Annotated in this window: 45 protein-coding genes (2 of these 45 cut by a window edge); 13 read left to right on the forward strand and 32 right to left on the reverse strand. The window is 60.8% G+C overall.

The features are described 5' to 3' along the window. Positions 1–1,481, forward strand: partial view of a glycosyltransferase gene (locus U1A53_RS05000; RefSeq protein WP_322279383.1) — the 3' portion only. Its footprint begins 1,030 nt before the window's first position; 1,481 of the gene's 2,511 nt are visible here — the last part of the coding sequence; the start codon falls outside the window, past its left edge; its stop codon occupies positions 1,479–1,481. On the opposite strand, the gene U1A53_RS05005 is transcribed toward U1A53_RS05000, so the two are convergent. The 12 genes from U1A53_RS05005 to U1A53_RS05060 all read right to left on the reverse strand — a co-directional run bounded on the left by U1A53_RS05005 (position 1,478) and on the right by U1A53_RS05060 (position 21,913). After that, complete coding sequence (locus U1A53_RS05005) at positions 1,478–2,086, reverse strand: VTT domain-containing protein (RefSeq protein WP_322279385.1); 609 nt, start codon at positions 2,084–2,086, stop codon at positions 1,478–1,480. The genes U1A53_RS05000 and U1A53_RS05005 overlap by 4 nt on opposite strands. Positions 2,087–2,142: 56 nt before the next feature. Next, on the reverse strand, positions 2,143–3,537 hold the full coding sequence (locus tag U1A53_RS05010) for a sulfatase (protein ID WP_322279387.1): 1,395 nt from the start codon (positions 3,535–3,537) through the stop codon (positions 2,143–2,145). A 31-nt stretch (positions 3,538–3,568) separates the two neighbouring features. Beyond that, positions 3,569–4,723 carry a hypothetical protein gene (locus U1A53_RS05015; protein ID WP_322279388.1) on the reverse strand — a complete coding sequence of 385 codons (1,155 nt, stop codon included), beginning with the start codon at positions 4,721–4,723 and terminating at the stop codon, positions 3,569–3,571. Positions 4,724–4,752: 29 nt separating this feature from the next. Continuing rightward, the gene (locus U1A53_RS05020; RefSeq protein ID WP_322279389.1) at positions 4,753–6,075 is read right to left on the reverse strand and encodes a DUF1501 domain-containing protein; all 1,323 of its coding nucleotides are present in this window, start codon (positions 6,073–6,075) and stop codon (positions 4,753–4,755) included. A gap of 137 nt (positions 6,076–6,212) precedes the next feature. Next, positions 6,213–7,022, reverse strand: a complete 810-nt coding sequence (locus tag U1A53_RS05025; protein WP_322279390.1) for a GxxExxY protein — start codon at positions 7,020–7,022, stop codon at positions 6,213–6,215. Positions 7,023–7,121: 99 nt separating this feature from the next. Continuing rightward, a complete protein-coding gene (locus tag U1A53_RS05030) occupies positions 7,122–10,910 on the reverse strand; it encodes a PSD1 and planctomycete cytochrome C domain-containing protein (RefSeq protein WP_322279391.1) in 3,789 nt (1,262 codons plus the stop codon). A gap of 1 nt (position 10,911) precedes the next feature. Continuing rightward, entirely contained in the window at positions 10,912–12,357 is a 1,446-nt protein-coding gene (locus U1A53_RS05035; RefSeq protein WP_322279392.1) for a DUF1501 domain-containing protein, read from the reverse strand. Next, positions 12,358–15,294 (reverse strand): PSD1 and planctomycete cytochrome C domain-containing protein, encoded by a 2,937-nt coding sequence (locus U1A53_RS05040; protein WP_322279393.1) that lies wholly within the window; start codon positions 15,292–15,294, stop codon positions 12,358–12,360. Positions 15,295–15,336: 42 nt separating this feature from the next. Beyond that, positions 15,337–16,593, reverse strand: coding sequence for a hypothetical protein (locus U1A53_RS05045; protein ID WP_322279395.1), 1,257 nt, complete (start codon positions 16,591–16,593; stop codon positions 15,337–15,339). After that, entirely contained in the window at positions 16,590–17,846 is a 1,257-nt protein-coding gene (locus U1A53_RS05050) for an MFS transporter (RefSeq protein ID WP_322279396.1), read from the reverse strand. The genes U1A53_RS05045 and U1A53_RS05050 overlap by 4 nt, the downstream gene beginning before the upstream one ends. A 30-nt stretch (positions 17,847–17,876) precedes the next feature. Further along, positions 17,877–19,325, reverse strand: coding sequence for a DUF1501 domain-containing protein (locus U1A53_RS05055; protein WP_322279397.1), 1,449 nt, complete (start codon positions 19,323–19,325; stop codon positions 17,877–17,879). Then, positions 19,322–21,913, reverse strand: a complete 2,592-nt coding sequence (locus U1A53_RS05060; protein WP_322279398.1) for a PSD1 and planctomycete cytochrome C domain-containing protein — start codon at positions 21,911–21,913, stop codon at positions 19,322–19,324. The genes U1A53_RS05055 and U1A53_RS05060 overlap by 4 nt, the downstream gene beginning before the upstream one ends. 82 nt (positions 21,914–21,995) lie before the next feature. Here U1A53_RS05060 and U1A53_RS05065 point away from each other — a divergent pair, with 82 nt between their 5' ends. Both U1A53_RS05065 and U1A53_RS05070 read left to right on the forward strand, forming a co-directional pair. Continuing rightward, entirely contained in the window at positions 21,996–24,251 is a 2,256-nt protein-coding gene (locus U1A53_RS05065) for a hypothetical protein (protein ID WP_322279399.1), read from the forward strand. Positions 24,252–24,257: 6 nt separating this feature from the next. After that, positions 24,258–25,526 (forward strand): DUF1501 domain-containing protein, encoded by a 1,269-nt coding sequence (locus U1A53_RS05070; RefSeq protein WP_322279400.1) that lies wholly within the window; start codon positions 24,258–24,260, stop codon positions 25,524–25,526. A gap of 4 nt (positions 25,527–25,530) precedes the next feature. On the opposite strand, the gene U1A53_RS05075 is transcribed toward U1A53_RS05070, so the two are convergent. The 7 genes from U1A53_RS05075 to U1A53_RS05105 form a co-directional block, all read right to left on the reverse strand. Then, positions 25,531–25,989, reverse strand: coding sequence for a YhcH/YjgK/YiaL family protein (locus tag U1A53_RS05075; protein WP_322279401.1), 459 nt, complete (start codon positions 25,987–25,989; stop codon positions 25,531–25,533). Positions 25,990–26,052: 63 nt separating this feature from the next. After that, positions 26,053–26,508: a DUF3592 domain-containing protein gene (locus tag U1A53_RS05080; RefSeq protein ID WP_322279402.1), complete on the reverse strand. Its 456-nt coding sequence runs from the start codon at positions 26,506–26,508 to the stop codon at positions 26,053–26,055. 160 nt (positions 26,509–26,668) lie between these two features. After that, a complete protein-coding gene (locus U1A53_RS05085; RefSeq protein ID WP_322279403.1) occupies positions 26,669–27,622 on the reverse strand; it encodes a polysaccharide deacetylase family protein in 954 nt (317 codons plus the stop codon). Positions 27,623–27,659: 37 nt separating this feature from the next. Continuing rightward, positions 27,660–29,093: a DUF1501 domain-containing protein gene (locus U1A53_RS05090; RefSeq protein WP_322279404.1), complete on the reverse strand. Its 1,434-nt coding sequence runs from the start codon at positions 29,091–29,093 to the stop codon at positions 27,660–27,662. A 60-nt stretch (positions 29,094–29,153) separates the two neighbouring features. Continuing rightward, positions 29,154–30,770, reverse strand: coding sequence for an L-lactate permease (locus tag U1A53_RS05095; RefSeq protein ID WP_322279406.1), 1,617 nt, complete (start codon positions 30,768–30,770; stop codon positions 29,154–29,156). Further along, the gene (locus U1A53_RS05100) at positions 30,767–31,066 is read right to left on the reverse strand and encodes a hypothetical protein (protein ID WP_322279407.1); all 300 of its coding nucleotides are present in this window, start codon (positions 31,064–31,066) and stop codon (positions 30,767–30,769) included. The genes U1A53_RS05095 and U1A53_RS05100 overlap by 4 nt, the downstream gene beginning before the upstream one ends. A gap of 60 nt (positions 31,067–31,126) precedes the next feature. Further along, on the reverse strand, positions 31,127–32,038 hold the full coding sequence (locus tag U1A53_RS05105) for a LysR family transcriptional regulator (RefSeq protein WP_322279409.1): 912 nt from the start codon (positions 32,036–32,038) through the stop codon (positions 31,127–31,129). Between the two features lie 81 nt (positions 32,039–32,119). On the opposite strand from U1A53_RS05105, the gene U1A53_RS05110 reads away from it, so the two are divergent. Continuing rightward, entirely contained in the window at positions 32,120–32,350 is a 231-nt protein-coding gene (locus U1A53_RS05110) for a ferredoxin (RefSeq protein ID WP_322279411.1), read from the forward strand. Between the two features lie 2 nt (positions 32,351–32,352). On the opposite strand, the gene glcF is transcribed toward U1A53_RS05110, so the two are convergent. The 5 genes from glcF to U1A53_RS05135 all read right to left on the reverse strand — a co-directional run bounded on the left by glcF (position 32,353) and on the right by U1A53_RS05135 (position 40,146). After that, positions 32,353–33,594: a glycolate oxidase subunit GlcF gene (gene glcF / locus U1A53_RS05115; RefSeq protein ID WP_322279412.1), complete on the reverse strand. Its 1,242-nt coding sequence runs from the start codon at positions 33,592–33,594 to the stop codon at positions 32,353–32,355. Beyond that, on the reverse strand, positions 33,594–34,538 hold the full coding sequence (locus tag U1A53_RS05120) for an FAD-binding protein (protein ID WP_322279413.1): 945 nt from the start codon (positions 34,536–34,538) through the stop codon (positions 33,594–33,596). The genes glcF and U1A53_RS05120 overlap by 1 nt, the downstream gene beginning before the upstream one ends. Next, the gene (locus tag U1A53_RS05125) at positions 34,535–35,977 is read right to left on the reverse strand and encodes an FAD-linked oxidase C-terminal domain-containing protein (protein WP_322279415.1); all 1,443 of its coding nucleotides are present in this window, start codon (positions 35,975–35,977) and stop codon (positions 34,535–34,537) included. The genes U1A53_RS05120 and U1A53_RS05125 overlap by 4 nt, the downstream gene beginning before the upstream one ends. Positions 35,978–35,988: 11 nt before the next feature. Beyond that, complete coding sequence (locus U1A53_RS05130) at positions 35,989–37,098, reverse strand: alanine--glyoxylate aminotransferase family protein (protein ID WP_322279416.1); 1,110 nt, start codon at positions 37,096–37,098, stop codon at positions 35,989–35,991. Between the two features lie 126 nt (positions 37,099–37,224). Continuing rightward, positions 37,225–40,146, reverse strand: coding sequence for a DUF1553 domain-containing protein (locus U1A53_RS05135; RefSeq protein ID WP_322279417.1), 2,922 nt, complete (start codon positions 40,144–40,146; stop codon positions 37,225–37,227). 113 nt (positions 40,147–40,259) lie between these two features. On the opposite strand from U1A53_RS05135, the gene U1A53_RS05140 reads away from it, so the two are divergent. Next, entirely contained in the window at positions 40,260–41,504 is a 1,245-nt protein-coding gene (locus tag U1A53_RS05140; protein ID WP_322279419.1) for a DEAD/DEAH box helicase, read from the forward strand. Here U1A53_RS05140 and U1A53_RS05145 read toward each other — a convergent pair. From U1A53_RS05145 to U1A53_RS05165, 5 genes are all read right to left on the reverse strand, one after another. After that, positions 41,501–42,133, reverse strand: coding sequence for a response regulator transcription factor (locus U1A53_RS05145; RefSeq protein ID WP_322279420.1), 633 nt, complete (start codon positions 42,131–42,133; stop codon positions 41,501–41,503). The two genes, U1A53_RS05140 and U1A53_RS05145, sit on opposite strands and share 4 nt — an antisense overlap. Then, positions 42,130–44,040 (reverse strand): histidine kinase, encoded by a 1,911-nt coding sequence (locus U1A53_RS05150; protein ID WP_322279421.1) that lies wholly within the window; start codon positions 44,038–44,040, stop codon positions 42,130–42,132. The genes U1A53_RS05145 and U1A53_RS05150 overlap by 4 nt, the downstream gene beginning before the upstream one ends. A gap of 59 nt (positions 44,041–44,099) precedes the next feature. Continuing rightward, positions 44,100–45,227, reverse strand: a complete 1,128-nt coding sequence (locus U1A53_RS05155) for an FN3 domain-containing metallophosphoesterase family protein (protein WP_322279422.1) — start codon at positions 45,225–45,227, stop codon at positions 44,100–44,102. Further along, complete coding sequence (locus U1A53_RS05160) at positions 45,224–45,679, reverse strand: hypothetical protein (RefSeq protein ID WP_322279423.1); 456 nt, start codon at positions 45,677–45,679, stop codon at positions 45,224–45,226. Before U1A53_RS05160 ends, U1A53_RS05155 begins: the two co-directional genes overlap by 4 nt. A gap of 267 nt (positions 45,680–45,946) precedes the next feature. Continuing rightward, entirely contained in the window at positions 45,947–47,311 is a 1,365-nt protein-coding gene (locus tag U1A53_RS05165; protein WP_322279425.1) for an alkaline phosphatase family protein, read from the reverse strand. Positions 47,312–47,390: 79 nt separating this feature from the next. Here U1A53_RS05165 and U1A53_RS05170 point away from each other — a divergent pair, with 79 nt between their 5' ends. Together U1A53_RS05170 and U1A53_RS05175 are read left to right on the forward strand one after the other, a co-directional pair. After that, positions 47,391–48,149, forward strand: a complete 759-nt coding sequence (locus U1A53_RS05170; RefSeq protein WP_322279426.1) for a glycerophosphodiester phosphodiesterase family protein — start codon at positions 47,391–47,393, stop codon at positions 48,147–48,149. 350 nt (positions 48,150–48,499) lie between these two features. Beyond that, entirely contained in the window at positions 48,500–50,398 is a 1,899-nt protein-coding gene (locus tag U1A53_RS05175) for an ABC-F family ATP-binding cassette domain-containing protein (protein WP_322279428.1), read from the forward strand. A gap of 81 nt (positions 50,399–50,479) precedes the next feature. Here the strand turns inward: U1A53_RS05175 and U1A53_RS05180 are convergent, their stop codons facing one another. Continuing rightward, complete coding sequence (locus U1A53_RS05180; protein ID WP_322279429.1) at positions 50,480–50,689, reverse strand: hypothetical protein; 210 nt, start codon at positions 50,687–50,689, stop codon at positions 50,480–50,482. Between the two features lie 27 nt (positions 50,690–50,716). Here U1A53_RS05180 and U1A53_RS05185 point away from each other — a divergent pair, with 27 nt between their 5' ends. Then, positions 50,717–51,358: a hypothetical protein gene (locus tag U1A53_RS05185; protein WP_322279430.1), complete on the forward strand. Its 642-nt coding sequence runs from the start codon at positions 50,717–50,719 to the stop codon at positions 51,356–51,358. A 40-nt stretch (positions 51,359–51,398) separates the two neighbouring features. On the opposite strand, the gene U1A53_RS05190 is transcribed toward U1A53_RS05185, so the two are convergent. Next, positions 51,399–52,037, reverse strand: a complete 639-nt coding sequence (locus U1A53_RS05190) for a DUF1080 domain-containing protein (RefSeq protein ID WP_322279431.1) — start codon at positions 52,035–52,037, stop codon at positions 51,399–51,401. A 224-nt stretch (positions 52,038–52,261) separates the two neighbouring features. On the opposite strand from U1A53_RS05190, the gene U1A53_RS05195 reads away from it, so the two are divergent. From U1A53_RS05195 to U1A53_RS05205, 3 genes are all read left to right on the forward strand, one after another. Further along, positions 52,262–52,579: a hypothetical protein gene (locus tag U1A53_RS05195; RefSeq protein ID WP_322279432.1), complete on the forward strand. Its 318-nt coding sequence runs from the start codon at positions 52,262–52,264 to the stop codon at positions 52,577–52,579. A gap of 131 nt (positions 52,580–52,710) precedes the next feature. Beyond that, entirely contained in the window at positions 52,711–53,466 is a 756-nt protein-coding gene (locus U1A53_RS05200) for an SDR family oxidoreductase (protein ID WP_322279433.1), read from the forward strand. Positions 53,467–53,555: 89 nt separating this feature from the next. Continuing rightward, positions 53,556–54,890, forward strand: a complete 1,335-nt coding sequence (locus tag U1A53_RS05205) for an Nramp family divalent metal transporter (RefSeq protein ID WP_322279435.1) — start codon at positions 53,556–53,558, stop codon at positions 54,888–54,890. Here U1A53_RS05205 and U1A53_RS05210 read toward each other — a convergent pair. Further along, positions 54,881–55,753 carry an NAD(P)-dependent oxidoreductase gene (locus U1A53_RS05210; protein ID WP_322279436.1) on the reverse strand — a complete coding sequence of 291 codons (873 nt, stop codon included), beginning with the start codon at positions 55,751–55,753 and terminating at the stop codon, positions 54,881–54,883. The genes U1A53_RS05205 and U1A53_RS05210 overlap by 10 nt on opposite strands. A 56-nt stretch (positions 55,754–55,809) precedes the next feature. Between U1A53_RS05210 and U1A53_RS05215 the strand changes: the two genes are divergently transcribed. Continuing rightward, positions 55,810–56,778, forward strand: coding sequence for an NAD-dependent epimerase/dehydratase family protein (locus U1A53_RS05215; protein ID WP_322279437.1), 969 nt, complete (start codon positions 55,810–55,812; stop codon positions 56,776–56,778). Between the two features lie 69 nt (positions 56,779–56,847). Further along, positions 56,848–57,671, forward strand: partial view of an FtsH protease activity modulator HflK gene (gene hflK / locus U1A53_RS05220; protein WP_322279438.1) — the 5' portion only. The gene runs 190 nt beyond the window's last position; only the first 824 of its 1,014 coding nucleotides appear in the window; its start codon is at positions 56,848–56,850; its stop codon lies off the right edge, out of view.

Genomic DNA, 57,671 nt, shown 5'->3' on the forward strand with positions numbered 1-57,671 from the left:
TGATCGACGACGGCTCCAGCGATGCCACGGCGGAGATCGCAAAAGGGTTGGAGGGTGTGCGGTATCATCGTCAGGAGCATGCGGGGCTCAGCGTGGCGCGAAATCTCGGCGCACAGCTCGCCACCGGTTCGGTCCTGGCCTACACGGACGACGATTGCATCGCGCATCCCGGCTGGCTGCTGCATCTGAGCCATGCTTTTGCGGATGCAGCCGTGGTTGCCGCCGGCGGGCCGAACATCCCGCCGCCACCGCGCAACCACATCGAAAGCGTCGTCGCCGCCGCGCCGGGAGCGCCCGCACATGTGCTGCTGAGCGACACCGAGGCCGAGCACTTGCCCGGCTGTAACCTCGCCATCCGCAAAACGGCACTCGATGACATCGGCGGCTTCCGTGCCGAGTTCAGGGCCGCTGGCGATGACGTGGACGTTTGCTGGCGGCTGCGGGAACGCGGCGTGCTGCGCTTCGTTCCCGGCGCGATGGTCTGGCATCACCGCCGCTTCACGGTGAAGGCCTATCTGCAGCAGCAGCTCGGCTACGGCCATGCCGAGGCGCTGCTCATGAAGGCGCATCCCGCGCGCTTTGGTCCGCTCGGCGGTGCGCGCTGGCGTGGCGGCATTTATGGCGACCAGCTTCCGGCGGAACATCCCGTCGAAGGCAGCATTTTTCACGGCCCGTTCGGCCTCGGCGCGTTTCAAATCATCTACGCTTCGCCCTCGTTCCGCTGGTGGGAACGGCTGACCGGCCTGCTGTGGATCGCGCTGCTGCTGCCCGTGTTGATTGGCCGGCAGTTGGAGGTCGCCACCGGCATCCTGCTGTTTGTGACGTGGGCAGCATGGCGGATCAGCGTGCGCAACGCGGCTGCGGCCGGTGTGAGCGGCATGGGTGATCGCGTGCTGCTCTGCTGGCTGAGCTTTTTGCAACCCATCGTGCGTGAATGGGCGCGGCTGCGCGGCATGCTGCGGCTCGGTGCACGTCCGAGCCGCCAGCCGCTGCTGCCGGAGATCGTGCCGCCCGAGATGCCGCACAAAACCGCGCTCACCCTCGGCACACTGCGCTTTTGGAGCGAAGCCGGCGTCACCCGTGATGCCTGGCTGCACCAGATGCGCCTGGCGCTCAAGGCCGCGCACATCCTCCACCGCGAGGATGACGGCTGGCGCTGGTTTGACCTCGAAGCCTGGCCCTGGGCCGAGATTTCACGCGCCTGGCTCAGCGTGACTGAGTACCACGGCGGACAACGCTGCCTCACCCGCGTGCGCCTGGTCCTCCGCATCCGCCACAGCATGTGGTGGAACCTGCTGCTGTGGTTTGTGCTCGCCACGATCCTCATGGCGGCAGGTTTGCACGCGCTGCTTGTGCTCGGCACCCTCGCCGCCGTGGCTGCCGCGCTGCTCATTCCGCTCGGCATGTGGATCATCCGCCGTGAGATGAGAAAAATCGCCCGCAACGCGGCACTGGCCGCCGGTTTGACCGAGATGCCCTAACGCCGCAGCACCCGCGCAGCCCCCAGCCAGAGCAACACCGGCACGAGGCAACTCAGCGCAATCGCCCAGCCGGGTTCGCTTTGACCGAGATGCCCGATCGCCGCGAATGCAAACCCCAGCGGCACGGATCCACAGCCCAGCGCTGGCAGAAACACCCTCCAGCGCATGTTGGAAAGCCCCGCGAGACATGCCACCGCCTCCGGCAACACTGGCATCCAGCGTGACAGGGCCACCAGCCAGCCGCCGCGTTTCTCAAAGATCTCCTCGCCACGTTGTAATCCATCCTCTCCGGCGATCCAGCGCGCCGCGCCACGCCCCAGCCAGCGGCACGATGCATACGCGATGATGCCCGACAGCATCGAGCCTGCCACGCAAATCAACCCACCCAACCACCAGCCATACTTCCAGCCAAGCGCTGACATCACCACCGTCGAAGGCACCGGCAGCACGATGTCCGAGATCAGCAGCGCGATCCCCGCCGCCCAGGCCCAGTCACCATAGCCTTCCATCCACTTCCGTGCCCCTTCCAAACTGAGCACCTCATCAAACAACGCCCCCCAGATCACAAACGGCACGATGATTCCAGCGAGAACGACGAGAATCAAAATGGTGAGAGAACGGTTGCCACGAGTCATGACGCCAACACAGCAGGCAATGTTTCTCAGGGCAAGAGCGCCGCTGCTTTCTCCACCATTCCCGCCTCACGCTGGCCGGCTCCCGGACGGTTGAAGTCGCCAATGTCAGCGCGCGCCTTCTCGGCGAGAGCAGTGAGACGCTGCACCACGTCGGGATGCTGAGCGGAAACCTCCTGCTGCTCTCCCACATCGTTACGCACATCGTAAAGTTCGAGCTTGGAGGGCTCACGCTTGTTCTTGAGGGTGAAGAATTTGCCTTCGAGCGGCAGGTAAAGCTTCCAATCACCGGCCCGCACGGCCTGGAGCTGCTCCATGCGGTAGTAGAAGAAGCCATCATCGTCCCACGGCGACTTGGTGTTCGCCGCAGCGAACAAAATCGGGCGGATGTCATGACCATCGATCTTGTGTGGCGGCAGTTTCGCCTCCACGAGCGCCGCAAAGGTCGGTAGCATGTCCATCGTGGAGCACAGCGCGTCGTTCACGGCCCCGGCGGCGATTTTTCCCGGCCAGCGCATCACACAAGGCATGCGCATCGCGCCTTCAGAAGTGTCATAGCCTGAACCACGATACGGCGCGTTGCTGCCCTGAGGAGGATTGCGTTTCACCGCGCCGTTGTCCGAGGTCCAGACGATCAACGTGTTGTCTTCGAGCTTCAGGCGTTTCAGCGCGGCCATGATCTCACCGGTGCTCCAGTCCAGCTCCTCCACCGAGTCGCCGTACTCGCCATTCGCGCTCTTGCCGCGAAACTTCTCGCTCGAAAACGGATGCGGCGTCGATCCGGGCATCGTGTGCGGAAGATAGAGGAAGAACGGCTCCGCCGCGTGCTTCTCGATGAATCGAATCGCTTCCTCAGTGCAGCGTTTCACCAGATGATCGCGATCCACCGGTGCTGCGATGATCTTTTCGCCGCGCATCAGCGGCAGTTCCGGCCACACCTCCGGTTTTTTCTCCTTCATCATGTCATCGCTGTAAGGAATGCCGAAAAACTCGTCAAAGCCCTGCTTCGTCGGCAAAAAGCCCGGCTGATCACCGAGATGCCATTTGCCGATGCACATCGTTGCATAACCAGCGCCCTTCAAAACCTCTGCGATCGTCGTTTCGGATGGATTCAGCCCCTTTCGTGCCACCGGCTGCAATACGGCACCCCCCGTGTCGCTCACATGCATGCCCACCCGGCGCGGATAGCAGCCAGTCATCAACGCCGCCCGGCTCGGCGTGCAGACACCGCTCGCCACATAAAAGCTCGTGAATTTCGTCCCCTCCGCCGCCAGCCGGTCCACGTTCGGTGTGCGATGCAGTTTGGAGCCGAAACAGCCGAGATCACCGTTCCCAAAGTTATCGACGAAGATAAAAATGATGTTCGGCTTCGCGGCAAAGGCGTTCGCGGACAGCAACATCAGCGCGGCAAGAATGAGTTTCATGCGCCATCAAACGCATCCTGCGGCAGTCAAATTACGGCCGCTCCGCCACCATCAGCCGCGTGAACTGGCCGTCGCTCGTGTTGTAGTAGATGCGTTTCCCATCCGCGCTGAAGGCGGGATGCGGATCATTGCGCCGCCAGGAGCGTGCGCCACGATTTTGCTCGAAGTGGTGCAGCACCACCCATTTCCCGCCATTCATGTCGGCCACCTGGATGCCCCACTCATTGGGTTTGCCGCCCACTGGCTCGGTCAGGCCGTCGGTGACCATCAGTTTGCCGTCAGGACTCACGGATGGATGCGATCCACGCAGCACCGGCACGTCTTTGAGCTTCGAGTATTTGCCGGTGTGAATGTCAAAGATCACGTTGCCCATCTCAAAGATGTGCTGCGAGTCCGGTGTCCAGCCAGGATGACCCCACTTGCCGTGCTGCCAGATGCACACGCCTTTCTCGAAGTCGTAGCACACGAGGCCCTGGCGATGGCTCGCGTTTTTCGCCATGAAATCGTCTCCGCCGTTGCCTGCGGCGATTTTGAAGAACACACGCTTCAAATCCGGGCTGATCACCGGAAAGAAGATCGAGCACGGCTTGCCCGCGAACTCCTTCGCCAGCCATTCGCCGTATTTCGTCTCCACATCGCTGATTTTGGCCCGCGTGGTCGTTTGGCCCGTTGCCGCGTCCCACACTTCGAGGTCGCGAAACGGCCCCGGGTTCCAATGACAGCCATATATTGGCAGCAGATCGCCCTCCGGCCGTCCAAAGCCAACCTGATGATCCTCGGCGACGATTGTCTTCTCCAGCGTCACAACATCCACCACAACCACGCGCCACTTTTTATCGATCACCTCATGAAACGCCACACGCTTACCGCCGGAAAGCCACTGCTGGCACGCCGCACGATGCGCATCCTCCGTGTGGACGTTCTCCGCCAGCACCGTCTCCTTCCCCGTCGCCCGCTCCATGATGCGCACCTCTCCCACATAGCCCGCCGGATGCGTGGAGGTGAAGAACAGTACCTGTTTGCCGTCAGGACTCTCGGGATTCGTCACATAATACGTGTGAATCGAATGCCGACCTTCAACCGACGACACCGGCTTGATGGTCACATCCTTCGACCATGCCGCGCCGGGATCATCGGCGAAACAACGAACAGCCAGCAGGCATGCGAGAGTGAAAACAAGCTTCATGGCGGCATAAACGCCCGTTTGCCGCCAAACTATGCAAGCAACTCGGTCACCACACGCCCATGCACGTCGGTGAGCCGCTGATCGCGACCGCCATGACGGAAGATGAGTTTCTCATGGTCGATGCCCATCTGATGCAGCAACGTGGCGTGGATGTCGTGAATATTCAGCGGATCGCTGGCGACGAGATTGCCGAATTCATCGGTCTCGCCAAAAGCCGTGCCACCTTTGAAGCCGCCACCGGCCATGAAGATCGAGTAACCGCTCACATGGTGATCACGGCCCGCCGTGGCGCTGACTTTGGGCGTGTGTGGTGTGCGGCCCATCTCGCCGGCCCAGAGAACGATGGTTTCATCAAGCAGGCCACGCTGATCCAAGTCGCTGATGAGCGCGGCGACGGATTGATCTGTGATGCGGGCGTTCTTTTCGTGATTTTGTTTCAACTGCGCGTGCTGATCCCACGGTGAGTTGTTGCCGTCGAAGCTGGGGCAGGTGATCTCGACGAAGCGCACGCCCGCTTCCACCAAACGCCGCGCGCGCAGAGCCTGCGTGGCGTAGAAGCGCTGGTGCTCGTCGGTGGAGTCGAGTCCGTAGAGTTTGCGGATGTGCTCGGGCTCGTGGCTGATGTCGGCGATGTCCGGCACAGCGCTTTGCATGAGAAACGCTGTCTCGTAGTTGGCGATGGCACCTTCGATGGCGCGTGCATCCGAAGTGCTGGCGGCGAACTCGGCGTCCTGTTCGGCCAGCAGCGCGAGTTTGCGTCGTTGGATAGCCGCCGCGTCGTGCGGCACGATGTTATCGACCGGCACGCCCTTCGCGCGGACCATCGTGGCCTGATGACTCGCGGGCAGGAATGAGCTGCCGAAGTTTTCAAGGCCACCGTTCGGCACCCAGTCGTTGTTGAGCACGACGTAGCCCGGCAGATTGCGGTTCTCGGTGCCGAGTCCATACGACACCCACGCACCGAGGCTCGGCGCCTGACCCATGATGCGTCCGGTGTGCAGCAGGAGATTCTGCTGCCCATGCAACGGCAGCTCGCCGACCATCGAGCGCACGACGCAGAGATGATCGGCAACCTGCGCGATGTGCGGAAACAAATCGCTCACCCATAGGCCGCTTTGCCCCCGCTGCTTGAACTCCCATGGGCTGCCCATCCACACACGCTTCGCACTCGACTGCGAGCGCTTCGTCACCGCGCTCTCGCCGATGGCCTTGCCCTCGTGCTTCTTGAGCATCGGCTTCGGATCAAACGTGTCCACATGGCTCGGCCCGCCGTCCATGAAGCAGAAGATGATATTTTTGGCTCGTGCTCGTCGATGCAGCGGTACACCCGCCATCGCACGTAACGCCAGCATGCCAAAGCCCGCCGAAGCACTCGTCAAAATCTGACGTCTAGAAACCAAACTCTCGCGCCATTCTAGTCTCTCGCGGAGTGGCTCTGAAAAGCAGCACCGCAAGAGATTAGAATGGCGCAAGAGGTGATTGGAGGAGTTCATTTGAAGCTGGCTTGGATAGGTTTGATTTCGCCGGCGAGACTGGAGGCATGGAAGTTGATGCAGAAACCGCTGTCCATGCCGCTGGCCTTCAAAAGCGAGCGTGCCCGGGCCAACTGCAGCTTGGACAGCTCGTCCACGCAGGCACTGGCGATCATGAGCTCACCTTCCACGATCATGGGAATCTGTTTCGTGCTGGTGATGAGTTGATCCCGATAAACAAAGTTCACGGGCAGATTCCGCTCCACCTGGATGCCCCGCAGTGCCAGCTCATGCGCGAGACAAGCCTCGTAGGCGCTGCGAAGCAGGCCTGGACCAAGGATGCTTTGAACCTCCACAGCCGAGTCAATCACCTCAGCAGCCAGGTCACGGCATCGAACGGCGTCACGATCTGGTTTGGGGCGCTTCACCGTGACGGTGCTGGCTCGGCGGACGATTGCGTCCCTCAGTCGCAGCACATTGAAGTTCATGAGCAGCCCCAGCTTCAACTGTGCAAGCCGCAGATAGGTCAGAAGCTGTGCCTCATGGATGGGATGCAGTTTTTCCACGGCCTTCAGTTCCAGCAGAAGGCTGCCGAGGATCACCAAATCCATACGGTAGCCGCAATCTAGCTTCTCCCCTTTGTAGAGCAGAGGCAGCGGCACCTGGCATTCGTGCTCAATGCCCAGCGCCAGAAGTTCCAGATGCAAAGCACGCTCATAGTCAGCCTCATCGAGTCCCGGTCCGAACTCGCGATGCACGGTAATGGCAGCACCGATCACCAAGCCAGTGAGCCTGTCTCCGAGGTCTTCATGTTTGATGGGTTTCATAAGAGGGTGTTACACCGCAAGAGATTAGAATGGCGCGAGAGAATGCACAAAATATCAGAACTCTTGCGCCATTCTAATCTCTCGCGGTGTGTCTTCATATCAGCGGTAGTAGATAAACTCCTTCGAGTTAAAAAACGCATGAGCGAGCCGCTCCCATGCATCTGGCGAGTCACCGCCGAAGTCTGCCAATGCCGAAACCCACCGCTGCATCTCTGCCTCGCGCGGCTGGCGGCAAAACGCACGCTCGAACATGCTGAGAATGTGGTCTTCACGGCTCGCGGTCGTGTTTTTCATCAACTCCCCCGCCCAATGCTTCGCCATCGCATTCACAAACGGGTCGTTGAGCATGATCAGCGCCTGAGAGGGCACGTTGGTCACATCTCGCCGGCCTGTGGACAGCTTGAGATCGGGCAGGTTGAAGCCGATGAGAAACTTCGGCGGGTCCATGATGGACATCTGCATGTAGATCGAGCGGCGGCCATTGCCGTCGAGTGGGCCGGTGAAAAGTCGCTTGAGGCCATCCTCGACGCTGCGCGGCGGCAGAATCGGACGACCGTAGAGCTGCGGATCGAGCCGACCGGACACGGCGAGCAACGAATCGCGGATCGCCTCGGCTTCAAGGCGACGCGTCGGGTAATGATGCAGCAAACGGTTCTCGGGATCGACCTCCAAGGAGCGGCGGTTTTCAACCGCCGAGGGCGCTTGGAAAGCGCCCCTCCCTGAGCCCTGCCTGAAGGTCTGGCTCAGCACGAGACGGCGCACGAGTTTCTTGGTGGACCAGCCTTCGTGAATGAATTCACGCGCCAGCCAGTCGAGCAGTTCGGGATGTGAAGGCTTGCCGCCGAGCCGGCCAAAATCATCCGGTGTGGCGACGAGGCCAGTGCCGAAGATCCACTGCCACACACGGTTCACATACACGCGGGCCGTGAGCGGATGCTCGGGATCGAGCAGCGATTCGGCGAGTTCGAGCCGGCCAGTAACACGACTGCCATCGAGCATTTTCAGGAAAGCAGGCTTCACCAGCTCACCGCTGACATCGACATTGCCGCGCACATTCAACGGATAGCGGGCGGGTGCGGTTTCGCGCTCGTCCATGCTGTTCACGCTGCGTGGGAAGGCGATGGCGTTTTCGATGCGTCGATAATCCGCGAGCAACGTCGCGAGCTGACTGCCAGGCTCGGCTTTGTTGGACAGCAAACCGTTCGCGAGCAGCCAGTCGAGGATCTGGCGGTCGCCGGATCGAGCTTTGCGTTCGCGCCAACGCGTGACGGCAGCGTTGAACCACGCGGCAACTCGTTCCCATGCATCTTGGGATGCGTCGCCGTCATACAAGCCGGTGAACGCATCAAGTTCATCCTGCGGCGTTCCGCCGGAGTCGTGCGAAACAATGCCGGTGATGCTGAGCCAGCTTCGTTTGTCGTAGCCGAAGTCTTGATACTTCATTCCTTTCGCCAGTCCGGTGCGCGGTGGGAAGTTCGGATTCAGCGGCGATGTGGCAAACTCCACCGTCACCTGCTGCACGCCGTTTTTCAGCTCCGCATCGGCAAAGGATTTCCATTGCGGCTCCGCGCTGGTGAGAAAGGTGAAGGTTTCATTCTGAAACGCGTGATCATCCACCACGAGGTAGGCGCTGAACTCGCCGCCCGCGAGGTTCAGGCTCACCATCTTGCCCGGAACGGCAAGCTGCGGCGGCATGCGCAGACTGCCGGGCAGCTTGGAGGACAGCGCGTGCGTGTGATAACCGCGCGGTAGAAATCGTGAGATCACGGCATCGCCTTCGAGCGCGATGAGCGGTGCGGCTTCCTCGACAAAACCGTGCTTGATGCCGTCGCCCTCGATGACCCATTCCAAGGAGGGGCGGTTTTCAACCGCCCTGGGCGCTTGGAAAGCGCCCCTCCATGGTTCGAGCGGTTTGAAGACGGCGTTGGCTTTGTGGCGCTGCTCGCGAGTGGTGCGCCACTCATTGACGAGCGGCTTCCAGAGTTCGGCAATCGCCTGGTTGCTTGGATCGGCTGGCGTCTCGTCGCCCGGAGTGAGCCGGAAATGCCCGAGCACATGCTGGTCGCCATAACGATGGTCGAGCGTGATCGTCCACTCGCCGCCATGCGGCAGTTCGACCGGCTTAGCGAACGTAAAAGTCGCGATGTGATCGATACCGAATGGCGCGAGGCCAACCGACCAGCCGGAACGTCTCGCTCCTGGTTTGAGCAGGTTTTCGACGGAGTAATTCGGCTGCGAGTAGGTCGCGCGCGCCGTTGCGAGCGAGATCTGCTGTGTAGGATCCACTTTGCCATCAGATGCGAAGGGTTTCACCTCGATGCGAAGTTCCGAGAGCACAAAATTGCCCCGATCCGTGCGTCCCGGACCGCGCACGGGCAAACTCGGGTGTGCGAGTGCTTCCAATCGCAAGACGCTGGCCCTGCCGCCGCCGGTGGTGAAGCGCGCGGTGTAGGTGTCGGTCGCTGGAGCATCGCCGACGGCCAAGATCGAGCCGTCAGGTTCAACGGTGAGCTTTGAATGCTGGGCAGTGGCGCTGAGATTCTTCGTTTCGGCCCAGGCGATGCTGTTGAGCAATCGCGACAGCGGATGAGCGATGTCTGCGGGCTTGGTATTCTCCAAGGAGGGGCGGTTTTCAACCGCCCAGGCTTTGAGTGCAGGCGCTTGGAAAGCGCCTCTCCTTGTCCAGAGCGCGGCAAGTTCATCGCGGATGGCCGCACGCAGCTCTTTGAGCTTCGCGATGGCCGCATCGTTTTTCTCCGGCGCATCCACGACGCGCGCGGTCCAGCGCGGCGTGGTGAACATCGCGGCGAGCGCGTAATAGTCGCGTTGCGAGACGGCTTCGAGCTTGTGATCATGACATCGCGCACAAGCGACGGTGGTGGCGAGGAAGGCTTTGGAGAAAGCGTCGATCTTGTTGTTCACCATGTCCTGGTGGATGCCGTTGAACATCAGGCTGCTGCCATGGCGATGCTCGCCCAGGTGATAAAACATCGGACCGATGAGGCTTTCGTTCGTGACAGCTTCTCGGTTGATGCGCGACTGCGGCAGCAGATCACCGGCGAGTTGTTCGCGCATGAGCTGGTCGAAGCCAATGTCGTCATTGAAGGCGCGGATCAAGTAGTCGCGATATTCGAATGCGCCTTTGGCCGGATTGTCCCACTCGTAGCCATAGGTGTCCGTGTAGCGCACCACATCCATCCAATGACGAGCGAAGTGTTCGCCGAAGTGGGGGCTTTGGAGAAGGGAGTCCACATAGGACTCATAGGATGAATGGGACTCATGAAATACAGGTGGCAGACCAGTGAGCACCAACGACAGCCTCCGACGCAGCACCTCCGGCTCCGCCGACGGCGCGGGCGTGAGCTTAGCGGCATCAAGCGCGGCCTTCACAAAACGATCCACCGGCTCCTTCGACCACGCAGCATCGTTCACCATCGGTGGTTCATCGCGCCGCATCGGTTTGAGGCTCCACCAACCGAGGCGCTTCTGAAACTCCACCTCCCAGGCATCGTCCACGGCCAGTTCGGTCGTCTGGGTAGTTACGCGCGGATCAGGCGCACCCTGTCGCACCCACTCCGTCAGCAGCGTGATCTCGGCGAGGGGCAGCATCTTCTTCGGCGGCATCTTGAGGTCTTTCTCCACATGACTCACCGCCTTGATGAGCAAACTCGCCTCCGGTTTGCCCGGAACGATGGCAGGGCCGCTCTCGCCACCTTTTTCCCAGCCCGACTTCGAATCCAGAGCGAGTCCGCCTTTGATCTTCTTCTCATGCGAATGGCATTCGAAGCAGCGCTGCTTCAGCAGCGGCTCGACCTTCGACGCAAAGAAGTCCGCTGCACTCGCGAAGGAGGCGATGACGAGCCATGCGCCGATGAAAAATCGTTTCATGCTAAGCCAGCACCTCCTGAATCACCTGCCCATGCACATCCGTCAGTCGGCGATCGACGCCATTCGTGCGGACGGTGAGTTGTTCATGATCAATGCCGAGCAGGTGCAGGATGGTGGCGTGCATGTCGTAGCCGGTGGTGATGTCGTGCATCGCCTGATAGCCCCAGTCGTCGCTTTGGCCGTGGGCGACACCGGGCTGGATGCCTGCGCCCCAAAGCCACGATACAAAGCTGCCGCAGTTGTGATCACGACCGAGCGAGCCCTGCGAGAAGGGCGTGCGGCCAAACTCGGTGGTCCAGATGACGAGCGTGTCTTCGGCGAGGCCGCGCTGGCGGAGATCCTGCAACAACGCGGCGATGGGCTTGTCGATGCTGGCGGCCATCGGTGGGAGCTGTTTGGGAATGTCGCCGTGGTTGTCCCAGTTGTTCGATGCACCCTCAGGACCGCTCCATACTTGCACAAAGCGCACACCACGTTCGATGAGACGTGTGGCGAGCAGGCAGCGCTTGCCGAAGTCGGCGGTGGGTTTGTCGGCGCTGTCGAGGCAGTAGGCTTTGCGGGCGGACTCTGGCTCGCGCATCACATCAAAGGCCTCCGGCGCGCTGAGCTGGAGTTTGGCGGCGAGTTGATAGCCGGCGATACGGGCATCAAGCCGCGAATCACCGGGATGTTTTGCCGCATGCGCACGGTTCATCTGGTTCAGCAAGTTGAGGCCGTCGGTGTCGGCTTGGCGGCTGGCAAAGCCGAACTTCTCATTCGCAAACAGATCAGGAATGGCCTGCGCTGCGCCGGCTTTGATGACGGTGCCCTGATGCACCGCGGGCAGGAAGCCGGAGGTGAAACAGCCACGCCCGTTGTAAGGCAGACCGCGTGCATCGGGCAGCACAATGAAAGTGGGCAGGTTGTCAGTGAGATTGCCCAGCGCATATGAGATCCACGCGCCCATGCAGGGAAAACCGGGTAGCAGGAAACCGTTGTTCATCAGGTAGGCGCTCTGCCCATGCACGTTTGAGCGGCCCTGCATCGCCATCAGGAAGGCCATCTCATCGACGAGCTTCGCCTGCTCGGGAAACAAGCTGCTCGCCCATCGCCCGCTTTGCCCGTGCTGCTTGAACTCGAACGGGCTTTTCATCAGCGGACCCTGCATGCCCGTCGCTCCTTCGATCTTCACCTTCGAGCCGAGCTTCTGACCATCTTGTTTCGTCAGCATCGGTTTGTGGTCCCACAAGTCCATCGGACTCGCACCGCCGTTCATGAAAAGCTGGATCACACGCCGCACCTTGGCCCGATGATGAATGCCGCCATTTAACTCGGGCTTTGGCAAAGATACGTCGGCCGAAGCATCGCGCGCCAGCAGTTGTGACAGCGCGACACCCGCGAAACCGCTGCTGATGCCGCCGAGGACATCACGACGTGATGGCTTGAAGGATGGTGCGGTGGTGTTCATTCAGTTCACAAAGAGAAACTCGCTGCTGTTGATGAGCACGCGGCACAGCGCGGCGAGGCTGTGCTGCTGCGCATACGCGGTGAAGTCGCGGATTTCATCGGCGGTCGGTTCGCGCAAAAGAATGCGGCGCACGGCATCTGCGGGTGTGGTGATTTGTTTGCCCAACTCGTCGCTGAAATGCAGGACGAAGGCGTTGTTGTAGAGCGCGAGTGATTGCAGCGAGGAGGCTGAAAAACTGCGGCTAGGCGCGAGCAAGCCGAGATCAGGAAAGTCGAGTGTCTCCATGAATGGATCGGGCACACCGCGCCAGACGAAGCGATAGATGCTGCGGCGATGTTTGGGCACGGCAGCCCAGTCGTAGGCGGTGTAATCGAGCGTGGGCGTGAGCTGCACGGCCGGGCCAGTGACGAATTGCCGCACGCTGGGGCCACCGAGGGTGAGATCGAGTTTGTCGGCGGCTGCGAGCACGTGGTCGCGATAGCTGTCGGCATCGAGGCGCAGGCGGTTCATGCGCCAGAGCAGGCGGTTGTCGCCATCGAGCTTCGCCGCATCATCGCGCTGCTCGCTGCTCTGACGATACGCGGCGCTGGTGACGATGAGGCGGTGCAGATGCTTCAGTGAGCCGCCGCTGTCGCGCAGTTGGCACGCCAGCCAGTCGAGCAGTTCGGGATGCGATGGCAGACCGCCCATGCGTCCGAAGTCGCTCGGTGTATCGCAGATGCCGCGGCCAAAATGGTAATGCCACACACGGTTCACGATGCTCCGCCAAGTGAGCGGGTTCTTCGCATCGGCAATCCAGTCCGCGAGCGCAGCACGTCGCTCCGATTCATCGCCCGCATGGGCAGATGTGAAGCGCGAAGGCATGGCATTGACGGCGCTGAGCGCACCACTGGGCACCTCGGCCATCGGTTTGCCGAACTCGCCACGCTTCAGCAACTGCACAACCTTCGGCTTCGCCATCGTGGTCGGCGTGCCTTTGCTGACAGCGAGCAAAACATCCGCCTTCTTGCCTGCGGCATACACGAGTGATGGCGCAGGCAGCTTCTGCGCTTCTTCATTGGCACGGATACGCAACACATGAGCAGCAAGCGCGAGGCGCTGCGGCTCACTGCGCTTCTCCGCCGGGACGGCGAGCGCCTCGGCGGCGAGCACGGGCATGGCTGCGGCATGTGCAGCCGCTTCGTCGGTCACGGAGAGCTTGAAGCGGCCGATGAGATGCGACCGGCCTGACAACTGCTTCAGCGAGATCGTGAGCTTCGCGCCGGGCTTCAATGTGAGCGGCTGCGCCAGTTCAAACACCGCATGATGCGACTGGCCCACCGCTGGATGAATGCCCCAGCCTGTTTCCGCCTTGCCGTCAATGGCCATCGACGATGTCCAGCCCTGTTGATCGAAGTCTGCGGTTGCACGCGAGAACTTCAGCTTAACCGGTTGAGCCGCGCCTGATTCAAAAAGCTGCACTTCGATTTCGCTGAGCGTCAGATTGCCATTGTCCTGTCTGCCCGGTCCGCTCATAGGCAGTGATTTGTCAGCCAGCGTGTCGATCCGCAAAGCCGTCACCTTGTTGAGCGGCACGGCAGCGGTGATGACATATGTGTCCTTGTCCGGCTTCGCTCCGCTGGAGATGATGACCTCTCTGCTGCGTGAAAGCGCCGCGCCTTCGGTGCTGACAAAGCTCTCATAGTTCAGCATCGTCCACTTCACCGCCGGTCCCTGCTGCTTTTCCCATGCGGCGACGAGCGCCGCGTTCTCCGGTGTCAGCGGCACTGCCTTGTCCTGCGCATCCGCTGCCGCAAGCAGCGACTGCCAGCGTTTTCGCTGCTGCGAAACGCTCACGCTTTCATCAAAGGCCACATCGCCCTCGATGATGCCCGCGAAGACCGATTGCAGCGCATAATAGTCCTCCTGCGTGATCGGATCGAACTTGTGCGCGTGACAGCGGGCACAGTTCGCCGTCGTGCTGGTAAAGGCGGCCATCGTCTGCGTCACCAAGTCATCGCGGTCGAGGTAATCGAAGTTTGTCGGTGCCGTCTGATACGCGCTGTGATCAAACACGCCCGCGCCGAGAAATCCTAACGCCGGGATAAGCTGTGGCTCGTCGGGAAACAAGCGATCCGCCGCCAATTGCTCGCGCACGAAGCGCGGCCATGGCTTGTCGCTATTCAATGACTTGATGACGTAGTCGCGATACCGCCACGCATGATCACGCGGCAGATCGTGACCGCAGCCGTGCGTTTCCGCGAAGTGGATCGTATCCAGCCAATGCCGCGCCCAGCGCTCTCCATAGCGCGGTGAAGCCAGCAAACGATCCACCAACGCCGCATAATCACCTTCACGCGCAAACGCCTCCACCTCCGCCAGCGTCGGCGGCAGACCGTGCAAATCAAACATCACGCGCCGGATCAGCGTGCGACGATCCGCCTCTGGCGAAGGCGCTACCTTCCGTTCGGCCAGTCGTGCGCGAATGAAGCGATCCACCGGATGCTCCACGCCTGCGACGACGGGCAGTTTCGGCGTCACCAGCGGCTTCAGTGACCACCAGTCCGTCGAAGTCGGCCGCGTCACCAGCACGCGTGGATCAGGCGCACCGAGCTTCACCCACTCTTCTAACAACACGATCTCAGTAGCAGGCAGCTTTTCCTTCGGCGGCATCTGATGGTCCTTGTCTGTCCAGCGCACCATTTTGATGATGAGGCTCTCCTCCGGTTTCCCGACCATGATCGCCGGCCCGTTCTCACCGCCGTCCTCCCAGCCGGATTTCGAATCGAGCGTCAGTCCGCCCTTCATCTTCTTCTCATGCGAATGGCACTCATAACAGCGCGCCTTGAGCACCGGCAGCACCTTCGCTTCAAAGAACGCCACATCCTGCGCGACCGCGCTCGTCATCGAGGCGATGGCGCAGGCGAGCGAAGCTTGGAGAGCGCTGCGGAAGATCATGCGAAGAAACAAACGCTGCGCGAAGCATGTCTCTCACTGGTCTCAGTCCTGCCAAAACTTCGATTCCTTCGGCACAGTGTAGCGCACCTCCATCTCGGGGGTCTCGATGACCTTGCCTTCGCGATGCAGTGACTCGACGGCGGCGATGACCATGCCGGAGGTGAGCAGGGTGCGCTCGGGGGGGTAGGCGGCGCGGTTGTCGATGACCATGCGCTCGATGTGATGAACGAGCGGATTGAAGAAGTCAGCGGTGGTCGCAACCGAAGTGGGCATGGGCAGGAACATCTGGCAGGAGGTGATCTCGCCGGTTTCGCTGTTGAGGCCGGCGTAGTTGAAGTCGCGCACGCCGAGCATGAAGAGCGTGGTGCGGAAGCCGTCGCGGTGCTCGATGAAGTAGGCGTAGGCATCGGGGAAGTTCTTCCGCGCCCAATCGAAGCTGATCGCTTCGGTGGGATAGCCTTCCTTCACGGGCAATGTGTGGCTGCGACTCAGTGCGGCGAGGAGGAGTCGCTGCGTTTGCTTCAAACCGGCGGCGTGTGCCCACATCTTGTCGCCGCGCAGCGCCAGCACACTCTTGATGCCGACTTCGCCGCCTTTGCGGCGCTCGGACATGCATTGGGAGGTTTCGAGACCGTGGAAGTCGTATTTCTCCACGCCGCCGTAGCCGACGCAGACGCTCTCGGCCAGCGGTGTGCCCCATGGCAGGTCGATGGCGGGCAGACGTCGTGTCACGGGCAGTGAGGAACCGGCGAGGAAGGGAAAATTCAGACGCTTCGAGTCGGCGACCATTTCGACGCACTTTTTCCAGTCGGTGGAGAGATGCTTGTCGTTGAAGACGGGGACGCTGCGGCCGCTGGACTCGAAGACTTTGACCACTTCTTTGAAGAACTCGTAGCGCGGGTAAAGCGTCTGGCCTTTTTCGTTCTCGGGGTAGTCGCCGTGCTCGCCGATGATGACGACGCCATCGACGGCGAGCTTGCCGGTGCCGAGCGTGAGCGCGTCGGCGATGCTCTTGTGAATCGGAATGCCGTAGCGCTTCGAGCGGCCACGGGCGAGATCCTTCTCGGGGAATTGATCGATGTAGAGCGAGATGAGATCGACCTCCGGCTTCCGCCATTCACCACCCCAGCCATAACCGAGCGCGAAGCGGTCGATGAAGTGCTGCGCATGTGATTTCTCGAACACGACGGTGGCAATGAGCGCGATCTTTTTGCGCGCTGGAGCAGGTGCGGCGCTGGCGGCGGCCGCAGCAACGCTGGTGAGCAGAAAGGAGCGGCGGGTAATGAGCTTCGTGTTCATGAGGTGCGGTCCGATTTGTCTTCCCAAAACAACCAAAGAGGCAGAACGGCGATGAGCGGCAGGAAGGAGGCGAGCAGCAGACCTTGATCGAACGAATGCGTGCGATCTGCGAGCGCGCCGAAGAGCTTCTGCGCCTGCGCAGGCAGCACCCACGCGACGACACCCGCGATGCCGGTGATCTTGCCCTGATGTCGCGCGGAGAGATCCTGCGTGAAGGCGTGGTAGAGCGGGAACACGCCGAGCGCACCCGCACCGGCCAGCAGCAGCACGAGAAGCAAGACCCAGCCTTTGTCGAGCATCGGCGTGAGCGCGCAGGTGGCGCACAGCGCACCGCACGCGGCGAAGACGATCACGCGAGCGGCATGAACCGAGAGCTTTCGTCTGCCGAGCCACACCGCGAGCGCACCCGCGCCGAGGCAGCCGACATCCGTCGCCACATACCAAACCGAAGTGAAGTAGAGCGTCTGCGATTCCGTGTAGCCGATCCCTTCTTGCAGGATCTTTGGCAACCAAGCTCGCAGGATTTGCCAGGTCGTGTTGATGCAGGCGATGACGAAGAACACGACGAGCATGCGACGGCTGAAGATGATGCTCCACAGGCTCTCCGAAGCCGGTTCCACTTCGGTCGTGCTCAATCTCACCGGTGCAGGCAGATCAGACTTTTTCACCAACGCGAACCACAGCACCAGCCACGCGAAACCGACCGCACCGACGGCTTGAAACGCGACGCGCCAACTGCCGAGTTCCGCCGTCATGAGTCCGGTCATGATGAGCGGCGTGATGATCGCGCCGATGGAGGTGCCACTTTGCAGCACGCTGTTGCCGAGTGAACGCTCACGCGCATCCAGCAGCGCCCGCGTGGTGCGGATGGCACAAGGCCAGTGCCCGGCCTCGAAGAAACCGAGCGCCATGCGACACCACAGCAGTTCTTGTTCGTTATGCACGAAGCCCGTCGCCAGTCCGGCGAGCGACCACATTGTCAGCACGCCGGCATACAGCCAGCGCACGGAGAAGCGGTCCGCCAGCCAGCCAAACACGATGGAACCCGCCGCGAAGGCGTAGGCAAACACGGCCTCGATATTGCCATACTGCGCCTGCGTTAGCTGAAACTCCTTCGTGATGCGCACGGACGCATTCGCCAGCGTCTGGCGGTCCATGTAGTTGATCGCCGAGGCGAGCAGCAGCAGGCCACAGATCGTCCACTTCCAGGTGGCGGAGCGGTTTGGCGTGCTCGAATCAACGTCGGGAGTCATGTCGGATTCGAGCGGCGATGTGACTGCGATTTATGCGATGAGTTGATCCACCACCTTGGCACCTTGATTGTCGGTGAGCGAGGCGGCGAGGCCGTTGCGCTTGTAGGTGAGCTTGCTGTGGTCGAGACCGAAGAGTTTCAGCAGCGTGGCGTGATAATCGAAGTGCTTCACCTCGTCGATGACGGCCTTGTGGCCAAATTCGTCGGTTTCGCCGTGGACATAGCCCTTCTTGAAGCCACCACCAGCCACCCACATGCTGAAGCCGTAGGTGTTGTGGTCGCGGCCCCATTTCTCGCGGCCTGCGTCGTTTTGCAGCACGGGCAGTCGTCCCATCTCGCCGCCCCAATGCACGACAGTGGTGTCGAGCAAGCCGCGCTGTTTGAGATCGCTGATGAGCGCGGCGCTAGGCTGGTCGGTCGCTTCACAGTTCTTCGGCAACGCGGTGATGAGCGAGCCGTGCTGATCCCAAGACTGGCCCGCATTCAGCACCTGCACATAGCGCACGCCGCGTTCGACGAGACGACGCGCGATGATGCAGCGCGTGGCGTAGTCCTTCGTGATCGGATTATCGACGCCGTAGAGTATTTTGACGTGATCCGGCTCTTTCGAAATGTCGAGCGCCTCTTTCGCGGCGGTCTGCATCTTGGCGGCGAGTTCGTAGCTGGAAATGCGCGCTTGCAGATCGAGTTCGCCCCGATGCTGCGAGAGATGATCTTCATTGAAGGCCTTCAGCAACGCGAGCTGCCGTTCCTGCGGCGCACCAGCAAGTGAGGCAGGCGGATCGAGATTCAAAATACGCGGCTCGGTGGGCCGCACGAGTGTGCCCTGGAACAACGCGGGCAGCCAGCCATTGGTGAAATGCTCGCCCTGGAAAGTTGGCAGGCCGCCGGGATGCGAGAGCACCATGTAGGCAGGCAGTTCGTCTGTTTCGCTGCCGAGACCATACGTCAGCCACGAACCGAGCGCGGGGCGACCGGCGGTGATGCGTCCGCCGTTCATCGCGTAGAGGCCCTGCGCATGATTGCTCACGCCGGAGGTCATCGAGCGGATCAGCGTGATCTCATCGACCACCTTGCTCAGGTTTGGCAGCAGCTCGCTGATCTCCATGCCGCACTGGCCCTGTTTTTCGAACTTCCATGGCGAGCCAAAGCACTTCGCCGATGCCTGCGCGAGGTTGTCGTATTTGATTTCACCGGGGAACTTCTGACCGTGATACTTCGTGAGCATCGGCTTCGGATCAAAGAGGTCCATCTGCGACGGCCCGCCCATCATGAAGAGCGAGATCATCGCCTTCGCGCGTGGCTCAAAGTGCGGCTTCTTCGGCGTCAGATCGTAGCGAATCTCGCCAAAGCTTTCCGGCTTCACCGGCGCGGCGAGCAGGCCGTCGCGCTCTAGCAAGGAGGCAAGCGCCACGGTGCCAAGACCGAACCCGTTGGCGTGAAGGAAATGACGACGTGAGCAGAGTTGGGGGCGGTTCATTCGACGTAGAGGAAACGGTTCGAGCTGCAAAGGATCTGGCACAGGCTGGCCATGGCCTCCTGCGGTGGATTCGGGACGACGCCTTTCGCGTGCTGGATGTCGTGGTGATATTGCGTGAGCGCCTTGGTTTGCTCGTCGAGGTAGCTGAGACACTTCGTGATGTCGGCGTCGGTGGCGGGCTTGCTGTAAAGCAGGCTCCAGACGCGCTGGAGCTGCTTCGCGCGGTCGTGCGGGGCTTCGGCGGTGACGCGATCAGCAAGACGACGCGAGCTGTCGAGCACGAAGGTGTCGTTCATGAGCAAAAGCGACTGCGGCGCGACGGTGGTCTGGCTGCGCATCTCGCAGTTTGGGCTCATCGTCGGAGCGTCGAAGGTGTCGAGCACGGTCACGGGCTTGCTGCGGCGCACCTGCACATAAATCGAGCGGCGGAAATCATCCGCACCGGCGGGATCGACCTTGTGCGTGGTGATGGTGCCTTTGTCGATGCCGGTGATCACGCGGCCCTGCGGATCGCGACCGATGCCGCTGGGCGGGCCGTAGCTGGCCTGCACGAGCGTGCCGGTGGTGGCGAGCATGGAATCGCGCAACGTCTCGGCATCGAGTCGGCGCATTTTGAAGCGGGCATAGAACCGGTTTTCGGGATCGGCACGCAACGAGGCGTCATTCACGGAAGACTGGCGATAGGTGCTGCTGAGCAAGATGAGACGATGCAGCGATTTGAGTTTCCAGCCGCTCTTCACGAACTCATCGGCGAGGTAGTCGAGCAGTTCGGGATGCGTGGGCAGTTCGCCTTGGCGGCCGAAATCGCCGGGCGTGTTCACGATGCCGCGTCCCATGTGATTGAGCCAGAAGCGGTTCACCAAAACTCGTGCCACGAGCGGATGCTTGCCGCTTGTGAGCCATTGCGCATACGCAAGACGACGACCGCTTGAGCCGCTGCTCACCGGCACAGGTTTAAAGGGCTCGATCTGCGGTTGAGCGAGGATTCCCAGCTCGCCAGGCTCGACAAGCTGCTTTGGCTGCTCGTGGTCGCCGCGGTTGAAGAGATGCGAGGCCTGCGGCTTCTGCTTCACCTCCATAAGAGCCATGACAAATCCTTCCGCAGGCTTCGTCGTGCGCAGCGTCGTGGCCTCGGCCATCTTCGCGTTCACGATGTCCTGTTTCTTCTTGTCGTAGAGATCCAGCGAATAGGTGGCGAGCGCGGAGGGATACTTCTTGATGAGCGCTTTTTGTTCTGGCGTCTGTTTGGCTACCGGCGTGTCGCGGGCGACACGGAACGCAGCCTGCTCGGCCTCCGGCACCTTCTTGATCTCGACCTCGAAGATCTCGTCGAGGAACTTCTTCGACATCGCGCGTGCTTCCGCTTCGATCTCCTTGGCCTTCACTTCGATCTCAGCGGCTTTCGCACGTTCCTGCGGTGAGTAGAGTGAATACAGGCGATTCGCCGGAGTGCGCCAGGCCTGCCAATGATAGGCAGGATCAAAGACAGCACGCAGGCGGTAGTAGTCGGCCTGGGTGATCGGATCGTAGCGATGATCATGGCACTGCGCGCAGGCCACGGTCATGCCCATGAGCGACGAGGTCGTGATCTTGATCTGCTCCGCGATGGTTTGATTCGCCGCGAGCTTCGGATCTTCCGGCCCATCGCCCGTGCCATCGGGAGCCATGCGTAGGAAGGCAGTGGCGATGAGTTGATCGGTGCGCTTCGGATCAAGCACGGCCTGCTGATAGTCGCCATGCGTCGCGCTGGCGAGTTCATCACCCGCGACCTGCTCCTGGATGAACTCGCTCCACGGCTTGTCCTCATTCATTGAGCGGATCACATAGTCGCGATACCGCCACGCATGAGGCCGCACGCTGTCGGCCTCGGAGAAGCCGTTCGAGTCCGCGTAACCCACCACATCCAGCCAATGCCGCGCCCAGCGCTCGCCGTAGTTTTTCGAGGCCAGCAGGCGCTCGACAAGCTGCTCGTAAGCCAGCGGCGATTGGTCAGCTACAAATGCCTCCACTTCCTCCGGCGTCGGCAGCAGGCCGGTCAGATCGAGTGTCACACGGCGGATCAACGTCCTGCGATCGGCCTCCGGGGCCATTTGCAGACCTTTTTCACCCATCTTTGCTAGAACGAATGCATCCACCGGCGTGCGCATTTTCTGCGCCTCCACATTCTTCGGCGCCGCAGGCTTCTGGATCGGCTGGAAGGCCCAATACCCGCGATCCTCATCCGAAATGATCGGTCCCGGTGCCAGCGCGAGCGGTTCAGCTTTTGCTGTCTTCGCACCTTGAGCGATCCACTTCTCAATCACGGCCAGTTCCGCTTCCGCGAGCGGTTTTCCCTTCTCCGGCATCTCGCCGGACCGGATCATCTCGACGAGCTTGCTCTTCGCCGGTTCACCCGCGACGACCACTTGATCCATGAACCGCCGCAAACGCAGATCGAGCTTGCCCTTCGGCTTCTCCTCCTCGCCATGGCAATGCGTGCAATGCGTCTTCAAGATCGGGCGCACGTCTTTTTCAAACGTGAGCACGGCATCCGCGCCGCGAGCAGTCACGGCGAGGGAACAAAGGAAAACAGCAGGCGTCAGCTTCATTGGGGTACAAACCTACGGGGTGCCAACGCGCGATGTTGCCGTGGAAAGTAAGGGCTGACGCGAGCGTTTGCCTTTCCGCACCATGAAACGTCCCGCCAGCCTCCTGCCTGCACTGGTCCTGCTGACCACTGCTCCTGTATCCGGGCGTGACTTGTTTTTTGACGAACAGGTCTGGCCCAAGGTCGGCGCGCAATCGTGCCTGAAGTGCCACAAGGCCGGCGGTGACGCCGAGGACAGCAAGTTCGTGCTCCAGGACCCGGCGCGGGACAAAACCACCGGGCGTCATGTGTCACAGATTCACAACGAGGCGGCGTTTGCGCGCATGGCGAAGTCCATGAAGGACGGTGAATCGCGTCTTCTGCTGAAAGCCGCGGGAAAGCTCGATCATGAGGGAGAAGATGTGTTGAAGCCGGACTCCGCCGGTTATCGACTCCTGGCGGACTATGTGAAGCAAGTCACCGCGCCTGCCAAAGAGCCCAAAGTGGCGGTGAAAACCGATGAGACGCCGTTTTTCGCCGATGTCGTCATGCTGGACGATCAACGTGTCATCCGCCGCGCCTCACTCTCGCTCGCCGGACGGCTGCCGACGCAGGAGGAGCTGAAGCGCGACGTGAAATCACACCTCGCCGCGCTGATGAAGGAGGATGCGTTCTACCAGCGGCTGCGCGAGGGCTTCAACGACATCTTCCTCACCGTCGGTGCCGATGGCAATGCGGAGACGTTCTTGTCGTATGATCACTTCCAGAACACGCGGCTGTGGTATCAGAAGTGGGAGTTTGCAGACATCGCCGACGAGAAAGAGCGCAAGCAGGCCGGCTACAAGATGGCGCGGGAGTATCGCGAGGCGCTGCATGGCGAGCCGATGAAGCTCATCGAGTACGTCGTGCGCAACGACCGCCCCTTCACCGAGATCATCACCGCCGACCACATCATGGTCACGCCCTACACCGCGCGTGGGTATGGCATCTTCGAGGAGATCAAAGGACAGTTCAAAGACACGAACGATCCGTTTGAATACATTCCCGTTCGTCTTCATGCGCTGAAGGGCCGCTCCAAGCAGCAAGATCAGGAGAGCGGGACGGGCTTCTATCCACACGCCGGGCTGCTCAGCACGTTTCAGTGGCTCTGTCGTTATCCGACGACTGAGACCAACCGCAATCGCCTGCGTGCCCGCATGTATTACCAGCACTTCCTCGGCGTGGACGTGCTGGAGCTGGCCGCACGCGTCACGGACGCCGCCGCTGTCACCGCCAAATACAAAGTGCCGACGATGGAAGCGAGCGAATGCGTGGTATGTCACAAGACGCTCGATCCAGTCGCCAGCTTGTTTCAGGACTACTGGCGCTTCGCCGACCAGGGAGTGTATGGAAAACGGAAGGATGGCTGGTTCACGGACATGTTCCAGGCTGGCTTCGAGGGTGAGGACATGCGAGGTGAGGAACGCTGGCGCTCGCTACAGTGGCTCGGCGAACGCACGGCAAAAGACCCGCGTTTCGCCGTCGCGATGGTAGAGCACGCTTGGTACATTCTCACCGGTCGCAAAGCGCTGCTGCCACCGAAAGACCTCGAAGATCCGCTGCACGATGCGAAACGCCGCTCCTACACCGCACAGCGCCGCATCATCGAGGAAATCGCCGCGCGCTTCGCCAAAAACGGCTTCAACTTCAAACACATCATCCAAGACCTCGCCACGAGCGACTTTTACCGCGCCGACGGCATCGCCACCGCCATCGCGGATGAGAAACGCCTCGCCGAACTCGATGACATCGGCATCGCGCGCATGCTTTCACCCGAGCAACTCGAACGGAAAATTGCCGCAGTCTTCGGCAAGCCTTGGGGCCGCCTGAAAAACTCTGACGGTGGCCTGGCCATGCTCTACGGCGGCATCGACAGCAAAGAAGTCACCGAGCGCGCCACCGACCCCAGTGGCGCGATGGGAGCCATCATGCGCACGATGAGCAACGACATCGCCTGCAAGAACACCGCGCTCGATTTCACCCGCCCCGCCGCCGAACGCCTGTTTTTCCACGAAGTGGAGTCCGACACGCTGCCCGGCACCGTTGAATCCGATGCGAGGATCAAATCGACCATCGCGCATCTGCACGAGCGCGTGCTCGGTCGCTCCGATGCGGTCGATTCGGACGAAGTCAGCCGCACGCACGCACTTTTCACCGGCATCTTGACCGACGCCGCCATGTCACGCCGCGAGCCGCAGGAGAGCTACTACTGCCGCCCCGACCCCGAGCGCACGCCGATCCCTGACCCGCACTACACCATCCGCGCCTGGCGCGGCGTGATGACCTACCTGCTGCGGCGGTTGGAGTTTCTTTATGAATGACACACCATGAGACGCGACTTTCTCAAACTCTGCTCGCTCGCCGGACTCGGCGTCGCCGTGCCGCGCACGCTACGCGCGGCTGACAAGGAGACGCCGCCCTATGAGGGGCCTTATTACGTCGTCTTCAATGCTTCCGGTGGCTGGGACACGACCTATCTGATGGACCCGAAGGGCATCAACGAGATCAACCGCCTCTATAAAGAAGGCGACATCCTCACACACGGCGCGCACAAGTTTGCGCCCACCGAGAAAACCAAGGACGGAGGCATGAGCAACGAGGAGTTCTATGCCGAGTTCGGCAAGGAGCTGCTCGCTGTGAATGGCCTAGACTACTCCGTGAACAATCACAGCCCCGGCGCGCGCTACATGGCCACGGGAAAGCTCGACAGCCTCGCATATCCGACCTTCGCCGCGCTCGTGGCGGCCTGCAAAGGCCCCGACTGCCCGCTTTCGTATCTCACCTTCGGCAACTACTCGAACACCGGCAATCTCGTCGCCATGTCGCGTGTGCCGTATCTGCCTTCGCTAAAAAAAGTGGCGCTCGCCGACCATGTCGAGGGCAATGAGCGCTCTCCGTATCACGAAGGGTTCGTCATGGACCGCATCGAGCAGGCGCTCGCGAAACAACATGAGTCCGTTGGCGCACAGCCGCAGCTTCCGCGCCTGGAACGCGCCGAAAACATGCTCTACGCCGCACAGGTGAGTTCAAAGGCGCTCCAGCGTGTCGTGCCGCACATCCCGGCCTCGGTTCCCAAGGAACGCATGTCGCAGCAGGCCGAGATCGCACTCGCATCCTTCAAAGCGGGCGTGTGCGTGAGCGCAAACCTCACCATCGGCCAGTTCGACAGCCACGCGAACAACGACCGCGACCAGATGAAGCTCATCCCTGAATTCCTCGCCGGCATCGCCTACTTCATTCGCCGTGCCGAGGAACTCAAGCTTCGTGAGAAACTCGTCGTCATCATCCAGAGCGAGATGGGCCGCACACCCGACTACAACAAGGGCAACGGCAAGGACCACTGGAGCATCGGCAGCGCGCTCTTTCTCGGTCCCGGCATCAAAGGCAACCGTGTCATTGGCGCCACGGACGAAAAGCAGATGTGCAAAACCATCAGCGTCCAGAACCTCGCGCTCGATGAAAAAGGCATCCGCATGCGCCCCGAGCACATTCACGAGGCCCTGCGCCAGCTCGCGGGCATCGACCAGCACGCGCTGGCGAAGAAGTTCCCGCTCGGCGTGAAGCCAGGCGAGATGTTGAAGGGTCTGTGGGTTTAAACCCTCACTGCACCGCGACCTTCACCACCACCTTGAATACCTGCTCCGGCTTCTCCCACTCCACGCACGGGGCATGCGCATCCTGCGGCCAGAGAATCGCGAAATGACCCGCGCTGACGTGCAGCGGCGTGAAATCCGGCGTCAGCTTCCACAGCGCCGCCTCCTTTTCCTCGGAGTAAGCCATCGTCTCCTCCTGCATCGACGCCAGCGGCGCCCACAGGATGGTTTCTTGACCGCTGAAGATGAACTGCACGTCGATGTATTTGCGATGCGCCTCGAACTTGGCCTTCTCCAACGGCTTCGTCTCATACGTCTGCACCAAGGCAAAGCATAAATCACCATCCAGATCATGCCGCCCCAACGCCTGCGTGCCATCGACGGTGCGGAGGAAGGCAAAGGCTTTCGCGAAACGGGAGTTCAGCGATTCATAGCGGGCGGCGTGGTCTAGAGTGTCGAGGATCATCAGATGATAAAAGTAGTTCTGGGTTTAGACTCTGCGGCAGCAGATGCACAAGCGGAAGTTTCGTCAAATCGTGTGCCACACCGCCCAGCCAAGCGCGTAGAGACAAATGAGAGGCACAATCAAGGTGTTAAATGAGAAGCCGCGCAGGATGACTGCACGCCTAGGATCGGCAGGATCAAAGTAAATGACCGTCTCATCACCAACCTCAAGACGAGGATGCTCGTGGACAATGCGCCTATTCCATGTGTACAGAGGTCCGTCGAAAGAGAAGCAATCGGTTTCATGAACAACACCATTTACGCAGTATTGGAACGTATAAAACCTTGCTGAGTGGCGGCCTACATAAGATGAATACTGGCCACAACTGTCCAGTTCAAACACCTGATCTTTGAGCGCCGTGACGATTGCCTTGGTAGGCTGCCAGTTTCGTGAGCGCCAGGCATCCATCAGTCGCCGACGGTCACGAAAAATGAGCCAGCCAAAGAAGCAAAACACGGCATATCCCATGAAGGCATTCATGCGCCCGAGGTTAGCTGTTCTCCAACCAGCGCCAACAATAAAAGCGGCAGCTCCAAAGGCACACCTGCAGAACTTTGGCCACCTCACCGGAACACATGCCAGGGCATCTCCGTGAGACGGTAGTCGATGCTGAGTGGCCGCATCGGCGCAACCGACAAGCTCACTGAGCCCGCTTGAGCGTGATCGTGCCACCACCGGGCTGCGCATCATATTGCGCCGCGCCATTACGTACGGGCACGGTGGAATTGTTCGCTCCCTGCGTCACCACGCAGTTCTTCCAGTCGGCAGGAACCTTGGTCGAGAGAGTCAGCGGCAGATCGTAGAGCGCCGGGTCGGCCGTGCAGGTGAGTTCGAGGCTGATGCTGTCAGGGCCGGCTGCCAGCGGCTTGATCGCGGCGGATTCCCGTTCGATGACGTATTGATGCCAGGACACGACGTCGGTGATCCAGACCTGATCACGAACCGCCTCCAGCTTGTCGAGCAGCGCGGTGAACCACTCCACCGGCGTGACGAGCCAGTCTTCGCCGACGCCGTGGAAATCGAGATGGCCCATTTCGCCCTTCGCGATGGCGGCATCGACTGCCGCGACCGTTTCCGCCGCCGACTTGTAGTGGATCGGCGGCCCGAAGAATGGAGGGCGGTCGCACAGATGATGTTTTGCCAATGCGGTCTTCTGTTCCTCCGCCGTGACTTTCCACGGTACGCCGCCCGGCTTGCCGAAGCCCAGCAGATGCGGCTGTTTGCGCTCCGGCTTCAGCTTGTCGAGAACCTCGTTGCACTTCGCCAGCTCGGGATCAAGCTCCGCGGCATTGTTGACGCCTTTGTGCGTGAAGGTGTGGTTCGCGACCGCTACATACGGACTCTTTGCCGCATCCTCCCAGCGCCGCTTCAACGCGGCATACAGGCTGTTGCCGGTGACGAGATAAAAGTTCCCGATGATCTTCCGCCTCTCCAGCTCCGGCACGACGTTCTTCAACTGACTCGGCGCACTGTCATCGAAGGCGAGCATGAACGCCGCCTTCTTGCCGTCCTTCCATTTGAGCACCTGTGTTTCCGCGTCGGCACGAGCTGCAAAAGAAACCGCCAGGGCAAGAATGAGGTGAAGAAACTTCATGGCACAGCGCTACCCCGCATCCCACCAAAGGCAAGCTTCACGCCAACAACTCACGAATCACATGCCCATGCACATCCGTGAGGCGGCGGTCGATGCCGTTGTGGCGGACGGTCAGTTTTTCGTGATTGATGCCGAGCAGGTGCATCATCGTGGCATGGATGTCGTAGCAGGTCGTGGGATTCGCGCGGTCGAGCGGCTTGTAGCCCCACTGGTCACTCTCCCCTGCAGTAACACCGCCTTTGATGCCACCGCCGCAGAGCCAGTTCGTGAAGACGTAAGGGTTGTGGTCGCGGCCTTTGCCGCCCTGTGTGCTCGGCATTCGTCCAAACTCGGTCGTCCAGAGAATGATCGTCTCGTCGAGTAACCCGCGCTGTTTTAAATCGAGAATGAGTGCTGAAACGGCCTTCGCCATGCCCCAGGCGAGCGGGCCATGATCACGCTCGACATCTTCGTGGCTGTCCCAGTTGCGACGCGGGAAACCGTTGTCGTTGCCGCTCCAGATTTGCACGAATCGCACGCCACGTTCGAGCAAACGGCGCGCAGCGAGACACTTGCGGCCCATGTAGTCAGCTTCTTCTTCGGGATTGATCTCGGTAGGCCAGACTTTGCGATGCTCCTGAATCCCATACATCGCCTTCATCGCATCACTCTCATGGCTGATGTCCAGCGCCTCAGGCGCGGCGAGCTGCATCTTCGCGGCGAGTTCGTAGCTCTTGATGCGTGAGTCGAGACGGCTGTCTTCCTCGCGCTGTTGCATGTGCTTGCGGTTCAACTGCTCCAGCAGCTCAAATCCGCCTCGATCTGACCGCGCCGAGATGTAGCGGCCTGATTTGTGAGGGAACAGATCTGCAATCGGCGTCTCCGCTTCGGGATAAATGATCGTTCCCGCATGCTGAGAGGGCAAAAAAGCGCTGTCCCAGTTCTTCGGACCATTGGAGGCAAATCCACGATGATCAGGCAGCACGACGAAGGTCGGCAAATTGTCGCTCAGCGATCCAAGCGCATAACTCACCCAGCAGCCCATGCCCGGAAAGCCAGGTAGATTGAAGCCCGTGGCCTGCAGCAGCGTGCCCTGCGAATGCACGCCGGTCTTGCCTACCATGTTATGCACGAAGGCCATGTCGTCAGCACAAGCTCCGAGCGGTGCGACGGCCTCACTGAGCATTCTGCCGCTTTGCCCGTATGGTTTGAACTCCCACACCGGCTTCTTCCACGGCCCGAGGCCATTTTGAAACGCCTCCACGGCTTCGCCGAAATTGGACTCCTCACCGTGGTGTTTGATCAGCGCCGGTTTGAAATCAAACAAATCAATGTGCGACGCCGCGCCGCCCATGAAGAGCTGCACCACGCGTTTCGCCTTGGGCGCGATGACTTGCGAGCGATGCGCCGTCTCCGCCGCATTCAGCGAGGCAAACGCGAGCGCGCCGAAACCTTGTCCGGCGGTTTGAAGAAGCTGGCGGCGGGTGAGCATGGTGGAGTGTGCCTGAATCATACGCGGCCGGCGAGTTCGTCTTTGTCACGCAATCGCGGATCACTTCACGATCATCCATGGCAGCCAATACGCCTGCGCCATCACCAGCAGGCCCATGAGCAGTGCCAGCGCCACGCTGTGCCAGAAGACACTACGCAGCACGGTACCCGCGTCGGGACTGTCGGGATGGCCACCCGTCGCCACAGCGGCGACCACGATGCTTTGCGCGTCGATCATCTTGCCCATCACGCCGCCACTGCTGTTCGACGCCGCCATGTGAATCGGCGAGAGATGCAGTTGGTTCGCGGTGACTTGCTGGAGATTGCCGAAAAGCACGTTCGACGAAGTGTCGCTTCCCGTGAGCGCCACGCCGAGCCAGCCGATGATCGGCGAGAAGAAGGGAAACAGTACTCCGGTGTCGGCCATCATGAGGCCCATCGTCGTGTCTGTGCCGCTGTAGCGTGTCACATAACCGAGCGCGAGCATGAGCGATATCGTCAGCAGCGGCACGCGCAGCTTCCAAATCGTCACGCCATACAATTTAAGCAAACGCATTGGCGACAGGCCGAGGCACAGCCCCGCCGCCATGCCTGCGAGCAGCGCTGCCGTGCCGGTGGCGCTCAGCGCGTTGAATTTGAACACCGCCTTCTCCAGCTCGGCATGAACGACGACCGGCGGCACGCGCTCTACCATCTTGTGCAGTAGCGGCACCTCGATCTCCTGATTGAAGACACCGTTCAAACCGCTTTTCACCGCCGGCATGCCCCAGCAGAACACAAAGGCCGTCAAAAACACCCACGGCAGCCACGCCTTCCACGGTGAAGCTTCGCGCACTTCTGCCACCACAGGTTTTTCGGCGGCATCCTTCGGCTTCCACACCTTCATAAACAGCACCAGCACTGCCATCGCCACCACCGCGCTCACGATGTCCACCAGCCACGGCCCGTGGTAGTTGCTCATCACGAACTGCATCACGCCAAAGCTCGCGCCTGTCACGAAGCACGCCGGCCACACGCCCAACATCCCACGCACGCCGACCTGCGCCGCCACCAACCAGAACGGCACGATCAACGAGAACACCGGCAACTGCCGCCCGACCATCGCACTCAGTGACATGAGATCTAGACCCGTAATGTCCGCCAGCGTCGTCAACGGTGTGCCGAGAGACCCAAACGCCACTGGCGCGGTGTTGCCGATGAGCGCCAGCTTTGCAGCTTCGAGCGGTTTGAATCCGAGACCGATCATGAGCGCCCCCGTGATCGCCACCGGCGCTCCAAAGCCCGCCGCACCTTCGATGAACGCACCAAAGGCAAAGGCGATGAGCAGCGCTTGAATTCGCCGATCACTCGAAACACTCGCGATCTGCCGCTGTAGCACCGCGAACTGCCCCGTCTCCACGCTCAGGTTATAAACAAACATCGCGTTCAACACGATCCAGCCGATGGGAAACAGCCCAAACACCGCTCCGTTCACCGCCGCCATGCCCGCCATCGACGCCGGCATGTGATAGACAAACATCGCGATCAACAGCGCCACCACCAACCCAGCCAGCGCCGCGATCTGCGCCCGCACATGCCAGAACGCCAGCAATCCAAGCAACGTCACCACTGGCACCGCCGCCACCAGCGAGGAAAGGATCAAACTGCCGAGTGGATCGTAATTTTGGGACCAGGTCATGGTAGAGGTTGTGGTTTCAGCAGAGCTTTGCCCGATTTTACGAAGTCCCAGCCCCATGCCAGAACAAACAGATGAAACAAGATCAGAATGGCTGTGCCCCACCAGGTGGTGCAGTCGATCCTGAAGCCGTCAATGACGAGCGAGGGGCCGGTGATCCACGGTGCGCTAACAGATACCGGGCCCGTCAGAAACCAGTGAATCACAATCCCCAGCAACCCCAGCGTGCTGAACGCGATGAGCAGCCAGCCAAAGCAGCGCTTCAAAAAGCGAAGCAGGGTTTTGGTTCGGGTTATCATGATTGCTGACACGAAGTTAAACCAATCGCATCACGACAGGCAACATTTGCGTCACTTGCCTTAGAACAGGATGTTCTCAATAAACTTCGTCAGGTGTTCCGGCACCTTCCGGTGCCGCCGCGTCACCACCACCAGTTCGCGCTCAAACCGTGGTTCCAGCGTGACCAGTTTCAGAGAATGCTTCCGCCGATAGAGTGCCAGCGCCCGGATCGGCACGAAACTCACGCCCAGTCCGCTTGCCACCAGATTGATGATCAAATCAAAGCTGTCGGCCTCCATCAACGGCTCCACTGCCAGTCCCTGACGTTTCATCCAGCGATGCAGCAGCTTTCCTGTTGTCGTCACCTCTTGAATCAGCAACCAAGGCTGTTTCGCGGCCCATTTCAGCACTTCGGCACGCTTCGTCGGCAACGGCTTTGCTCCCTCCGGTTCATGCGCGATCAACGTGAAGGCATCTTTGAATCGATGTGTCACTTTTAGCGTCTGCGGCAGCTTGGATGGGATGCAGAAGACTCCAATATCGATGTCATGCTGTTCGATGCCCTGCATGATCTCCGTGCTCGAAAGATAGGACACCGCGCAGTTCACCTGCGGCAGCCGCTGGCGATTCGCATGAAAAAATCCGGGCATGTAGGCCCCCGATACCGTGCGCGAAAGTCCCACGCGCACCAGCGGCTTGGTTGAAGCAAACTCCGTCTGCAAACCCTCCAGCGTCGAAGCCACGCCGCCCAGCAGCTTCGCCGATTCCGCGAACAAATAGCGGCCCGCCTCCGTCACCGCAACGCTGCGTGTCGTACGGTTGAGCAAATCAACTCCCAAGCGCTGTTCCAAAGCCTGCATCTGCCTTGTGAGCGCACTTTGCGTCAGTCCCGCTTCCCGCGCCGCCTTTGTGAAGCTGTGATGCTTCACCACCAGATGAAACAGATGCAGGCTGTACAAATCGAACGGCTTTCGGGCTAGATACTCATGCATTATTAGCAATAAACGATGCTATTAATGCACTTCACTCAATAATCAGGCGTGCGACTGTCAGCGCATCAACCCGCCCACACCATGCCTGATCCCAACAACCGCCATCCTGAGAACGTCCCCGGTCGCTATTATGTCGATGACACCTGCATCGACTGCGGCCTTTGCCCCTCCACCGCGCCGGACTTTTTCCGTCGTCATGACGAAGGCGGCTACAGCATCGTTTATCGTCAACCTGTCACTGAAGTCGAAGTCGGCCTTGCCGACGAAGCCCGCCTTGGCTGCCCTACTGAATCCATCGGCAACGACGGCTGAAGTCACTTCAGTGCATCACGCAGAATTTGCAGCGTATGCCGCACCTCGATGTTCGAGCCGAGTTTCTTCAAATGCAGCCGCAACTGCGTCAGGCAGCCGATGTTGCCCGAGGCGATGACTTCGGCACCAGTTGCGATTACGGCGCGCGCTTTCTGTTCGCCGAGCGAGGTGGCGATCTCGGGCTGATCCATGTTGTAGCTACCGGCGCTGCCGCAGCAGAGGTGCGCATCGGTGATTTCGAGGAGTTCGAGGCCGGGAATCGCACGCAGGAGATCGCGTGGCTGCCGCCGCACATTCTGAGCGTTCGCGAGGTGGCAGGCGTCGTGGTAGGCGACTTTGAGGTTCGTTTCGCGCAACGGCTCGCGCAGACCAAGCTTTATCAAAAACACGCTCACATCCATGACGCAATGGCGGAAGCGCTCCGCGCGCGCTTCATCTGAGGTGCCGCGCAAAACGAGATGATACTCGTGCATTGCCGAGCCGCAGCCTGCGGCGTTGGTCAGGATCGCATCCACATCATCAGGAAAGGCATTCAGGTTCTGCCGTGCGAATTTTTGTGCTGCTGCGAGATCGCCCGTGTGCCAGGCGAGGCCACCGCAGCAGCCTTGCGTGCGTGGAATGACAACTTCGACGCCGTTGCGAGTGAGCACCTCAATCGTAGCGGTGTTGATGTCGGGATCGAGCACCTGCTGAGCACAGCCGGTGAGCAAGGCCACGCGGGCACGCTTTTCGCCGATGGCGGGATTCACCTCGGCCAATAATTCTGCGGGTGGAAGCTTATCGGGCACGAGTTCGAGCATCGACTGCCACTTCTTCGGCAACACGGCTTTCCCAAGTCTCCCAAACCACATCGCCACGCGGAATCGCGAGGGATACGGAATCGTCTGCGTCGTGACAAAGCGCCGTACACGCTCCAGCAGGCCGCGTTTCATCTTCGAGGCTGCCACAGCACGAAACGGACTGATCAAATCGCGATACGGCACGCCGCTCGGACAGGCCGGTTCACACGCCAGACAGCCGAGACAGCGGTCCACATGCGGCTGTGCGGCCTCGAAGCTCATCTTGCCTTCGAGAACCTCCTTCATCAGCACGATGCGTCCACGCGGCGTGTCCATCTCCTGTCCGAGTTCGTGATAGGTCGGGCATGCTGCCAAGCAAAACCCGCAATGCACGCACGCCGACACCGCTTTCGCCATCGGTTCGCCCAGCGGGCCGAATTTTTCGGTTGGAATGGCGTGCAGCATCAGTCGTCAAGAGTTGGAAAATGGTTCTGCGGATCGAGCGCCTGCTTCACCGCAGCTTCGATGGCAAAGCGCGGTCTGCCGCCGATCCACAGCGGGAAATCGCCGCGCAGCGTGAGACCACGAGACGGAAGCATGGTCGAGAAAGCCACGTTGCCGCCGCAACTCACATGCGCGGCTTTGAAATCGCCGATTTGATCCGGCGTGAGGTCGGTTTTGAAATTCCAGCGTGTCTCGCAAATCTCGTTCCAGATGGCGTTGTCGATGATTTCGCCGCCGATCTCCTTCGCGAGAACTTCGAGGGCTTTTCCAGGTCCCGCGAGCCGCACGAGCATGGTTTCGCCGCCGGGCAAAACATCGAGCGCATCGGCCTCGAAGCGTGAATTGGCGATGCAGGCCATCCTGTCGGCATCGAAAGGCATTTCGAGCGTCAGCATCGATTCACGACGTGGAAACACCTTGAAGGTCACTTCACCGATCACACCGAATCTGCCGAGACTGCCGACCAAAAACTTCGGCACATCAAATCCAGCCGCGTTTTTGACGACCTTGCCGCCCAGTCTCAGCAAACGGCCCATGCCATCGACAAACCGCACGCCGAGGATGAAATCGCGCACGCCACCATAGCGGAAGCGTCCCGGTCCGCTCAAACCGCTCGCCACCACGCCGCCAATGGTGCTGCCCGCCTCGACGAGCATCGGATCAAACGGCAGATACTGCCCCTTCTCCGCCAGCGCCGCGATGATCTCCCTCACCGGCGTTCCGGCGAGAGCGGTGAAGGTGAACTCGCTCGGCTCATACTCCGTGATGCCGCGCAACTGCCGCGTCGAAATCTTCACCGCATCGACGGCAGATAAACGCGGTTTCGTCTCCGCACCCACGGCGAGCACGCGCGGTGCGGAAAGCACGGCGTCGCGGAGTTCGGTGAGTGATGAAGGAGTGATCATTCGCGTGAAATGACGCCGGCCTTCTCCAGCGGATGCAGACCGACATGCGACAAGGCGGGTGCTTCTTTGCCAGGGAACATCTTGCCCGGATTGGCGATGCCGAGGGGATCGAAGGCGGCGCGGAGGCGCTGCATGCAGTCGATCTCGTCGGCGGTGAACATGTCGGGCAGGAAGTCGCGTTTCTCGACGCCGATGCCGTGTTCGCCGGTGATGGAGCCGCCCATCTCGACGCACATCTTCAAGATGCGACCGGCGAGATCTTCGGCGCGCTGCAATGCGCCTTCCTCGCGGCCATCGAACAGGATGAGCGGATGCAGATTGCCATCGCCAGCGTGGAAGACGTTTGCGACGCGGATGTTCGACTCGCGTGCCATTTCGGCGATGCGGCGCAGTGCTTCGCCGAGTTTGCGACGCGGCACGACACCATCCTGCACGATGAAATCGGGCGACAGACGGCCCACAGCGCTGAAGGCGCTCTTACGGCCTTTCCAGATCGCGGCGCGTTCTTCCGCATCGCGTGCGGGACGCATTTCGACGGGCTGGCTGGCGGCGAGGATCGTGTCCAACCGCTCGCGTTCGATGGCGACAACTTCGCGCGGGCCTTCGAGTTCGACGATGAGCACGGCCTCGCATCCCGGCGGATATTCGGCATGAACCGCCGCGACTGCAGCCTCAAGCGCGAGCGCATCCATGATCTCGATGGCTCCAGGCAGCAATCCGCTCGCGATCACGGCGGAGACGGCGTCGCCCGCTTGTTCGAGCGTGCGATAACCGGCGAGCACGGTGTGGAAGCATTCGGGCTTCGGCAAAAGCTGGAGTGTGATCTCCAATGCAATGCCAAACAGGCCTTCGTTGCCGGTGAACAGGCCGCACCAGTCAGGCCCGAGCCGTTCGCGGCTGCCGCCACCCCATTCGACGACCTCACCGGCGCCTAGCACGGCCTTGATGCCGAGGATGTGGTTCGCGGTCATGCCGTATTTGAGGCAATGCGCGCCGCCAGAGTTGAAGGCGACGTTCCCACCGATGGTGCAGATGCTTTGTGACGAAGGATCGGGCGCGTAATGCAATCCAAACGGTGTCGCAGCCGTCGTGACCTGCGTGTTGATTACGCCGGGCTCGACGACGGCCATGCGCTGTGTGGGATCGAGCTTCAGGATGCGATTCAGACGATTGAGCGCGATGACGATGCCTTCCGCGATGGGCAGTGATCCGCCCGACAAACTGGTGCCGCTGCCGCGTGCGACGAACGGCAGCTTCAATTCATGACAGAGCCGCACGATGGCGGTGACTTCGTCCGTCGTCTCCGGCACGACGACGGCGAGCGGCCGTGTGCGAAAGGCGGTGAGACCGTCGCTTTCGTAAGCGGCAAGTTCCACCGGACGCATGAGCAGACGCTCCGGCGGTAACAACGCTGCCAGACGATCAAGCGCGGTGGACATGATCGGCTGGTTTATTTCAGCACGTTTTTCAGTGCCGTGAGCACGAGATCGACGTTTCGCACGGTCGAGCCGTGGCCCATGAGGCCGATGCGCCAGGCTTTGCCGGCCATGACGCCGAGTCCGGCGCCGATTTCGATGCCGTATTCTTCGAGCAGGCGCTTGCGCGTGCCAGCGTCATCGGCTCCGGCGGGGATGTGGATGCAATTGAGCGTGTGGAGCGAGTGCTTTGGCACATAGCTGATGCCCATCGCCTCCAATCCGGCACGCAGGCGCTGATGCATCTGCACGTGGCGGGCGATGCGGGCCTCCAATCCTTCCTCCAACACGATGGCGAGCGCCTCACGCAAGGCGTAGGTCATGTTGATCGGCGCGGTGTGATGATACACGCGGCCACCGCCACCACCGAGGTAGTATTTGCGCAGCATCGAGACATCGAGGTACCACGATTGCACTTTCGTTTTGCGCGCATCCATGACGGCGAGCGCACGGTCACCAAAACTCACAGGCGCGAGGCCGGGCGGGCAGCTCAGGCATTTCTGCGTGCCGCTGTAGATGGCGTCGATGCCCCAGTCATCGACCTTCAATTCGTGACCGCCGAGGCTGGTGACGGCATCGACGACGAGCAGCGCGCCTTTGCCATGCACGATTTCGGCGAGGCCTTCGAGCGGCTGCAACGCGCCGGTGCTGGTCTCGGCATGCACAATGCCGACGAGTTTTGATTTCGGATGCTGATCGAGTGCGGCGGCGATTTGATCGAACGCGATGACATCGCCCCACGCGGCCTCAACGGCATGCACGGTGGCACCGCAGCGCTCCATGACATCTTTCATGCGCCCGCCGAAGACGCCGTTCACGCAGACGATCACCTCGTCACCGGGTTCGATGAGATTGACAGCGATGCATTCCATCCCCGCCATGCCGGTGCCGCTGACGGGAAAGGTGAGCGCGTTCTTCGTGCGAAACACCTGACGAAGCATTTCGCAGACCTCATCCATGATGGCGACATACTGCGGATCAAGGTGGCCGAGCGTGGGCGCACCGAGGGCGCGCAGCACGCGTGATGGGACAGGACTGGGGCCAGGGCCGAGAAGGATGCGTTCAGCGGGATGTTGGGTGTTCATGGTTGAGAAGACGTGAGTATGAGCGGGGAGAGTTGGGAACGTCAAGGCTTCGCCGTCAAAAGGTCAAGAGCGTCAAGCAGTGACCGTCTTGACTTCTTGACCACTCCTTGACCCCTTGACTCGCCTTCAATCCACAAAGCTGAATTCGTTCAGATTCAGGATCACCCGGCAGGTGTTCTCCAAGCCTTCACGCTTCGCGTATTCAACCAGCGGGATGAGTTCGTCCGCCGTCGGCTCGCGGGAGAGCGCGAGGGCGAAGGCACGCTTCGTTTGCGCTTCGAGTCCGGCGGATTCTTTGGCAACGCGAGTGGCGAAGTGCTTCGCCATCGTCACGGTGAGGCCGTTGTTCATCAACGCGAGCGCCTGGAGCGGGCTGAGGGATTCGTTGCGTTTCTCGACGCGCATCGAAGGGTCGGCGCAGTCCATCACTGTCATGAAGGGCTGCTGCTGACTGCGCACGATGAAGCGGTAGATGCTGCGGCGGTGGCTCTTCGGATCTTCGGGATCGTGGAGGTGGTATTCGTAGTGCGGAGAGTGCTGCGGCTTGTCGATGATGAAGTCCTGGAAGCTCGGTCCGCCCATGGTGAGATCAAGTTTGCCGCTGACGGCGAGGATGGAGTCACGAATCGACTCGGCGTCGAGTTTGCGGCGGTTTTGATGGGAGAGCCACATGTTCGCGGCGTCGGACTTGTCCGACAGATCGGACGAGTCGGACTTTTGGCGATAGACCTCTGACATCACGATGAGCTTGTGCAGCTTCTTGAGGCTGCCGCCGAAGTCGGCTCGGAAAGTCAATGCCAGCCAGTCCAGCAACTCAGGGTGGCTCGGTTTGCCGCCCATGCGACCAAAGTCATTCGAGGTATCGACGAGGCCGCGACCGAAATGATGCTGCCAGACGCGGTTGACGATGCTGCGCCAGGTGAGCGCGTTGTTTTTGTCGGTGATCCACTTCGCCAAAGCGGCGCGGCGCGCAGATTCGTGCTCGCCAGTGACTTGAAATGGAACTTGAAGCAGTTTGCTCAGCGCCGTCACTGTGCCAGCGCTGACTTCCTGCGCGGGCTGCTTCATGTCTCCGCGTTTGAGCACCTGAATGACGCGCGGGATGCCGTGCGTGCCTTTGAAGGCACCACTGCCGTAATGGACGGCTCCGGCATAGACTTTCTGTGGCGCAGGCAGTTGAGGCAAGGCATCACGCTGTTTGCGTGCAGCGTGGAGCTTCGTCTTCGTGGCTTCATCGGCTTGCGCGAGCATGAGGGCATCGCGTTCGCGGATGAGCTTCAGTTTGTCTTCCTCGGTGCGGCTCTCGGGGGCGATGCCATCGGTGAGGTTGGTTTTGCGCCAGCGCGGCGCGGCCTCGATGCTGTCGAGCGAGGTCACGGGACGACCGACGGCGAGGTTGGGGCCAGTTTTACTGTCATAGACCTCCATCTCGGCCAGCGCGAAAATATAGTCGCTCATGCGCGGCGCGAGCTTCACGGCGGTGACGCGCACAAAGCGGCCGGTGACGCCGTCATCGCCTGCGGTGCCGCTTTCGAAGGGCTTGAGGCCGGGATTCACGAAGTCGTTCATGAAGGTGGCATCGTGCTTCCGCCACACAAGCGTGACACCAGTCTTGAAGGTGGGATCATCACTGACTTCGATCTTGAAGCGCACGGGGAATCCGAAGCCGCCACCGATCTTGCCAAAATCATCGTAGCAGGGCTTTAGCACGATGCGTTCGACCTGCACGCTCTTGCCGAGATCGACCTGCACCCACTTCACAGCATCCTGCGTGGGTGAAATGGCGCTGTGGTAGCCGAAGTCAGGTTTCGCGTTCGGATTCGCGCCTTTATCCGCAGCGCCGTCGATGCGCTTGCTGAGCGCGGCATAGGCTTCCCCTGCTTTTTTCTTCAAAGGCTCCTCCAGCGCGGCGATCTCATCGGTAAACTGCTTCTTCTGCTTCTGAAGCGCGGCAAACTTCTGCATCAAAGCGTCGTCGGGATAATAATCCACGTCGGTGCGGTCGATGCCGGCAAACACGGCCTGCAGCGAATAGTAGTCCTCCTGCGAGATGGGATCGAACTTGTGATAGTGGCATTGCGCGCACTGCACCGTGAGGCTGCAAAAGGTGCCGACGGCGTTTTGCACCATGTCATCGCGGTCGAGATGGCGGGCGATCTTGCCATCGAGCTTTGTTTCCGGCACTTCCGCGTGACCAATGAGATCCCACGGCCCGGCAGCGATGAAGCCAAGCGCCGTGATGCCATCCGTGGTGCCGGGATGGAGCGCATCACCCGCGATCTGTTCCTCGATGAATCGCGCGTAAGGCTTGTCGTTGTTGAAAGCGCGAATGACGTAGTCGCGGTAGGGCCAGGCGTTGTTGCGCGGCTTGTCTTTGTCGTAGCCGTGCGTTTCGCCGTAGTGGACCAGATCGAGCCAGTGGCGTGCCCAGCGTTCTCCGTAGCGCGGCGAAGAGAGCAAGTCGTCCACGAGCTTCTCATACGGCAGTGCAGCGTACTTCGTGATTTCCTCCGGCGTGGGCGGCAGGCCGGTGAGATCGAAGTAAAGGCGTCGGATCAAGGTGCGCGCATCTGCTTGTGACGCTGGCTTCAGGCCTTTCTCCGCGAGCTTCGCGTGAATGAACGAATCAATGTCTATCGTGCCCACTTTTGCCTGGAGCGGCTTGAAACTCCACCAGTCGAGTCTGTTCTCAATCTTCGCGACATCGACGCCCTCCGGCCACACTGCACCTTCATCGATCCAGCGCTTCAGCACGTCGATGTCCGCGCTGTTGAGCTTCGACTTCGGCGGCATCGAGATTTTTTCATCCAAACCACTCACAAATCGAAACAGCGGGCTCTCCGCGCTTTTGCCAGCGATGATGTTCGGCGCGTGATCCACGCCGCCGGTCAAAGCGACGGCCTTGATGTCGAGTCGGTAGTCGTTCTTCTGTTTCTCCGCGCCGTGGCACTCGTAGCAGTGCTTTTCAAAGATCGGGCGCACCTCGCGCACGAAATCGACCGCAAAGGCGGGTGTGGCGGCGAGAGCAATGAAACAGAAGATGCGCATTACCATTCCATACGGCGCTGGAGGCAGTCTTTCATGCCACGCGAGCGCGGGACAAGCACGAACCCTTCGACGTCGTCACCTTGCTGCTGCGCGGATAGGGCTTATAGAGAGCCATGCCTTTCTCCTCCCTCGGCCTCTCCGCTCCGCTTCTCAGTGCGGTCAGCCAATACGTCGCTCCAACGCCTGTACAAAGTGCCGCCATCCCGGTGGTGCTGAAGGGCGGGGATGTGCTGGCGACGGCTCAGACGGGCTCGGGCAAGACGATGGCGTTTGTGCTGCCGCTGCTTCAGCGCTGGCTTTCCACACGGCTGGAGAAGCCGCGGCGTGTCCACACGCTGATTCTAGTGCCCACGCGGGAACTGGCGGCGCAGGTCACTGAGACGGTGCTGCGCTGCTCGGTGCATCTACCGGAGCGGATCAAAGTGGTGAGCGCGTTTGGCGGAGTTTCGATCAATCCACAGATGATGGCGCTGCGCGGTGGGGCGGACTTTGTGATCGCGACGCCGGGGCGGCTGCTCGATCTCGTGGATCACAATGCGCTGCATCTTTCCTATGTCTCCGCGCTGGTGCTGGATGAGGCGGATCGGTTGTTGGATCTTGGCTTCGCCGATGAGTTGAAGCGCGTGCTCGCACTGCTGCCGAAGCGTCGACAAAATCTGCTGTTCTCGGCGACGTTCCCCGAAGCCGTACAAGCTCTGGCGAAGGAGCTGCTGCATGAACCAACGGTGATCGAGATCGAAAGCGCGCCGACTGAAATGCCTGTCATCGAGCAGCGCGCCATCGAGGTGGACACCGACCAGCGCACGCCGCTGCTGCGGCATTTGATCAAGACCGAAGGCTGGAAGCGCGTGCTCGTCTTTGTAGCAAAGCAATACAGCGCTGAGCATGTGGCTGATAAGCTGCGCCGCAGCGGCATCGGCGCGGTGGCCTTTCATGGCGACCTCAGTCAAGGCGCGCGCAGTCAGGCTTTGGCGGACTTCAAAGAGTCGCAAATTCAGGTGCTCGTCGCCACGGACCTCGCAGGACGCGGATTGGACATCGTGCAACTGCCCGTGGTGGTGAACTACGACCTGCCGCGCTCCGCCGTGGATTACACACACCGCATCGGCCGCACGGGTCGTGCGGGCGAAGCGGGTGTCGCGGTGAGCTTCATCACGGCAGAATCCCACGCACACTTCTGTCTCATCGAGAAGCGCCATCATCTAAGCATCGCACGCGAGCAGATCCCTGGCTTTGAGCCGCTGGATCTGGCACCGCCGCCCTCACCAAGCACCGGTGGCATCAAAGGCCGACGCAAAAGCAAGAAAGACAAACTGCGCGAGGCTGCAGCGCGACAGAGCGGCTCTGTTACTCGCTAAACAAGTCCTTCCTTGAGTGCCTTCGCCACGGCTCCGGTGCGCGTGTTCACCTCCAGCTTCTCGTAGATGCGGCGCAGATAGGTATCGACGGTGTGGATGCTGAGTGTAAGCCGGTCGGCGATCTCTTTTTTGATGAGACCGGTGGTCATGAGCTGGAGGATCTCTTTCTCGCGTTCACTGAGGCCGTAGTCGCTCTGCTTCGGAGCGAACTTGGAAAACATGTCGAGCACGCGACGGGCGATTCGCGAGGTCATGGGTGAGCCGCCGGTCAAGGCATCGCGCACGGCCTGGATGATCTCGGTGGCGCTACTAGTCTTCAACAGATAGCCGGCGGCACCAGCGCAGATGGCCTGGAAGACTTTGTCGTCGTCCTCAAAGACGGTGAGGATAACGACGAGCGTTTTGGGAGCGCGTTCCTTGATGAGGCGGATGCCGTCGAGGCCACTCATGCCGGGCAGACCGACATCGAGGAGGATCAAATCAGGTGTGTCGTCGTTGGCGAGTGCGGCGAGGAGCTTTTCGCACGAATCAAAATCGCGGGTGCATTGCAGGCCGGTTTCGGCATTCAACACGCGGACAAGCGTGCGGCGGAAAGCGGCGTGATCTTCGACAATCCAGATCTCGTTCATGGTAAAGTGGCCTCCAGCGTGATGCGCGTGCCTTTGCCAGGCACGCTGGTGATGTGAAGCGTGCCATCAAGCACTTCGGCACGATGACGAAGGTTGGCGAGGCCGTTTCCGGCGGTGACGGCATCGGCATCGAAGCCACAGCCATTGTCCTCGATGCGGAGGGTAAAGCGTTTTGCCTGCCAGGTGATCTCGATCATCACCCGCGTTGCTTGCGCATGGCGGGTGATGTTGTGCGCGGCTTCGCGGAAGAAAAGGAAGACCTGGCGATGAAACTCCAGCGAAGCGGTGGTCGGATCGTCGCCACTGGGCGTATTGAGGTGCCAGTCGATGCCTTTGAGCAGTGCGGCGGCGCTTTGACGCATGGCTTCGACGAGACTGGTCAGCTTCGGTGCATCGCCCTCGCGCACGAGCCAGATGATACCGCGCATGGAATCAGCGGCCTCGCCAGCAAGACGATGAATTTCTTCGAGTGATTCGGAGGCACCGTCTTCACGCAAGGCCAGCTCGGACATCAAACGGATGCTGCCGAGATGGCTGCCAATCTCGTCGTGCAAATCACGCGAGATGCGTTGACGCAACGCCTCCATTTCGAGACGACGCGAGCGACGCAGGTGGAGCAGGAAGGCGAGGGTGGCACCGATGCCGATGGCGGTGAGGGCGAGGGCAAGATAGACGGCGCGCTCTTGAGCTTTACGCACGGCGAGGTTGGTTTCGATGTCGAGGAAGGCCAGGCGGCCTTCGAATTCGCGTCGCTTCGACAGATCGGCGAGCCACCTGGCCTCGTCGAGCAGCACACCGGCGCTGGCGCGGCCTTCGAGCAGATTCGCGTGATTCCACGCGGCGGTGATGGTGCTGTCAGAACTCGTCACCGTGGCCTCGCGTGCAATGTTTTGGCCGTTTGCGAAGGCTTGCAGCTCCGCGAGCGCGAAAACGAAATCGCCGCTGCGCTCCCACAGGCGTGTGGCGGTGATTTGAATGCTGCGCGCGCGCAAACCGGGCGTGGAAAAGGCCACGGGGGTGTCGCCGGGATTGGTGAAATCGGCGGTGGTGCTGTCGAAGATGATTTTTCCATCCGCCTCGATCTTGAAGCGCTGCGGGAAGCCGAAACCGAAGCGGTCCGGGTAGTCGCGCGGATGCGCGGGGATGAGGCGGATCTCGTCGATGTCGCGCACGGAGCCGAGATCGACGCGCAACCAGCTCGTGGAGTCTGCGCGGGTGAAAATGGCGCTGTGCCAGCCGTTGCCATTCACGGCATCGGCGCGCAGCGGCAGACCGAGCGCATGGCAGCCATCGACGACATGCCTGGGCGACCACGTGGGCAGCGTCTCGACGGATTTTGGCGCGAGCACGGGGGCATGCAGCGCCACATTTCGCCCACCGCTGAAGACGAGCAATTCGCCGAGGCAGAAGATGAACTGATTCGCCAAGCGTGGCTTGGGCACGAGCTTCGTGGCGGTGAAACGCACATGCCGTGCCTTCACATTTAGCGCGGGGACAAACCAAGGCGCGAGCGGCATTGCCACGTCGCCCACGGTTTGATCCAGCAGCGTCGTGGATTCAGCAAAGAGCGGATCATTCGACGCGTCGATGCGGAAGCGCCGTGGGAAACCGTGCACCTCCGCAGCGCCGAGCATCGCCGGGATGACGACGACGGCGTCCAGTGCGCGCTCCACGCCGAGATCGATTTGAATCCAACGCACCGCATCCGGCTGTGCGGTGATGCCGCTGTGGAACCCAGCGTGCTCATGCGGCTGCGGCACGGGCATGGGCGGCAATTGATTGAGCTCCGCATGAAGCCACTGATGCTCATAATCCAGGCGCGTGAGCTTCGAATTCAGCCAAGCCCAAGGCACACCAGCCTGCGCGGCGGTGGTGACAAGAGCGAGACTGAGCAGCCAGGGCTTCAAACAGGGCATCATTCCCGCCGCGCCGCGAAGCGCAACCCACGCGTGCGCGGGACATGCCGTCACGGCTTGCGTTTGGCGATCTCGGTCGTGTCCAGCACCTCGCCGCGAAGGTTTTTGAACTGGAGCTTCATCGTTGGAGCACCAGCGGTGATAGTGAGGAGGAGGTAGTTGTCCACGCGAGCGTGGAACTTGGATTGTGGGTCTTTGTAGAGGTCGCCGTCGCCTTTGAGGCAGGTGTTGTAATAGGGGGGACCACCGCTGAGTTCGGCACGGTCGGCGAAGTAGCCGAAGCCGGTGATGAGGGCGCTGCCTTTGCGGAAATGCTCGTGCCACGCGCCTTTCGTGAGTCCCTGCACTTGCGTTTGCTTCTCGTTCATCAAAGTGAGCACGAAGCCGCTCGTGCTGGCTGCCATGGTTTCGGCGAACCATTGGAACTGCGGTGAATCCGGCTGCCAAGCGTGACAGGTCTGCCATGTGGTGCCGAAGTCCTGGATGTGATTGAGATCAAGCGCGATGAAACGCAGGTCGAAGCCGGAGAGGTCGAAGTGCCATTTCCATTCGTCGCCGGGCAGGGCGAAGAACTCGCGATACGCGGCGGCCTCCACATCATAGACGGCATGCGCAGGCGGTTTGGGGCCGCGGCCGGTGATCTCGCGGTCGTGATTGCCGAGGATCGGCATGAAGGGCGTGCGGCGAAAGAGATCGCGGTTGGCGTCGATGAGCGCACTGAAGGCTTTCGTGCCTTCTTTGCCCTTCTCGTGCAGGCTGGCGACGTTGTCGCCGACGGTGAGCAGCAGATGCACGTCGTCTTTGATGATGGCGCTCACGTCCTTGCCCGGCGCATAGCCCCAATCGCCGACGATGGCGATGCGGAGGTCTTTACTCGGGTAGCCTTTGAAGCTGGACACCGTCGAAACGTCATCGCCACTGCGCACGCGGTAGTGATAGACCACGTCTCTCTGCTCCAGCGGGATCTTGACGTGATGGAGCTTGGTTTTGCGCTCCGAGATCACGCGCTGTCCGAGCGCCTCGCTGGTGCCAAACTCGACGACGGAGTCGTTGGGCGTGTCGGTTTCCCAGTTGATGATGATCTTCGAGGGATCGCTCGTCGCATGCGTGAGCCAGATGCGCTCGATGGGCGCGGCAAAAGCGGTGGTGGCGGCGAGGAGAAGAAGGGGGCGGATCATGAAGGTTTGTCTCCAGCTCGGCGGATTTCATCCAGATCGACGATGTCTTGCGGTCTGCCGGCATGTGTCTTCGCTGTGATCAAGGACTGCTTGGAAAGGTAGTTGATGGGAAACCCCTCGCTTTCATCAATGGCCCGGGTTTCCCAGCAGGATTGGAATCGCAGTCCAGGCAGAGATGTCAGGAAATCAAACAGGACCGGCGCGCGCCCCACCATGTATTGAAAGCTCTCCTGCTCGAAGTCTGCGGGTGCCACGTCGATCAAAGGCATGCCAAACTCGCCGAAGGCGCTCATCACACGAACGGCATTGGCGGGTGACGGCTCCAGCCAGAGATCGAGATCCTTGGTAAAACGCGGCTGAGAGTAATGCATGGCCGCATAACCGCCCACCACGAGGTAGCGAACCTCATGCTTCGCGAACAGCCTTAGCAAGTCTTGAAAATCGGAGTTCATTCAGATCACGTTTCTGGGCTTTCCAGGTCTCCACCACCAGTTCCCAGGCGGCCTGCCGTATCTGGGCTCCGCCTGCCTGCTGCCAGAAACGGATGTTCTGTGTGCGCATGTCATCCAAGCTGGCGCATCGAACACCGTGCCAGCCGGTGCGCGGGGATGTCGTTGTTGTTGGATGCGGTTCCATGCTGGAAGGGAAATTAGAAGCTTTCGACGCCTTTTCAATACTGCCCTGTATTCAGATGGACAGCAGCGAACGCATAGGATGCATCATTTGGCGAGAATCTCCTCCAGCACGCGGCCATCTTGCTGCGGCAGCTTGAGGTCCATGAGTTTCGCGATGGTGGGTGCCACGTCGAGATTGGCCATGCGCTCAAGCACGACGCCTTTTTTGATGCCACGGCCGCTGGCGATGAAGATGCCGTCGAGTTCGGGGTCGCCATTGAAGAAGCCGTGCGTGCCGCCGTAGTTCGTGGTGGGCGCGGTCACCGCATCGCCTGCGGCGGCGTTGTTGAAGGCGTGGCCGTCCTTGGCGTAGAGCACGAGATCGCCCATGCCCTGGTTTTCCTCCGGCGTCGGCATGCCGAGTGTGTGGCCGTCCTTGCCTTCGATCACGCGATCCACGCCTTCGGTCTGCGCGAACATTTCCTTGAGCTTCGGCAGCAGCTCGGCCTTGCGGGCGGGATCGTTCACATAGACGAAGGCCATGCCGCCCTGGGTCATGCAAAAGGCGTCGCAAGTGGTGATCATGGGGCCGAGAGCGGTGGCGAGTCCGGCTTTTTTCAGCACGACGTTCGGATACACATACTTCGACACTTTTTTGAAGCCGTGATCGGTGGCGATGAGGAAGGTGGTGCGGTCCCGCAGGCCGCTTTCCTCCACGGCTTGGATCAAATCGCCGACGAGCTTGTCCGCGTAGGCCAGCGCGGTGTGGCTGGCCATGGTGCCGGGGCCGTAGGTGTGGTGCGTGGCGTCGGTGTTGAGCGTGTGATAGAGCAGCAGGTTGGGTTTGTGAGTCTTGAAGATGTGGATTGCGGCCTTGGTCCACATGTTGTCGAGAAAGGTCACGCTCTTGCGCTGTGGTCCGAGCTGCATCCACTCGATGTGCTCCGGCGTGATCGTGCCAGCGGCAATCATTTCCTTCACGACCGGGCTTTCGGCCTCCGGCAGCTCCGCAAAGCTCCAGGTGATGGTGCCGGGACGCGTGACGGCCACCCAGTCGGACTCCGCCGTGGTCAGGCCGTTTTGGTGAGCGATGTCATACAGCGTGGGCACATGCACCAGCCGCGATTTATCCACCCAAGGCTCGATCTTCGCGGGTTTGTTGCCTTCTTGCCGCACGAGCAGGCCGTTGAAGAGCACGCCGTGCTTGCGCGGCTCCACGCCGGTGACGAGTGTGGTGTGGTTGATCCAGGTGATCGATGGATTGCTCACCGTCATCGCCTTCGTGCTTGCGCCTTCGGCGGCCAGCTTGCGCAGGTTCGGCACCTGCAGCGACGGATCATTCCACATCCAGGCGGGGAAGCCGTCGATGCTGATGAGGATGACGTGATGGTCCTTGTTGCCCGACTTTGAACAAGAGGTCAAGCCGAGGACAATGACGATGCCGAGAAGAACGAGGGCGCAAAATTTCATTTGGGGCGAAGGGTTACGAGTGCTTGCCTCGTTTGCTTTCTCCCTCATGAAGTGCCTCGCTTTTTTTCTTCTCGCCGCCATGTCCGCCCACGCCGTCGAAATCATCGCGCATCGCGGTTTTTCCGCGCGTGCGCCGGAAAACACGCTCGCGGCGTTTGAACTCGGCTGGAAGCATCAGACCGATGCCTGTGAGCTGGATGTGTATCTTACCGCCGATGGCAAGACCGCCGTCATTCATGACAAAGACACGAAACGCACCGCCGGTGTGACGCTGGATGTGGCGAAGTCGAAGCAGGCAGACCTGACTGCGCTCGGTGCTGGCTCGTGGAAAGGCAAAGAGTGGGCGAATGAGAAAATTCCGACGCTGGAGCAAGCGCTGGCGACTTTGCCGAAGGGCAAGCAGCGCTTCTTCATCGAGGTCAAATGCGGCGCGGAAATCGTGCCGGAGCTGAAGCGCATCCTGGAGCCGATGAAGGATCGTGCGGATCAACTTGCGATCATCGCGTTCAAGCGCGACGCGGCGGCGGAATCGAAGAAGGTGCTGCCGTGGATCAAGGTTTACCGCCTCGCTTCCGGCAAAACGAAGGACAAGAAACCCACGGACCTGAAACAGCTCATCGCTGACACCACGGCGGACAAACTCGATGGCCTCGACCTCGGTGTGGCTGATTTTCCTTGGGATGAGACGATGGTGAAGCAGATCCGCGACGCGGGCTTCGGCCTCTACGTCTGGACGGTCAACAAACCGGCCGATGTGCAGCGTTTTGCGAAGCTCGGCGTCGATGGCATCACCACGGATGATCCAGTCATGGTGCGAGAGGTTTTGGCAAAGCCTTGATGGCAGTGGATCTCCTGATCCTGTAGGGATCAGAGAAGGTAGCCGGGGGTAAAGCGAGGAACGAGCGACACCCCCGGTTTCAATGAACGCATCGCCAAGTTCAAGGGCGCATGCCGGAGGTATGCGAGCAGCCTCCACCAGCTCAACGGCTACGAAGAGCCGATGAACGCCGCTAACATCCCCTCAGGATGCGCCCTTGATGGGAATGTGTGTCTTTCGAGGTTCCAGGGGTCTTTGACCCCTGGCTACCTTCTGCGATCCCTGCGGGATCGACTGAACGGATCGAAATCTCGTCTGAAAAAGGTCTAATCCGTCGCAGCAGCAGCAGATTGTGCTATCTCAACCGCCCCATGTCTCCCATCACCCCTGCCGTCGTTTCCGCCAAAGACCTGCGCCTTCAATTCGGGCTGCAGCAGGTCTTCAATGACGCGACGATGAGCATCCATGAGGGCGAGAAACTCGGGCTCGTGGGCCGTAACGGCTCCGGGAAGACCAGCCTCATGCGCATCCTCGTCGGCACGGAGAAACCGGACAGCGGCACGATCTCGCGGCGCAACGGCATCATCGTCAGCCACCTCGCGCAGGAGTTCACGCTCGATGACGACGCCAGCGTCATCGACAACATCCGCGGCGGCGCCTCGGTGCTGCTCGAGATGGTCGAGCGTTATGAATCCGGCGACTACAAAGGCGATCAGGAGGACGAATTGCTGCATCAGATCCAGCTTCACGACGGCTGGGGCGTCGAAACCCGCATCAGCACCGCGATGAATGAACTCGGCGTGGCGGCGGCGGATCGTCTCGTCAAAGGACTCTCAGGTGGTGAGAAACGCCGCGTGGCTTTGGCGCGTGCGCTCGTCTCGCAGCCGGATTTGCTGCTGCTCGACGAACCGACGAACCATCTCGACGCTGAATCCATCGAGTGGCTGGAGGTGTTCCTGCGCGATTTCAGCGGTGCGGTGCTCTTCGTCACGCATGACCGCTATTTCCTCGACCGCGTGGCCACGCGCATCATCGAGATCGACGACAGCCGCATTTACAGCCATCCCGGCAACTACAGCGCGTTCCTGGAGAGCAAGGCTATCCGTGAAGGCGTGGAGGCAAACTCGGAGCGCCGCCGTCAGAGCTTTCTGCGGCATGAGCTGGAGTTTGTGCGCGCGGGCGTCCGAGGCCGGGGCACCAAACAGCAGTCCCGGCTGGATGAATTCGACCGCGTGTCCGCCATCGCGGCTCCCGAGGCCGAGCTGGTGATGGATTTGATCATCCCACCGGCCCCGCCGCTGGCGAACACGGTGGTCGATGCCAAAGACATCGGCGCGCACATCGACGACCGCTGGTTGTTCAGCCATCTCGACCTCAGCTTCGAGCCCGCCACCTGCACCGGCATCATCGGCCGCAACGGTCTAGGCAAAACCACGTTGCTGCGCATGCTGATGGGCGAACAGCAGCCGAATGAAGGCAAGGTCGTCATCGGCAAGCGCACCATCTTCAATTACGTCGATCAGCAGCGCCTGCTGCTCAATCCCGAGAACAGCGTGATGGAGGAAGTAGCAGGACCGATGTCGGAGTTTGTGCAGTTCGGCCCGGAGAAGCTGCATGTGCGCACGTATCTGCGGCGCTTCCTGTTCACCGATGATCGTGTGACCATGCGCGTGAAGGAACTCAGCGGTGGCGAGCAAAGCCGCGTGCTGCTGGCGAAAATCCTGCGCCGCGGCGGCAACTTCCTCATTCTCGACGAACCGACGAACGATCTCGATCTCGCCACGATGCGTGTGCTCGAAGAAGCCATCATGGCCTTCAAAGGCTGCGCGCTCGTCGTCAGCCATGACCGCTACTTCCTCGACCGCGTCTGCACCCGCCTGATTGCCTTCGAAGGCCACGGCCGCATCCACGAATGCGCTGGCAACTACAGCTACTACCAGGAAAAACGCGCCGCGCGAGCCGCCGCCGAGCTGGCTCACGTCAACGCCGCTGTGAAGAAGGAAAAAGCCGCCGCCGCCAACGCCCCCAAGCCGCGCAAGATGTCGCAGAAGGAGCAGCGCGAGCTGGCCGACTGCGAAACCGCCATCGCCACCCTGGAGAGCGAGATCGCCGTCATGGAAGCCGAACTGAGCAACCCCGAGCTGTTTGTGAAGCTCGGTGCTGGCACGAATGACTTCATCGCCAAACTCGATGCGAAGAAGCACGAGCTGGAAGGCAAATTCACGAGCTGGGCAGCGCTGGAGGAGATCCGGGTAGCGTGTGAGGGGTGAGTTTGGGCGGCCCTGCGGAGATTCTCGCGTGACAGTATTTGTCCTGCTCGTGTAGCCTCCCTGTCCATGAAACCAACAATACTAGCGGTTGTGGCGTTGTCTCTGAGCATGCTGCCAGGCGGAGCGCACGAAGAGATCGACTACGAAATCACGAGCGCGCATGAGGGCCTGAAGGAAGCGGCCAAATTTGCGATCTCCAAAGGAGACAAGACGCTCTTTGATACATTGCTCAAAGCGGGCCTCCAGATCAACAAACCCCTGGATGCAGACTACAAAGAGTCGGCGCTTCATGAGGCAGTCTCGCGTGAGAACCCGGACATGATCCGCTATTTGTTGAAGCAAGGAGCCAACCCGCTGCTTCGAGACAACGGGGGCAATCGTCCGATTGATGATCTTGAACGCGAACGGACGACGGACATCACACCGTTCATCACGGCCCTTGCCAGAGAGCCGACTGCCTACGACAAAAAGCAACTCATGCAGATTCCCGTGGCGGTATGGCATGAGATCCTGGGAACACCGGAGCCTGCGCCAGATCCACTCGCGCCTCCTGTTGGAGACCCGGGCGTCATTCTCTTGGTCCCCTTCGTTTCCATCAATGGAAAGGACCCAGCCCCTGAAATGACACCCACTCTCAATGCCCATTTTCCTGGCTGGCGCTCACGCAGCCGCGCTCAAGAGACGATAGAGAATAAAGTTACCCACATCTACTGGGACACACAAACCCACGAACGTGGAGAAATCGTTGAGATAACGCTTGTTTCCTCTTCATCCAAAGAGGTGTCTGCCCGCAGTTCAGGTGCCATCACCAGCCATGTACGGAAACAAGATCTTCCGGCCTATGAGTTCAAAATCCGACGTGCCACTGGCCCCTTTCTCTCAGGCGGCGGCTGGGGCGGGCATGTCGTGCTCATCGCCGGATATTGGGTGAAGGTCGGCACGGCAGGCTGGGACGAGTGATCGACGAGCGCTTCCCTCTCGCTCACATCGTGCTGTTTTACTACAGCACCTTGATCTTCACATTCCGATACCACACCGGTGCCTGCGCTTTACCGTGGAGGCCCTGGAGGCCGATGGGGCCTTTGCGGGCGAAGTCTTTGAGGGCGACGGGGAATTTGTTCGGGGTGCCGTCGGGGTTCTTCTTCACTTCGGGCCAGTTGTCGAGATTGGCATCAATCACGGTCTCGCCGTTGAAGACCACGGTCACTTGCGGGCCTTTGCAGGTGATGGTGAAGCGGTTCCACTCGCCGACGGGCCTGGCGGCGCCCTTGCTGGGCGGCATGGCGTCATAAATCGCGGCGACCATGCCGTACTTGCTGCCGTCGGCGCTGTCATGGACCTGGATTTCGAGGGCGGAGAGGACGTTCTTGATGTCGCCGGAGCGGAGGAAGACGCCGCTGTTGGATTCTGCGATCACCTTGAACTCAAGGTCGAGGATGAAGTCGCCATACGAGTCCTTCGTCCAGAGCGTGTCGTGGTCCTTGGCGACGAGGACGCCCTCGGTGAAAGCCCAGCCGCCGGGAGCGACGGTGTTCGAGAGATCGGTGGCGAAGAGATCTTTCCAGCCGGTGGTGTCGGGATGTTCGGCGGCGAAGGTGAGGCTGAGGGTGGCGAGGAGGGTGAGGGTGATGTGTTTCATGGTGGTGGGCATCCAACGTGAGCTTGGAGGGAAAGGTTCCAAGTTCCAGAGGTAAAAGCGCGGCACGCCGCAGCCCCAGCGCGGTCTGCCGCCCGGCCTGGAGTCGTGCCTGTGCTCCCCGGATTGTGCCGGGGTGAATTTTATCGAATTGCTTTTTTCTCCGCCGCAGCCCATCATTCTAAAAACCAGGAAATTCCGCTCCTGATCTCATCCACGCCACCTCAATGAAACTCGCTCGCTCCCTGTTCATCCTCCCGGTTCTTGCCGCCCTGTCCCTGGCCTCCTGCACCCATACCCGTCATGTGATTGGCCACGACTACAACATCACCACCTACGGCCCCGACAGTTTTGGCGGCCACGGCGGCGGTTACGGCAGTGGTTACGCCATCTGGCCGATGCCCACTGACAACTACGCGTTGTACGGCACATTTGATGATCCTTACGCCTGGGGCGACAGCGGCTACTACCGCGCCACCCAGGCCATACCTGCGCCAAGCTATGAGTCGACCTCATCTTCCAGGCAACAGACCTCCGGGAAATGACGAAGGGATGCCGCGCCGATTCGCCCACACGAAACGCAGGGGTGATCGGCGCGATTGATCCGGCTCCTGACGCGAATGACTGAAGCCGCTGCCCGTTTGAATTCGATCACCGGCTCTGCATTCTGTGAGGCATGAACCTCAATCTCGAAGGCAAGTCCGTCGCCGTGTTTGGAGCCGCCAAGGGCATTGGGCGGGCGATTGTGGATGGTTTTGTGGCCGAAGGGTGTGCCGTGCGGGGTTTTGACCGGGAGAAGAACGCGGACTTCATCACGGCGGGTGATGTGACGAACTTTGAGGCGGTGAAGGCCTTTGCGGCGGGGTTTGAGAGCGTGGATCACATCGTTTTCTCTGTTGGGGCCGGCTCCGGGAAGTTTGGCTTTCCGTTTTGGAATCTGGAGCCGTCGGACTGGACGCGGGTGCTGGAGATCAACCTCATTGGCGCAGTGAATGTGGCGCACGCGTTTGCACCGAAACTGATTGAGCGAGGAAGTGGCTCGCTCTTGTTTCTCGTCTCCGTCGCCGGGCAGATGGGATCGCAGACCGATCCGCCTTACAGCGCTTCGAAGGCCGGACTGATCAATTTCACGCAGTGCGCGGCGAAGGATCTCGGCCCGCATAACATCCGCGTGAACGCGCTCGCGCCCGGCATGGTGAAGACGGAGCTGAATCGGTCCATCTGGGCGGCGGGGCAGAAGAAGCTGCCGGAGGATCAATGCGTGAGCTTCGATGACTGGGCGGCGGAGAAGATCAAGAAGGTGTCACATCTCGGTCGCTGGCAGATGCCGGAGGAATATGCAGCGATGGCGACGTTTCTGGCCTCAGATCACGCGAAGAACATCACCGGCCAGACGATCAATATCGACGGCGGGCAGGTAATGCACTCATAGCAACTGACACGCCGAGCGAGCGCCTTTCAGCCCATTGGTCCCGACACACGAAGATTGTGGCCCCGACAAGCACACTCTAAGATCATCGGATGAACCAGCCAGAACCCGCGCCCAGCCACTGGGCAGCCATCCTTCGCAGCATCGGGCCGGGACTGATCATCACGGCCTCAATCGTAGGCTCGGGCGAGGTGATCGCCACGCCGAAGGTGGCGGGGGAGGCGGGGTTCACGCTGCTGTGGTTCATCGTGCTCGGCTGTTTCATCAAGGTGTTCGTGCAGGTGGAGCTGGGGCGCTATGCGGTGAGCACGGGGCAGACAACGCTGGAGGCGATGAACAGCATCCCAGGGCCGCGCTTTATCGTGAGCTGGCTGCTGTGGCTCTGGCTCGGCATGTTTGTGGCGCTCGTGTTTCAGGTGGCGGGCATCGTCGGTGGCGTGGCGGACATCTTTGCCGCCGCCGGGCTGACGATGGACAAGAAACTGCTCGCCATCGGCGTCGGCGGTTCGTGCGCGGTGCTGCTGGCGCTGGGGCGCTACCGCCTCGTGGAGAGCTTGTCGGTGGCGATGGTGGTGCTGTTCACGCTGGCGACGGTCATCGCGGTGGGCTCGCTGCAATGGTCGCCGTATGCGATCACGGCGGCCAATGTGGTGGAGGGATTTCAATTCAAGCTGCCGGAGAATTTTGTGACCGCGTTCGGTGCGTTCGGCATCATCGGCGTCGGCGCTTCGGAGCTGATCTATTATCCTTATTGGTGCCTCGAAAAGGGCTACGCCGTGAATGTCGGCCCGCAGGACGGCACGCCGCAGCGGACCGTGCGTGCGCAGGGATGGATGCGCGTGATGCGCATCGACGCGTGGATTTCCTTTGTCATCTACACGCTGGCGACGCTCGCCTTCTACATGCTCGGTGCCGCCGTGCTGCACTCGAAGGGCCTGCAGGTGAACGACCAGGGCATGATCGACACGCTCGCTCACATGTATGCGGAGAGTTTTGGTTCATGGAGCCTCTATGTTTTTCTCGTCGGCGCGTTTTTTGCGCTCTACTCGACGATCTTCGCCTCCACAGCCTCGAACGCACGGCTGCTGGTCGATGCGGCGGCGCTCTTCAAAGTGGTGCGCTATCCCACACCGGAGCATCGGGTTCGGGCCGTGAAAGTCTGCGTGGTGCTGCTGCCCGCGTTGTCAGTGGGGCTGTACATGCTCTGGGAGAAACCGGTCACCCTGGTTCTCATCGGTGCCGTCAGCCAGGGGATCATGCTGCCCTTCCTGGCTGGCGCGGCGCTTTATTTCCGCCACTGCCGCCTGGACCGCGCCCTGCGTCCCGGCTTCGCATGGACGCTCTGTCTGTGGATCGCCGCCCTGTCGATGGCGGCGATCGGCGCGTATCAGGTCGTGCAGGAAATCATGAAAGCGGTTCACTCATAAAGCCGGAACAACCCTGAGTGATCCAGATCACCGAAGCCTTTTTCGTGTACAAACTTCTCCCACTGGGCGAGGGAGTTCTTCAACGTGGGTGAATCGAGGCCGACGGAATCGGCGAGTTGGGACATGAGGCGGACATCCTTGAGCTGAAGCGTGGCACGGCCACCGGGGGCGAAATCGCGGCGGACCATGCGATCGCCGTGGAGGTCAAGGATGCGGCTTTCGGCGAAGCCGCCGAGAAGGGCTTTGCGGACGAGGGCGGGATCGACGCCGGAAAGCTCGGCCATGCGCAAGGCTTGGGCGACGGCGTCGATGGTTTGAGCGACGATGAGTTGATTGGCGAGCTTGGTGACCTGCCCTGCCCCGCTGGGGCCGAGATGGGTGATATTTTTGCCAACGGCTTGGAAGATGGGCAAAGCGCGCTGGAAATTCACCTCGCTGCCGCCGGCCATGATGGTGAGCGTGGCAGCCTCGGCACCGACCTGGCCGCCGGAGACGGGGGCATCGACCCAGTTGACGCGTTCTGCCCATTTTTTGGTCTCGGGGACGCCAGTGGTGCCAAAGTCGATGATGAGGGCATCTTTGTGCAGACCTTCGATCAAGCCGCCAGGACCAAAGACGATGTTTTCGACGACGTCGGTCATGGTGAGATTGACGCAGATGACGCCGGGGCCGATTTCGCGGGAGAGGTCCGGCAAGGTGGCCGCACGGCGCATGCCCAGGGCCACGGCGGCCTCCGCAGGCGCGTCACTGCGATTCCAGACGACGACATCGGCCCCAGCCGCGTGCAAATGACGCGCATTGGCCCGGCCCATGTTGCCGAGTCCGACGAATCCGATCTTGTGTCCTGCGAGTGGCTTGCTCATGTCCGGCGAACTCACATCAGGCAGCGCCTGATGGCAAACACCTTCCCAACTCACGCATGAAAATCATCATCACCGGCGGCGGCGGCTTTCTTGGCTCCCAGCTTGCGCAGAAGCTCCTCGAACGCGGCACTTGGTGCGGCCAGCCAATCACCGAGATGGTGCTGCTGGATGCGTTTTTTCGCGAAGAACCGACGGACACGCGAGTGAAGCAGGTGAAAGGCGACATTGGCGACCGGGCGACGGCTTTCGCGGCTACGGGATCGAAGTTCGATGTGATCTTCCATCTGGCCTCGATGGTGAGCGGTGAATGCGAGGAGCGCTTTGATGACGCAATGCGTGTGAACTTGGATGGCGGACGCAATGTGTTTGAGGCGGCGCGAGCGGCGGAAGGCAGGCCGCGAGTGGTGTTTGCGAGCAGCGTGGCTTGCTATGGCGGCCTCGACATGTCGCAACTGATGTCCGACCACACGAAACAGCTCCCGCAGACGACCTACGGCATGACGAAGGCGATGTGCGAGATGATGGTGAACGATCACACCCGCAAAGGCCACTTCGACGGCCGCAGCGTGCGCTTGCCGACGGTGATCGTGCGTCCCGGCAAGCCGAATGCCGCCGCATCGAGCTGGGCGAGCGGGATGTTCCGCGAACCGCTCAATGGCGAGCCGTGCCTTCTGCCGATCCGCCGTGAGCAGTCGCATCCAATGACCGGTTATCGCACCGTGATCGATTCGTTCATCGCTTTGAGCGAGGTCGAGGAAGCCAAACTCGGCAAAGATCGTGCCTGTGTGCTGCCAGCACACCGTGTGACGCCACAGATTGCCGAAAAGGTGATTCAAGAAGTCGCCACAGAGCGTGGCATCAAGCTGGGACCCATTGTGGATGCCTTTGATGCCCGCATTCAAGGCATCGTGGATAACTGGCCGCAGCAAGTGGATGGCTCTCGTGCGATGGAGATCGGACTGCCGCGTCCGCCGGAGCTGAAGGTGATCGTAGGGCAGTATCTCGATGATTTTGGGCCGAAGTGAATTTCCCACCGCTTCATGCATGTCGAGCATGTCGCTTGCTGCTTTGTCAGCGTGCGCTAGCCTCATGGCATGAGTGAGATACGACCCTTCCCGAATGCACCGCAGATCAAGATCGATCCACGTCGCATATTCATCGGCATTGGCGTGGTGTTCATTGCCATCGGGCTGTTCTCCGGCATCTACCAGGTGCCGGCCAATTCCGTGGCGGTGGTGCAGCGCTTCGGCGGTTATTTGAAGACAGCGGAGCCGGGGCTGCACTTCAAGCTGCCGTGGGGCATCGACCAGATCACGATCGTCGAAGTGGAGCGCCGACAGAAGCTGGAGTTCGGCACCGCCACGCAGGGCGCATCGAACCAATACCAATACGAGGAAGACTACAACGAACAGCAGCGCGAGAAGAACATGGTCACGGGTGATTTGAACGCCGTGCTCGTGGAGTGGGAGATTCAATACCATGTGGAGGAACCCATCGCCTACGTCTTCAATGTGCGCGATCCGCTGCCCACTCTGCGCGATCTTGCCGAGGCGGTGATGCGGGAAGTAGTGGGCGACCGCACCGTGGATGAAGTGCTCACCATCGGCCGCCAGGAGATGGAATTGAAGGCGCTGGAGCGGCTGCAAGCGCTGACCAATGGGTTGAAAATGGGCGTGCATATCGACCAGATCCAGCTCGGTGATGTGAATCCGCCTGCTGGCGTCAAAGCCAGCTTCAACGAGGTGAACAGCTCCCAACAGGAGCGCGAATCCCTCATCAACCAAGCCAGCGGCGAGTACAACCGCGTGGTGCCACGCGCGCGAGGCGAGGCGGTGCAAAAAACCAGTACCGCCGAAGGTTACGCCGCCAAACGCGTCAATGAGGCCGAAGGCGATGCCACCCGCTTCAAGGCGCTGCT

This window comes from Prosthecobacter sp. (genome assembly GCF_034366625.1).
Taxonomy (GTDB): domain Bacteria; phylum Verrucomicrobiota; class Verrucomicrobiia; order Verrucomicrobiales; family Verrucomicrobiaceae; genus Prosthecobacter.

Excerpts from the sequence above, each read along its gene's own strand:
- U1A53_RS05010 (WP_322279387.1), bottom strand. The coding sequence starts at position 3,537 with ATGAAACTCATTCTTGCCGCGCTGATGTTGCTGTCCGCGAACGCCTTT.
- U1A53_RS05015 (WP_322279388.1), bottom strand. The coding sequence starts at position 4,723 with ATGAAGCTTGTTTTCACTCTCGCATGCCTGCTGGCTGTTCGTTGTTTC.
- U1A53_RS05020 (WP_322279389.1), bottom strand. The coding sequence starts at position 6,075 with ATGCTGGCGTTACGTGCGATGGCGGGTGTACCGCTGCATCGACGAGCA.
- U1A53_RS05025 (WP_322279390.1), bottom strand. The coding sequence starts at position 7,022 with ATGAAACCCATCAAACATGAAGACCTCGGAGACAGGCTCACTGGCTTG.
- U1A53_RS05030 (WP_322279391.1), bottom strand. The coding sequence starts at position 10,910 with ATGAAACGATTTTTCATCGGCGCATGGCTCGTCATCGCCTCCTTCGCG.
- U1A53_RS05035 (WP_322279392.1), bottom strand. The coding sequence starts at position 12,357 with ATGAACACCACCGCACCATCCTTCAAGCCATCACGTCGTGATGTCCTC.
- U1A53_RS05040 (WP_322279393.1), bottom strand. The coding sequence starts at position 15,294 with ATGATCTTCCGCAGCGCTCTCCAAGCTTCGCTCGCCTGCGCCATCGCC.
- U1A53_RS05045 (WP_322279395.1), bottom strand. The coding sequence starts at position 16,593 with ATGAACACGAAGCTCATTACCCGCCGCTCCTTTCTGCTCACCAGCGTT.
- U1A53_RS05050 (WP_322279396.1), bottom strand. The coding sequence starts at position 17,846 with ATGACTCCCGACGTTGATTCGAGCACGCCAAACCGCTCCGCCACCTGG.
- U1A53_RS05055 (WP_322279397.1), bottom strand. The coding sequence starts at position 19,325 with ATGAACCGCCCCCAACTCTGCTCACGTCGTCATTTCCTTCACGCCAAC.
- U1A53_RS05060 (WP_322279398.1), bottom strand. The coding sequence starts at position 21,913 with ATGAAGCTGACGCCTGCTGTTTTCCTTTGTTCCCTCGCCGTGACTGCT.
- U1A53_RS05065 (WP_322279399.1), top strand. The coding sequence starts at position 21,996 with ATGAAACGTCCCGCCAGCCTCCTGCCTGCACTGGTCCTGCTGACCACT.
- U1A53_RS05070 (WP_322279400.1), top strand. The coding sequence starts at position 24,258 with ATGAGACGCGACTTTCTCAAACTCTGCTCGCTCGCCGGACTCGGCGTC.
- U1A53_RS05075 (WP_322279401.1), bottom strand. The coding sequence starts at position 25,989 with ATGATCCTCGACACTCTAGACCACGCCGCCCGCTATGAATCGCTGAAC.
- U1A53_RS05080 (WP_322279402.1), bottom strand. The coding sequence starts at position 26,508 with ATGAATGCCTTCATGGGATATGCCGTGTTTTGCTTCTTTGGCTGGCTC.
- U1A53_RS05085 (WP_322279403.1), bottom strand. The coding sequence starts at position 27,622 with ATGAAGTTTCTTCACCTCATTCTTGCCCTGGCGGTTTCTTTTGCAGCT.
- U1A53_RS05090 (WP_322279404.1), bottom strand. The coding sequence starts at position 29,093 with ATGCTCACCCGCCGCCAGCTTCTTCAAACCGCCGGACAAGGTTTCGGC.
- U1A53_RS05095 (WP_322279406.1), bottom strand. The coding sequence starts at position 30,770 with ATGACCTGGTCCCAAAATTACGATCCACTCGGCAGTTTGATCCTTTCC.
- U1A53_RS05100 (WP_322279407.1), bottom strand. The coding sequence starts at position 31,066 with ATGATAACCCGAACCAAAACCCTGCTTCGCTTTTTGAAGCGCTGCTTT.
- U1A53_RS05105 (WP_322279409.1), bottom strand. The coding sequence starts at position 32,038 with ATGCATGAGTATCTAGCCCGAAAGCCGTTCGATTTGTACAGCCTGCAT.
- U1A53_RS05110 (WP_322279411.1), top strand. The coding sequence starts at position 32,120 with ATGCCTGATCCCAACAACCGCCATCCTGAGAACGTCCCCGGTCGCTAT.
- glcF (WP_322279412.1), bottom strand. The coding sequence starts at position 33,594 with ATGCTGCACGCCATTCCAACCGAAAAATTCGGCCCGCTGGGCGAACCG.
- U1A53_RS05120 (WP_322279413.1), bottom strand. The coding sequence starts at position 34,538 with ATGATCACTCCTTCATCACTCACCGAACTCCGCGACGCCGTGCTTTCC.
- U1A53_RS05125 (WP_322279415.1), bottom strand. The coding sequence starts at position 35,977 with ATGTCCACCGCGCTTGATCGTCTGGCAGCGTTGTTACCGCCGGAGCGT.
- U1A53_RS05130 (WP_322279416.1), bottom strand. The coding sequence starts at position 37,098 with ATGAACACCCAACATCCCGCTGAACGCATCCTTCTCGGCCCTGGCCCC.
- U1A53_RS05135 (WP_322279417.1), bottom strand. The coding sequence starts at position 40,146 with ATGCGCATCTTCTGTTTCATTGCTCTCGCCGCCACACCCGCCTTTGCG.
- U1A53_RS05140 (WP_322279419.1), top strand. The coding sequence starts at position 40,260 with ATGCCTTTCTCCTCCCTCGGCCTCTCCGCTCCGCTTCTCAGTGCGGTC.
- U1A53_RS05145 (WP_322279420.1), bottom strand. The coding sequence starts at position 42,133 with ATGAACGAGATCTGGATTGTCGAAGATCACGCCGCTTTCCGCCGCACG.
- U1A53_RS05155 (WP_322279422.1), bottom strand. The coding sequence starts at position 45,227 with ATGATCCGCCCCCTTCTTCTCCTCGCCGCCACCACCGCTTTTGCCGCG.
- U1A53_RS05160 (WP_322279423.1), bottom strand. The coding sequence starts at position 45,679 with ATGAACTCCGATTTTCAAGACTTGCTAAGGCTGTTCGCGAAGCATGAG.
- U1A53_RS05165 (WP_322279425.1), bottom strand. The coding sequence starts at position 47,311 with ATGAAATTTTGCGCCCTCGTTCTTCTCGGCATCGTCATTGTCCTCGGC.
- U1A53_RS05170 (WP_322279426.1), top strand. The coding sequence starts at position 47,391 with ATGTCCGCCCACGCCGTCGAAATCATCGCGCATCGCGGTTTTTCCGCG.
- U1A53_RS05175 (WP_322279428.1), top strand. The coding sequence starts at position 48,500 with ATGTCTCCCATCACCCCTGCCGTCGTTTCCGCCAAAGACCTGCGCCTT.
- U1A53_RS05180 (WP_322279429.1), bottom strand. The coding sequence starts at position 50,689 with ATGAAGCGCCGACTCTTTGTAGTCTGCATCCAGGGGTTTGTTGATCTG.
- U1A53_RS05185 (WP_322279430.1), top strand. The coding sequence starts at position 50,717 with ATGATCCGCTATTTGTTGAAGCAAGGAGCCAACCCGCTGCTTCGAGAC.
- U1A53_RS05190 (WP_322279431.1), bottom strand. The coding sequence starts at position 52,037 with ATGAAACACATCACCCTCACCCTCCTCGCCACCCTCAGCCTCACCTTC.
- U1A53_RS05195 (WP_322279432.1), top strand. The coding sequence starts at position 52,262 with ATGAAACTCGCTCGCTCCCTGTTCATCCTCCCGGTTCTTGCCGCCCTG.
- U1A53_RS05200 (WP_322279433.1), top strand. The coding sequence starts at position 52,711 with ATGAACCTCAATCTCGAAGGCAAGTCCGTCGCCGTGTTTGGAGCCGCC.
- U1A53_RS05205 (WP_322279435.1), top strand. The coding sequence starts at position 53,556 with ATGAACCAGCCAGAACCCGCGCCCAGCCACTGGGCAGCCATCCTTCGC.
- U1A53_RS05210 (WP_322279436.1), bottom strand. The coding sequence starts at position 55,753 with ATGAGCAAGCCACTCGCAGGACACAAGATCGGATTCGTCGGACTCGGC.
- U1A53_RS05215 (WP_322279437.1), top strand. The coding sequence starts at position 55,810 with ATGAAAATCATCATCACCGGCGGCGGCGGCTTTCTTGGCTCCCAGCTT.